Origin of the sequence: Microbacterium gorillae, from assembly GCF_050990725.1 — a bacterium.
Classification (GTDB): Bacteria; Actinomycetota; Actinomycetes; order Actinomycetales; family Microbacteriaceae; genus Microbacterium; species Microbacterium gorillae_A.
In genome coordinates, this window is record NZ_CP158844.1 from 802424 (window position 1) to 860094 (window position 57671).

General features: G+C 67.9%; 45 protein-coding genes and 1 tRNA gene (2 of these 46 running past the window's edge). 29 read left to right on the forward strand and 17 right to left on the reverse strand.

Features of this window, described 5'->3' with window-relative positions:
* The 4 genes in view from ABTV68_RS03535 to ABTV68_RS03550 are tightly spaced (each overlapping or abutting the next) and all read left to right on the forward strand, a layout consistent with a single transcriptional unit that may run on beyond the window.
* A protein-coding gene (locus ABTV68_RS03535; RefSeq protein ID WP_433676245.1) for a dihydrodipicolinate synthase family protein crosses the window boundary here: on the forward strand, positions 1 to 1172 show its 3' portion. 31 nt of this gene lie to the left of the window's left edge; 1172 of the gene's 1203 nt are visible here — the last part of the coding sequence; its start codon lies beyond the left edge, outside the window; the stop codon is at positions 1170 to 1172.
* On the forward strand, positions 1169 to 2044 hold the full coding sequence (locus ABTV68_RS03540) for a sugar phosphate isomerase/epimerase family protein (RefSeq protein WP_433676246.1): 876 nt from the start codon (positions 1169 to 1171) through the stop codon (positions 2042 to 2044). The genes ABTV68_RS03535 and ABTV68_RS03540 overlap by 4 nt, the downstream gene beginning before the upstream one ends.
* Positions 2041 to 3093 (forward strand): LacI family DNA-binding transcriptional regulator, encoded by a 1053-nt coding sequence (locus tag ABTV68_RS03545; protein ID WP_433676247.1) that lies wholly within the window; start codon positions 2041 to 2043, stop codon positions 3091 to 3093. Before ABTV68_RS03540 ends, ABTV68_RS03545 begins: the two co-directional genes overlap by 4 nt.
* Complete coding sequence (locus tag ABTV68_RS03550) at positions 3090 to 4259, forward strand: glycerate kinase (protein ID WP_433676248.1); 1170 nt, start codon at positions 3090 to 3092, stop codon at positions 4257 to 4259. The genes ABTV68_RS03545 and ABTV68_RS03550 overlap by 4 nt, the downstream gene beginning before the upstream one ends.
* A 185-nt stretch (positions 4260 to 4444) precedes the next feature.
* On the opposite strand, the gene ABTV68_RS03555 is transcribed toward ABTV68_RS03550, so the two are convergent.
* Entirely contained in the window at positions 4445 to 4894 is a 450-nt protein-coding gene (locus ABTV68_RS03555) for an NUDIX hydrolase (protein WP_433676249.1), read from the reverse strand.
* Entirely contained in the window at positions 4891 to 6531 is a 1641-nt protein-coding gene (gene pgm / locus ABTV68_RS03560; RefSeq protein ID WP_433676250.1) for a phosphoglucomutase (alpha-D-glucose-1,6-bisphosphate-dependent), read from the reverse strand. Before pgm ends, ABTV68_RS03555 begins: the two co-directional genes overlap by 4 nt.
* Before the next feature lie 360 nt (positions 6532 to 6891).
* On the opposite strand from pgm, the gene ABTV68_RS03565 reads away from it, so the two are divergent.
* From ABTV68_RS03565 to ABTV68_RS03580, 4 genes are all read left to right on the forward strand, one after another.
* Complete coding sequence (locus ABTV68_RS03565) at positions 6892 to 8199, forward strand: right-handed parallel beta-helix repeat-containing protein (protein ID WP_433676251.1); 1308 nt, start codon at positions 6892 to 6894, stop codon at positions 8197 to 8199.
* Between the two features lie 8 nt (positions 8200 to 8207).
* Complete coding sequence (locus tag ABTV68_RS03570; protein WP_433676252.1) at positions 8208 to 9359, forward strand: Dyp-type peroxidase; 1152 nt, start codon at positions 8208 to 8210, stop codon at positions 9357 to 9359.
* A gap of 466 nt (positions 9360 to 9825) precedes the next feature.
* A complete protein-coding gene (gene pheA, locus ABTV68_RS03575) occupies positions 9826 to 10782 on the forward strand; it encodes a prephenate dehydratase (RefSeq protein ID WP_433676253.1) in 957 nt (318 codons plus the stop codon).
* Between the two features lie 68 nt (positions 10783 to 10850).
* The gene (locus tag ABTV68_RS03580; RefSeq protein ID WP_433676254.1) at positions 10851 to 12584 is read left to right on the forward strand and encodes a helix-turn-helix domain-containing protein; all 1734 of its coding nucleotides are present in this window, start codon (positions 10851 to 10853) and stop codon (positions 12582 to 12584) included.
* 936 nt (positions 12585 to 13520) lie between these two features.
* On the opposite strand, the gene ABTV68_RS03585 is transcribed toward ABTV68_RS03580, so the two are convergent.
* The 4 genes from ABTV68_RS03585 to ABTV68_RS03600 form a co-directional block, all read right to left on the reverse strand.
* On the reverse strand, positions 13521 to 14732 hold the full coding sequence (locus ABTV68_RS03585; RefSeq protein ID WP_433676255.1) for an acyltransferase family protein: 1212 nt from the start codon (positions 14730 to 14732) through the stop codon (positions 13521 to 13523).
* A 153-nt stretch (positions 14733 to 14885) separates the two neighbouring features.
* Positions 14886 to 16457, reverse strand: coding sequence for a DUF222 domain-containing protein (locus ABTV68_RS03590; RefSeq protein ID WP_433676256.1), 1572 nt, complete (start codon positions 16455 to 16457; stop codon positions 14886 to 14888).
* A gap of 360 nt (positions 16458 to 16817) precedes the next feature.
* Positions 16818 to 17852, reverse strand: a complete 1035-nt coding sequence (locus ABTV68_RS03595; protein WP_433676257.1) for an LLM class flavin-dependent oxidoreductase — start codon at positions 17850 to 17852, stop codon at positions 16818 to 16820.
* Positions 17849 to 18535 carry a DsbA family oxidoreductase gene (locus tag ABTV68_RS03600; RefSeq protein WP_433676258.1) on the reverse strand — a complete coding sequence of 229 codons (687 nt, stop codon included), beginning with the start codon at positions 18533 to 18535 and terminating at the stop codon, positions 17849 to 17851. Before ABTV68_RS03600 ends, ABTV68_RS03595 begins: the two co-directional genes overlap by 4 nt.
* A gap of 539 nt (positions 18536 to 19074) precedes the next feature.
* On the opposite strand from ABTV68_RS03600, the gene ABTV68_RS03605 reads away from it, so the two are divergent.
* Together ABTV68_RS03605 and ABTV68_RS03610 are read left to right on the forward strand one after the other, a co-directional pair.
* Positions 19075 to 27339 carry an IPT/TIG domain-containing protein gene (locus tag ABTV68_RS03605; RefSeq protein ID WP_433676259.1) on the forward strand — a complete coding sequence of 2755 codons (8265 nt, stop codon included), beginning with the start codon at positions 19075 to 19077 and terminating at the stop codon, positions 27337 to 27339.
* Between the two features lie 177 nt (positions 27340 to 27516).
* Entirely contained in the window at positions 27517 to 30039 is a 2523-nt protein-coding gene (locus ABTV68_RS03610) for an ATP-dependent Clp protease ATP-binding subunit (protein ID WP_433676260.1), read from the forward strand.
* Positions 30040 to 30210: 171 nt separating this feature from the next.
* Here ABTV68_RS03610 and ABTV68_RS03615 read toward each other — a convergent pair whose 3' ends face one another.
* Entirely contained in the window at positions 30211 to 31320 is a 1110-nt protein-coding gene (locus ABTV68_RS03615) for an ROK family protein (RefSeq protein WP_433676261.1), read from the reverse strand.
* A 75-nt stretch (positions 31321 to 31395) separates the two neighbouring features.
* On the opposite strand from ABTV68_RS03615, the gene ABTV68_RS03620 reads away from it, so the two are divergent.
* The 5 genes from ABTV68_RS03620 to ABTV68_RS03640 all read left to right on the forward strand — a co-directional run bounded on the left by ABTV68_RS03620 (position 31396) and on the right by ABTV68_RS03640 (position 35978).
* Positions 31396 to 31917, forward strand: a complete 522-nt coding sequence (locus ABTV68_RS03620; RefSeq protein ID WP_433676262.1) for an amino-acid N-acetyltransferase — start codon at positions 31396 to 31398, stop codon at positions 31915 to 31917.
* A 61-nt stretch (positions 31918 to 31978) separates the two neighbouring features.
* A complete protein-coding gene (locus tag ABTV68_RS03625) occupies positions 31979 to 32662 on the forward strand; it encodes a hypothetical protein (protein WP_433677537.1) in 684 nt (227 codons plus the stop codon).
* A 404-nt stretch (positions 32663 to 33066) separates the two neighbouring features.
* On the forward strand, positions 33067 to 33468 hold the full coding sequence (locus tag ABTV68_RS03630) for a dehydrogenase (protein ID WP_433676263.1): 402 nt from the start codon (positions 33067 to 33069) through the stop codon (positions 33466 to 33468).
* A complete protein-coding gene (locus ABTV68_RS03635; protein ID WP_433676264.1) occupies positions 33465 to 33905 on the forward strand; it encodes a hypothetical protein in 441 nt (146 codons plus the stop codon). The genes ABTV68_RS03630 and ABTV68_RS03635 overlap by 4 nt, the downstream gene beginning before the upstream one ends.
* Before the next feature lie 90 nt (positions 33906 to 33995).
* Complete coding sequence (locus tag ABTV68_RS03640) at positions 33996 to 35978, forward strand: beta-galactosidase (RefSeq protein WP_433676265.1); 1983 nt, start codon at positions 33996 to 33998, stop codon at positions 35976 to 35978.
* A 77-nt stretch (positions 35979 to 36055) separates the two neighbouring features.
* On the opposite strand, the gene radA is transcribed toward ABTV68_RS03640, so the two are convergent.
* Positions 36056 to 37426 (reverse strand): DNA repair protein RadA, encoded by a 1371-nt coding sequence (radA, locus tag ABTV68_RS03645; protein ID WP_433676266.1) that lies wholly within the window; start codon positions 37424 to 37426, stop codon positions 36056 to 36058.
* A gap of 83 nt (positions 37427 to 37509) precedes the next feature.
* Between radA and ABTV68_RS03650 the strand changes: the two genes are divergently transcribed.
* Positions 37510 to 38565, forward strand: a complete 1056-nt coding sequence (locus ABTV68_RS03650) for a hypothetical protein (protein WP_433676267.1) — start codon at positions 37510 to 37512, stop codon at positions 38563 to 38565.
* 99 nt (positions 38566 to 38664) lie between these two features.
* Here ABTV68_RS03650 and ABTV68_RS03655 read toward each other — a convergent pair whose 3' ends face one another.
* Positions 38665 to 40050 (reverse strand): MFS transporter, encoded by a 1386-nt coding sequence (locus ABTV68_RS03655; RefSeq protein ID WP_433676268.1) that lies wholly within the window; start codon positions 40048 to 40050, stop codon positions 38665 to 38667.
* Positions 40051 to 40213: 163 nt separating this feature from the next.
* On the opposite strand from ABTV68_RS03655, the gene ABTV68_RS03660 reads away from it, so the two are divergent.
* The 6 genes from ABTV68_RS03660 (at position 40214) to ABTV68_RS03685 (ending at position 45404) form a co-directional block, all read left to right on the forward strand.
* Entirely contained in the window at positions 40214 to 41221 is a 1008-nt protein-coding gene (locus tag ABTV68_RS03660; RefSeq protein WP_433676269.1) for a siderophore ABC transporter substrate-binding protein, read from the forward strand.
* Positions 41222 to 41338: 117 nt separating this feature from the next.
* Positions 41339 to 42322 carry an ABC transporter permease gene (locus ABTV68_RS03665; protein ID WP_433676270.1) on the forward strand — a complete coding sequence of 328 codons (984 nt, stop codon included), beginning with the start codon at positions 41339 to 41341 and terminating at the stop codon, positions 42320 to 42322.
* Positions 42315 to 43307, forward strand: coding sequence for an iron chelate uptake ABC transporter family permease subunit (locus ABTV68_RS03670; protein ID WP_433676271.1), 993 nt, complete (start codon positions 42315 to 42317; stop codon positions 43305 to 43307). Before ABTV68_RS03665 ends, ABTV68_RS03670 begins: the two co-directional genes overlap by 8 nt.
* Positions 43304 to 44062 (forward strand): iron ABC transporter ATP-binding protein, encoded by a 759-nt coding sequence (locus tag ABTV68_RS03675; protein WP_433676272.1) that lies wholly within the window; start codon positions 43304 to 43306, stop codon positions 44060 to 44062. Before ABTV68_RS03670 ends, ABTV68_RS03675 begins: the two co-directional genes overlap by 4 nt.
* A 65-nt stretch (positions 44063 to 44127) precedes the next feature.
* Positions 44128 to 44218 (forward strand) — tRNA-Ser (locus ABTV68_RS03680).
* Between the two features lie 754 nt (positions 44219 to 44972).
* On the forward strand, positions 44973 to 45404 hold the full coding sequence (locus tag ABTV68_RS03685) for a hypothetical protein (protein ID WP_433676273.1): 432 nt from the start codon (positions 44973 to 44975) through the stop codon (positions 45402 to 45404).
* On the opposite strand, the gene ABTV68_RS03690 is transcribed toward ABTV68_RS03685, so the two are convergent.
* Both ABTV68_RS03690 and ABTV68_RS03695 read right to left on the reverse strand, forming a co-directional pair.
* Complete coding sequence (locus ABTV68_RS03690; protein ID WP_433676274.1) at positions 45401 to 45784, reverse strand: hypothetical protein; 384 nt, start codon at positions 45782 to 45784, stop codon at positions 45401 to 45403. The genes ABTV68_RS03685 and ABTV68_RS03690 overlap by 4 nt on opposite strands.
* Positions 45785 to 46040: 256 nt before the next feature.
* Entirely contained in the window at positions 46041 to 46769 is a 729-nt protein-coding gene (locus ABTV68_RS03695) for a toll/interleukin-1 receptor domain-containing protein (RefSeq protein ID WP_433676275.1), read from the reverse strand.
* Positions 46770 to 47040: 271 nt separating this feature from the next.
* Here ABTV68_RS03695 and ABTV68_RS03700 point away from each other — a divergent pair, with 271 nt between their 5' ends.
* On the forward strand, positions 47041 to 47175 hold the full coding sequence (locus ABTV68_RS03700; RefSeq protein WP_433676276.1) for a hypothetical protein: 135 nt from the start codon (positions 47041 to 47043) through the stop codon (positions 47173 to 47175).
* A 28-nt stretch (positions 47176 to 47203) separates the two neighbouring features.
* Here the strand turns inward: ABTV68_RS03700 and ABTV68_RS03705 are convergent, their stop codons facing one another.
* Positions 47204 to 48379, reverse strand: coding sequence for a sensor histidine kinase (locus ABTV68_RS03705; protein ID WP_433676277.1), 1176 nt, complete (start codon positions 48377 to 48379; stop codon positions 47204 to 47206).
* Entirely contained in the window at positions 48376 to 49041 is a 666-nt protein-coding gene (locus ABTV68_RS03710; RefSeq protein ID WP_433676278.1) for a response regulator transcription factor, read from the reverse strand. The genes ABTV68_RS03705 and ABTV68_RS03710 overlap by 4 nt, the downstream gene beginning before the upstream one ends.
* A 160-nt stretch (positions 49042 to 49201) precedes the next feature.
* Here ABTV68_RS03710 and ABTV68_RS03715 point away from each other — a divergent pair, with 160 nt between their 5' ends.
* From ABTV68_RS03715 to ABTV68_RS03730, 4 genes are read left to right on the forward strand one after another with little or no spacing between them, the layout of a single operon-like run.
* Positions 49202 to 49744, forward strand: coding sequence for a hypothetical protein (locus ABTV68_RS03715; protein WP_433676279.1), 543 nt, complete (start codon positions 49202 to 49204; stop codon positions 49742 to 49744).
* 46 nt (positions 49745 to 49790) lie between these two features.
* Entirely contained in the window at positions 49791 to 50831 is a 1041-nt protein-coding gene (locus tag ABTV68_RS03720) for a peptidoglycan-binding protein (protein ID WP_433676280.1), read from the forward strand.
* The gene (locus ABTV68_RS03725) at positions 50828 to 51544 is read left to right on the forward strand and encodes an ABC transporter ATP-binding protein (protein WP_433676281.1); all 717 of its coding nucleotides are present in this window, start codon (positions 50828 to 50830) and stop codon (positions 51542 to 51544) included. Before ABTV68_RS03720 ends, ABTV68_RS03725 begins: the two co-directional genes overlap by 4 nt.
* Complete coding sequence (locus tag ABTV68_RS03730; RefSeq protein WP_433676282.1) at positions 51541 to 52725, forward strand: ABC transporter permease; 1185 nt, start codon at positions 51541 to 51543, stop codon at positions 52723 to 52725. Before ABTV68_RS03725 ends, ABTV68_RS03730 begins: the two co-directional genes overlap by 4 nt.
* Positions 52726 to 52819: 94 nt before the next feature.
* On the opposite strand, the gene ABTV68_RS03735 is transcribed toward ABTV68_RS03730, so the two are convergent.
* A complete protein-coding gene (locus ABTV68_RS03735) occupies positions 52820 to 53314 on the reverse strand; it encodes a MarR family winged helix-turn-helix transcriptional regulator (RefSeq protein ID WP_433676283.1) in 495 nt (164 codons plus the stop codon).
* A gap of 94 nt (positions 53315 to 53408) precedes the next feature.
* On the opposite strand from ABTV68_RS03735, the gene ABTV68_RS03740 reads away from it, so the two are divergent.
* Positions 53409 to 54200: an SDR family NAD(P)-dependent oxidoreductase gene (locus tag ABTV68_RS03740; RefSeq protein WP_433676284.1), complete on the forward strand. Its 792-nt coding sequence runs from the start codon at positions 53409 to 53411 to the stop codon at positions 54198 to 54200.
* 58 nt (positions 54201 to 54258) lie between these two features.
* Here the strand turns inward: ABTV68_RS03740 and ABTV68_RS03745 are convergent, their stop codons facing one another.
* Positions 54259 to 55260 (reverse strand): serine hydrolase domain-containing protein, encoded by a 1002-nt coding sequence (locus ABTV68_RS03745; RefSeq protein WP_433676285.1) that lies wholly within the window; start codon positions 55258 to 55260, stop codon positions 54259 to 54261.
* A gap of 227 nt (positions 55261 to 55487) precedes the next feature.
* Between ABTV68_RS03745 and ABTV68_RS03750 the strand changes: the two genes are divergently transcribed.
* The gene (locus ABTV68_RS03750) at positions 55488 to 56489 is read left to right on the forward strand and encodes an aldo/keto reductase (RefSeq protein ID WP_433676286.1); all 1002 of its coding nucleotides are present in this window, start codon (positions 55488 to 55490) and stop codon (positions 56487 to 56489) included.
* A 54-nt stretch (positions 56490 to 56543) separates the two neighbouring features.
* Here ABTV68_RS03750 and ABTV68_RS03755 read toward each other — a convergent pair whose 3' ends face one another.
* Positions 56544 to 57440 carry a carbohydrate ABC transporter permease gene (locus ABTV68_RS03755; protein WP_433676287.1) on the reverse strand — a complete coding sequence of 299 codons (897 nt, stop codon included), beginning with the start codon at positions 57438 to 57440 and terminating at the stop codon, positions 56544 to 56546.
* Positions 57441 to 57450: 10 nt separating this feature from the next.
* Positions 57451 to 57671, reverse strand: the end of a protein-coding gene (locus tag ABTV68_RS03760) for a carbohydrate ABC transporter permease (RefSeq protein WP_433676288.1). The gene runs 730 nt beyond the window's last position; 221 of the gene's 951 nt are visible here — the last part of the coding sequence; its start codon lies beyond the right edge, outside the window; its stop codon occupies positions 57451 to 57453.

Consider the following 57671-nt stretch of genomic DNA (forward strand, 5'->3'; position numbering starts at 1 on the left):
GCACGACGTCTACCGTTCCGCTCGACGATCACGCCGGCTACACACGCCCCGCTACGCCGCTGCGCTCTCGCGTCGCGTATGCGGCGGCGCACGTGGTGCCGAAGACCGCCGGTGACAACACCCCGGGCCGACCCGCCGAGATCGACTGGGACGAGACGCTCGCGTTCCGTCGTCACGTATACGGCTGGGGGCTCGGCGTCGCCGACGCCATGGACACCGCACAGCGCAACATGGGCCTGGACTCGGCCGCCACGCGCGAGCTCATCGCCCGCAGCGCCGAAGTGGCGCGCGAGGAGGGCGGATCGGTGGTGGTCGGCGTCAACACCGATCACGTCGACGAGGAGCACATCGGCCTGGACGCCGTGATCGACGCCTACAAGAGCCAGCTCGCCTTCACGGAGGACCAGGGGGCGGGGCCGGTGCTGATGGCCAGTCGCCACCTCGCCCGGGTCGCCTCATCCGCCGACGACTATCGCCGTGTGTACCGCGAGGTGCTGGCGTCGGCGCAGACCCCGGTGGTGCTGCACTGGCTGGGAACCGCCTTCGACCCGCAGCTGGAGGGCTACTTCGGCTCCTCCGACTGGCGCGACGCGTCGCGCGTGCTGCTGGAGATCATCGCGGAGGCTCCCGACAAGGTTGCCGGTGTGAAGATGAGCCTGCTCGACGCTGAGAGCGAGGTCGCGGTGCGCGAGCAGCTGCCGGATGGCGTGCGCATGTTCACCGGGGATGACTTCAACTACGTCGGCCTGATCGGCGGGGCCGATGTTCCCGACGCCGAACAGCCCGCGCGCACCGCGGGGGCTGCGCGTCAGCACTCCGATGCGCTGCTCGGTGCGTTCGCGGCGCTCACCCCGGTGGCGTCGGCCGCCATCCAGGCGCTGGATGCCGGCGAGCCCGACCTATACCAGGAGATCCTGGCGCCCACCGAGGCGCTCAGCCGCCAGGTGTTCGCCGCCCCCACGTTCTACTACAAGACGGGTGTGGCGTTCCTGTCGTGGCTGAACGGCCACCAGCGTGCGTTCCAGATGGTTGGCGGCCTCCACTCGGCACGCAGCCTTCCGCACCTGTCGGAGATCGTTCGTCTGGCGAACGCCTCCCGCGCGCTCGAGCGTCCGGAATTGGCCGCCCAGCGCTGGCATGCGCTGCTGCGGGTGAACGGAGTCGAGGCATGAACGCCGATCCGCGCCTGTCCATCAACCAGGGCACCATCAAGTACGCCGATCTCGCCACCGCGCTGCGGGTCACGGCCGAGGCGGGTGTCGGTGCGATCGGTCCTTGGCGCGAGCCGGTGGCCGAGGTGGGTCTCGACACCGCGGCGAAGATGGTCGCGGACTCCGGGCTGCGTGTGTCCACCTACTGCCGCTCCGGCTTCTTCACCGTTGGCGACCGTGCCGCGGTGCTCGATGACAATCGCCGCGCGATCGAGGAGACCGCCGTGCTGGCCGCGGCCGGCGCCGCGGGCTCCACGCCCGTGTTGGTGCTGGTGGCCGGCGGCCTTCCCGAGGGGTCCCGTGACATCGTCGGCGCTCGCGAACGCGTGCGAGACGGTATCGGGGCGCTCGCGGACGACGCGCGCGCCGCTGGCGTGACGCTGGCGATCGAGCCGCTGCACCCGATGTTCGCCTCCGATCGGTGTGTGGTCACCACGCTCGCCGAAGCGCTGGACATCGCGGCCGACTTCGATCCCGAGGTGGTGGGCGTCACCGTCGATACGTTCCACATCTGGTGGGATCCGCAGGTGCTGGATTCCATCGCGCGGGCCGGTCGGGAGCGGCGGATCGCGACGTATCAGGTGTGCGACTGGCGCACGCCGCTGCCCGCCGACGTGCTGCTCAGTCGCCACTATCCCGGCGACGGTGTGATTGATTTCGCCTCGCTCACTCGTGCGGTGGTGGAGACCGGATACGACCGCGACATCGAGGTCGAGATCTTCAACCAGGACGTCTGGGATGACGCTCCCGCGAACGTCGTGGCGCGCACCATCGAGAGCTTCCGGAAAACGGTATCCCCGCACCTGGCCACCACCGTAGACTCCGTGGGGTGAGCGAGATCCCGATGGCGCCCGACCTGTCGTCCCCGCCCGTCGCCGCGGCGACCCTGCACGATGTGGCCCAGGCCGCAGGCGTGTCCCTGGCCACCGCGTCACGCGTGCTGAACGGGTCGACCCGCCGCGTCGCGGAAGCGTACCGCGAGCGTGTGCAGGCTGCGGCGGATCGGCTCGGCTACACCGCGAACCTCTCGGCGCAGGCGACCGCGCGCGGCACCAGCGCCATCGTCGCGTTGCTGGTGGCCGATATCGCCGACCCGTACTTCGGGCAGATCGCCGCGGGTGTGGCGCGCGGTGCCGACGAGGCCGGCCTGGTCGTCACCATCGCGATCACCGAGCGGGATCCGGCGCGCGAGGTGCGGGTGATCCGCGCCCTTCGCGGTCAGCGCCCGCGCGGTCTGATCCTGGCTGCCTCGCGCAACCTCGATCACGACGCCGCGGATTTGAGCGGCGAGCTGGCGGCGCTGTCCGCGAGCGGAACCCGCGCGGTGGCCCTGGGGCGCGGCGACGGCGATGTCCGCTGGCTCGCCGTGGACAATCACGCGGGTGCGCGTGAGCTGGCGTCCCGGATGAGTGCGCTGGGCTATCGTCGGGCGATCATCCTGGCCGCGGCGGAAGGCCTGCGAACCTCCGATGACCGCATCGCGGGTTTCACCGCCGGATTCACCGCGGGCGGTGCGGAGGAGCCGCGTGTGCTGCGCGGCGCATTCTCCCGCCAGGGCGGAATCGACCTGATGGCGCGGGCGCTCGAGGAGGGCGTGGACGCGGGCACGTTGGTGTTCGGGATCTCCGATGTGGTGGCCATCGGCGCGATGCGCGCCATTCGCGACGCCGGCCGTTCGGTGGGGGCCGATATCGCAGTCTGCGGCTTCGACGACATCCCCACCAGCTCCGACGTCACCCCCGCGCTGACCACCGTGCGCGTGCCGCTCGATGAGATCGGCTACCAGGCCCTGCACGCGGCGGTGACGGAGGACTGGTCGGGCCCGGGCGACGCGGTGGAACTCACCGTGGTGGCCCGCGAATCCACCCCCGCACGATCATGACGGCGTCGCGTCTGCGCGTGGTGATCGCGCCGGACAGCCTGAAGGGATCGCTGTCGGCCGCCGAAGCGGCTGAGGTGATCGCGGCGGGCTGGACATCGGTGCGTCCCGACGACGAGATCGTCCTCCGCCCGATGGCGGACGGCGGGGAGGGGACATTGGAGGCCTTTCTCGCCGCGCACGATGCCGAGGTGCGCACGGCGCGGGTGGTCGGTGCAGACGGTCGAGAGCACGACACACCCTGGACCCTGCTTCCCGACGGAACGGCGGTCGTGGAGCTGGGCGTCTGCTGCGGCATCGAACAGCTGGGGACAGCGCGCGCGCCGTTCACCGCGCACACCGGCGGCTTCGGCCAGGCGATCGCCGCAGCGCTCGACGCAGGCGCGCGGCGGCTGGTGCTCGGCATCGGCTCCAGCGCCTCCACCGACGGTGGCGCCGGAATGCTGCACGCCCTCGGGGCTCGACTTCTTGACGGAGACGGGCGCGAGGTGGGACCAGCGCTCGCGGACGCAGACGTGGATCAGCACGGGTCCGATCCCGGTGCCGCCGTTCTCCCACCCTCGGGGCTTGGCGGGGTGGCGACCGTTGACCTCTCCGGGCTCCGGCCTGCGCCGGTCGGAGGTGTGCTGGTCCTCTCCGATGTCACGAACCCCCTGCTGGGCGCGCGGGGAGCCGCCGCGGTCTTCGGACCGCAGAAGGGCATCCCCGCGGACCACGTGGCCGAGGTCGACGCTGTCCTTTCGCGATGGTCGCATGCGGTGCTGAGCGCAGCCGGGCTGGACGACGAGCTGCTCACCGCGGCCGGCGCCGGAGCCGCCGGCGGCACCGGGTTCGCCCTGAAGGTCTGGGGCGCCGACCTCGTTCCCGGCGCTGCGGCGGTCGCCGACTTGATCGGTCTCCCCGCGGCCACCGCAGCCGCCGATGTCGTGATCACCGGCGAAGGCTCGTACGACGCGCAGTCCGCTGCGGGCAAGGTGCCCGCGCACGTCGCGTCGCTGTCGGCTGCTGCGGCCGTGCTGATCGCCGGGCGCATCACCCCGGACGCTGACACCTCGGCCTTCGCCGCCGCGATCTCCCTCACGCAGCTCGCCGGTTCATCCGACGCTTCCCTCGCGGACCCCCGTCGCTGGCTTCGCGAGGCCGCGGTCGCCGCCGCTTCTCGCTTCTGACAGGTTCCGCGCCCCTCACCCCGTCGCAGGCCGTCCGCCGCTATCCCGCGTCGGTGTCAATGTCAGAGCGAGGTCTCGGCGCGATGCTGTGGGCTGCCGTCATCGCGCCCGTGATCGTGGTGATCTGGGTGCTCCTGTCACACTGACCGCTCCCGAACGGACCCGTGCGAGTCGCGGCTGATCCCTCAGCGCGCGGCGCGCCAGGCGTCGAGGCCCGCGCGGACCGTGGACGACACCGGCACCGTCGCGTCCACGTCGGCGAGCGGAAGCCAGTCCGCGTGGCTCGTGGAGCCGCCGACCTCGATGGTGCCGAGCTCGCCGCTGACGACGCGCGCCGAGAAGATCACGCGGACCGCCTTGAACGGACGCCCCCGGTCGCCGGTCGGCCACGTGCTGCTGGTGACGGTCAGCAGTCCCGTGATCTCGGCGTGGTAGCCGGTCTCCTCGTAGATCTCGCGGATCAGCCCCTGCTCGACGGTTTCATCGAAGTCCACGCCGCCGCCGGGCAGCGACCATCCCGCTCGCTTGGGATGGTTGAACCAGCTGAGCAGGATGCCGCGCTCGTCGACGATGACGGCGTAAGCCGCCAGTCGCGTCTCGTACTCGTAGAACTCCAGATGGTGCTCGGCGCTCATTCGCCGAGCGCCTCCGAGACCACTGTGCGCGCCTCGTCCTGCACCTGACGCAGGTGCTCCTCACCCAGCAGCGACTCGGCGTAGAGCTTGTACACGTCCTCCGTGCCGGACGGACGCGCGGCGAACCAGGCGTGGTCGGTCTGCACCTTGAGGCCGCCGATCGCCGCACCGTTTCCCGGGGCGTGGGACAGCTTGGCCGTGATCACCTCGCCGGCCAGGCTGGTCGCGGCGACGGCATCCGGACTCAGGCGACCGAGCGCGGCCTTCTGGTCGGGCGTCGCGGGAGCGTCCACGCGCTGGTAGGAGGATGCCCCGAACTGCGCCTCGATGTCCGCGTACAGCTGCGAGGGCGTGCGCTTCATCACCGCGATGATCTCCGCCGCGAGCAGCGCCAGCAGGATGCCGTCCTTGTCGGTGGTCCACACCGATCCGTCCGTGCGCAGGAACGACGCTCCGGCCGATTCCTCACCGCCGAACGCCACCGATCCGTCGAGCAGGCCCGGCACGAACCACTTGAAACCCACCGGGACCTCCAGCAGCCGGCGTCCGAGGGACTCGGCCACGCGATCGATCATCATGGAAGACACCAGGGTCTTGCCGATGGCGGCATCCTCGCGCCAGCCGGGGCGGTGCGAGTACAGGTAGGCGATGGCGACCGCGAGGTAGTGGTTCGGGTTCATCAGGCCCGCATCCGGGGTGACGATGCCGTGACGGTCCGCGTCCGCGTCGTTGCCGGTGAGCACGTCGAACTGGTCACGCTTCGCGACAAGCGATGCCATGGCCGACGGCGACGACGGATCCATGCGGATCTTCTCGTCCCAGTCCAGCGTCATGAAGCGCCACGTCGGGTCGACGTCGGGGTTGACCACCGTGATGTCGAGGTTGTGCATCTCGGCGATGAGGGCCCAGTACTCGACAGATGCCCCGCCCAGCGGGTCCGCGCCGATGCGCACGCCCGCCTCGCGGATGGCATCGAGGTCGAGGATGTTCGCGAGGTCGCGCACGTACGCGTCGCGGAAGTCATAGGTGCCGACCGTGGAGCCGTCGATGTCGGCGAAGCGAACGCGCTTCACGCCCTCAAGACGGGCTGCGATCAGCTCGTTGGCGCGGTCGGCGATCCATCCGGTGGCGTCGGTGTCGGCGGGACCGCCGTGCGGGGGGTTGTACTTGAAGCCGCCGTCGGTGGGCGGGTTGTGCGACGGGGTGACCACGATGCCGTCGGCGCGTCCGGGATCAGCCGCGTCGCACCCGCGGTTGTAGGTGAGGATCGCGTGGCTGAGCGCCGGGGTGGGCACCCAGGACTCTCGCGAATCCTGACGCACGTCCACGCCGTTCGCGACGAGGACCTCGAGCGCCGTGCGCTCGGCGGGCAGCGAGAGGCCGTGGGTGTCACGACCGAGGAACAGCGGTCCGCCGATGCCCTGTGCCGCTCGATAGTCGACGATCGCCTGCGTGGTGGCGAGGATGTGGTCCTCGTTGAAGCTCGTCGAGAACGACGACCCGCGGTGACCGCTGGTGCCGAAGGCGACGCGCTGTGAGGCGACGCTCGGGTCGGGTCGTCGGTCGTAGTACGCCGCGATCAGCGCATCGACATCGATGAGGTCTGCGGGTTCGGCGGGCTGTCCTGCGCGAGTCATGCCCTCAGTCTGCACCGAACTGCGCCGACACGCATTCTCGATTACCTGTGTATCGCCGTCGCACGGGTCTTGGTCTCGTGACTGGTTCGATACCGAACAGCGCCGACACGCATTCTCGATTACCTGTGTATCGCCGTCGTAGGGGTCCTGGTCTCGTGACTGGTTCGATACCGAACAGCGCCGAGACGCATTCTCGATTACCTGTGTATCGCCGTCGTAGGGTTGTTCGCCGTCATCCGGCCCGTACTCACCCGTCCATCACGACATCTGTGCACACAGCAACACCCAGTACGGTAGTTCCAGGCCGATTCGACACGGCTGACGTTCCACGAGCCCTCCCCGGGCATGAGGAGGATAACCATGCGCAGCCCCGTCCGCTGGGCCGTGTCGATGATCGCGGCCGCCGCTCTGCTGGGCGCGATCACGGCGTGCTCACCCGGTGCTCCCGAGGGCGCGGCGACCAGCGCCGCGGGTAGCGAGAGCGTCGTCACGGTGACGAACGACACGGAACTCGCCGATGCGGGAAGCCGGGTCGCTGCGGGCGGCATCATCATGATCGAGCCCGGCACCTATCACTCGTCCCTTGAGGTGCGGGCAGACGATGTCACCGTGCGTGGCACCGACCGCAACGGCGTGATCCTCGACGGCGAGTTCACGCGCAGCAACGGCGTCGTGATGACGGGCGCGCGCGTCAGCGTCGAGAACCTCACCGTGCGCAACTTCGTGCAGAACGGCGTACTGATCACGGGAGTCACCGACGAGAACGGCGCGGGAGTCGCCCGTGGGCCGGACGGCTACCTCCCCGGCAATGTCGCCGATCCGGTCGCCGGATACCTGGTGCAGGCCGTCACCGCGCAGAACAACGGTCTGTACGGCATCTACGCGTTCAACCGCACGGGTGGTGTGATTCGCGACAACCTCGCCAGCGGAGGTTCCGACTCGGGCATCTACGTGGGTCAGTGCCAGGACTGCAACGCCGAGGTCTCCAGCAACGTGGTGACCCTGAACGCCGTGGGCATCGAGCTGGCGAACGCGTCGAACGTCGTCATCACCGGCAACCGCATCGCGGGTAACCGCATCGGGCTGACGATCCTCTCCAACTACCTCGAGGCGCACGGTCCCACGAAGGGCGTTCAGATCGCGGGCAACGTGATCTCCGACAACGACGAGCCCCAGACTCCCGAGCAGGCCACGGGCGCCTTCGGTGTGGGCGTTGGTCTGTCGGGCACGGTGGATGCCGTGGTGCGTGCGAACGTCATCACCGGCAACCCGAATGCGGGACTGTGGGTGAACTCCTCCGACGATTTCGCGCCCTCGGGCACGAACGTCACCGACAACGTGTGGGATGACACCGCGCTGGCCGTGGTGTTCGCCCCCAGCGCCGACCACGCCGGGTCGAAGAACTGCTTCCAGCTTCCCGCGGGTGCGCGGAGCGAACCGGCCGCTCTGGCGGCGGCGGGCTGCAGCGACGGGATTGCCCCCGCCACCTGGAACCAGCCGGTGGCCCCGGCGGGTATCAGCTTCGCGAAGGTCGCGACGACTCCGGAGCGTCCGGGCCTGGACAGCGTGGACGAGACGCCGCGGAAGCTCTCCGATTCGGTAGAGCTTCCCGACGTCAGCACGGTGACGGTTCCCGCGGCCGATCTCCTCGCAGATCCCGCCGCATGAGCGACCGCATGACTTCGAACCCCGCCGACACTCCAGATTCGGTCGACGCGTCGCAGACCAGTACCGCCGCTGCCGGGAAGTTCGGGCGCCGGTCGCTGTTCGCGGGCATCGGCGCAGCAGCGGTGACGGGTGCCGCCGGCTTCGCTCTCGGCCGTATGGGCACCGCGCCATCTGTCGCAGCTCCGGACCCGACCGCCAGTGCCACGACCACCGATACCGCCCAGCCCGCGCTCGCCGAAGCGCATCGCCTGCCTGGTGCCACCTGGCCGGAGGTTCCGCCCCGCCACCTCACAGTCGCCGTGCTCACCCTGGCGGCGACCGCACCCGCGGATGTTCGCGCCGCGATCGCTGCGATCCGGTCGGCGACGAACGAGGTCACTCCCGACGCTGGTGAACTCACTGTGCTCGTCGGCGTCACTCCCATGCTCGCGGCCAGCGTCTGGCCCGACCGTGTGGCGCATGCCGATCCGCTTCCCACCTTCCGCAATGATCGCGCACCGTTCCTGTCGGAGGGCGACCTGCTGGTCGAGGTCTGCGCCGAAACCGCAGCGGCCGTGGCGGACCGGATGAAGGCGATTCTCGCCGCTGTGCCCGATGCGACCGTGGTCTGGCGCAACAACGGCTCTCGCGATGCGCCGACGCCGGCCGGCACCACTCGCACGCCGATCGGTTTCGTCGACGGGATCATCAACCCGCGGACTACGGAGCTGCTGGAGAGCGGCGTCTGGACCGGGAATGGCCGAGACACGTACGCGGTGGTTCGACGCATGCACATCGAGTCGACCTTCACCGATCTGCCCGTGCCGGAGCAGGAGGAGGCGATCGGTCGCCGTCGCGATACGGGCGCTCCGCTGTCCGGTGGCGACGGCATGGCCGAGGTCGATCTGTTCGCGAAGTCGGAGACCGGGCGTCTCCTCACGCCCACGGCCGCACATGCCCGGCGAGCGCATCCGAGCAATATCGGTCGTCCCCTGATGCTCCGTCGGAGTTACCCGCTGGGTGACACTCCCGGCGCTGGGCTGCTGTTCCTCGCGTTCTTCAACGACCCGGCCACGTTCATCATGACCCAGCGCCGCCTTGACGAGCAGGACGCCCTAATCTCCCACACGTACACGGATGCCGGCGGCGTGTTCTTCGTCCCGGATCCGGACATTACGTGAGGTTTCGCACCGCCTGATCTTCCGCACGTACACGGATGCCGGCGGCGTGTTCTTCGTCCCGGATCCGGACATCGCGTGACGTTTCGGACGGCCTGATCTCCCACACGCACACGGATCCCGGCGGGGTCTTCTTCGCCCCGGATCCGGACATTACGTGAGGTTTCGCACCGCCTGATCTTCCGCACGTACGCGGATGCCGGCGGCGTGTTCTTCGTCCCGGATCCGGACATTACGTGAGGTTTCGCACCGCCTGATCTTCCGCACGCACACGGATGCCGGCGGCGTGTTCTTCGTCCCGGATCCGGGCATCGCGTGACGTTTCGGACGGCCTGATCTCCCACACGCACACGGATACGGGCGGGGTATTCTTCGCCCCGGATCCGGACATCACCTGACCTTCCGGACGACGACCACCCCACAGCCTGACCGTCCGTGAGCATCGTGGGCAGGAACTAGGCTGACAGTCATGTCACTGCCCTCGGATGCCGAACGACGTACGTACAGCTACCTCGGTCCGGCGGGAACGTTTACCGAGGCAGCGCTGGCGCAGGTTCCCGAGGCGCGCGGTCAGATCTGGCGTCCGGTGCACAACGTGGGCGAGGCCCTGTCGGATGTGACCAGCGGCCGCAGCGATGCCGCGATGATCGCCATCGAGAACTCGGTGGACGGCGGGGTCACTACGACCCTGGACGCGCTCGCGACCATGCCCGGGCTGCGCATCGTGGGGGAGTACCTCGTTCCGGTGTCGTTCGTGCTGGTCGCCCCGCGCGGGACGACACTCGCCGACGTGACGCGGATCGCGGCGCATCCTGTCGCCTACGCGCAGAGCCACCTGTGGCTGCAGGAGCACCTGCCCACGCACGAACATGTTCCCGCGGCGAGCAATGTGGCCAGCACCATCGGGTTGCTCGACGGTTCCCTCACCGTGGAGGCCGCCATCGCGCCGCCGAACATCACCGAGCATTACGACGTCGACGTGCTGGCCGAGAACATCGGCGACAACGCCAACGCCGTCACGCGCTTCGTCCTGGTCTCGCGCGTGGTCGCGCCCGTGCCGCCGACCGGCGCAGACAAGACGACGGTGATCGCCGAGCTTCCCGATGACCGCCCCGGTAGCCTCCTGGAGCTTCTGGAGCAGTTCTCCACCCGCGGCATCAATCTCGGTCTGATCCAATCGCGTCCGATCGGCGACATCATGGGTCGCTATCGCTTTATCATCGATGCGGACGGCCACGTGCAGGACGAGCGGATGGCGGACGCCCTCATGGGAGTCCGGCGCTTCAGCCCGCGCCTCGTGTTCCTCGGGTCCTACCCCCGTGCGGATCGACAGGTGGTGCACTACTCGGAGCGGTACGCGGACGAGCTCTTCGTCGAGGCTCGCGACTGGCTGCGCGGCATCCTCAGCGGCGAACCGGGGGAGTGATCCCGGGTCGACGCTTGGGTGATCGGCCGTAGTGTCGCGCGCTGCCGGGCGTCGAGATCGACGGCCGCGTGCTCACCCCGCGGGCGCTGGGGCTGCGGCCCTTCCCGAGCGCGTCCTCGTCCTCGTTGCTCGAATCGGCGATGCGCGGTGGTGCCGCGGCGGCTAGTCTGGTCGGCATGGTGGGGGGCGACGAGGGCTGGCGTTCGCAGTCGCGCGTGCGCGATGCGTCGCTGGACTCGTTCATCGCCAGTTTCGTCACCGCCATTCGCGAGGGACGCGCGGACGACGCCGATCGGCTCGCTCGGCGAACGGCCATCAGCGAGATCGTCACCCGGGGGCTGCAGCTGCACGAGCAACTCGGCGCGGTGCCTGCCGAATCGGGCGTCGCTTCTCTGACCGATTCGGCGCATCCGGGCATTTTGCTCACCGTGGCAACCGCCCGTGCCGAGGCAACGGGGTCGGTGGACGCGCTCGAGCGTCCGCTGCGGGACGCTGCTCGTCGCCTTCTTGCGGAGCAGACGGTTTCCGTGGCACAGCGGGCCCGCAATCTCTCCTTCGCGGCCTTCGCGATGCACCTCGTCGGCGATGAAGGAGCGGCGCTGCGGATCGCTGGTCGAGGAGCGGAACTCATCCTCTCGATCCAGCCCGGTGTGGGGTCGAGGGACATGCCCGAATTCGCCGTCGCTGCGAGCGATCTGGCCATGGTGTACGTGTTCTCCGAGCAGTATCTGCACGCGGTGCGGCTGTGGTCGTGGGTGCGCTCGCAGGTGGCCGACCCGCGCGAGCCGGCGCTCATGCAGGCGGATTGGGGGCTGGCGATCGTGGGCACCATCGTCGGCGATCAGTCGCTGGTGGCCGCTTACACGCGTCCGGCGCTGGATCCGAATCGCCAAGAGCTGGGATCCGCGGTCGGCCGGGACCCGTGGTGGGCCCTGGTGCAGGCCGCGCGCATCTGGGCGGCGCTGGATCTCATCGATCCCGAGCGGGCGTTGCACATCACCATGCACGCGGTGGCATCGACGAGTCCGTCGGTGCTCATCTCTCCGCTGGGGACGGCCCATGCCGCGACCCTTCTGGCGCTCGGACGACCGGAGGCGGCTGTCGGTGTGCTCCAGGCACTCCCAGACGCGGCGCGCACGCTCACCGGGCCGGATCGTGGCTGGCGCACGACGCTCCTCGCTTTGGCCGAGGCCATGCGCGGGAGCGACATCAGTCCGCTGCTTCGTACGCCGGGGCTCCGGGCTGATCCCTACCTGTCCGATGTCCTGCGCAGCCACGCAGCGCTGGTCTCCGGAGCGGGGGACGTGACCGCGGCGTTGCGCGAGGATGAGCGGCAGCGTTCCGTCCGTGCCACGGGTCTGTATGCCGTGGTGCGCGCTGCCGCGCATCTGCGGTTGGGGAATCAGGCGGCCGCGCTCGCCGAGCTGGCCCGGGTGGCGGAGCAGGTTCCTGGCACGGGACGGAGCGCCTGGGCCCTGCTGTTGCCGGACGCCGACGTTCAGGCGCTGCGCGAGCTGGCACGGTCGGCCGATCGGCCTCAGCTGGCCGAGGTGCTTCCCGAGCGGAGCGCGGTGATCGGTGCCGCGCCTCGGGTGGAGCTGACCGAGCGTGAGCGGGAGGTGCTGGCGCTGCTGCAGCAGGGTCGCACGAACGCGCAGATCGCAGGTCAGCTGTTCATCTCTCCCAACACGGTGAAGTTCCACGTCGCCAACATTCTCAAGCGCCTGGGCGTGGCAAGCCGCGACGAGGCGGCAGCGCTCGGCGTGGTTGACCCGCCCGGACGATCGGCCCACACCGGCTGAGCCCGAGGGAGGGTGAACGTCAGCACGGAGCCGCGCGACCGCGTGAGCCGACCCTCGTTGCCCGCCGAGCGCTGTCCGACCCGCGCTGCCTGGACACGTTGTGTGCGGACTCGTGTCCCCGTGGCTAGCCCTGTCCGCACCGGTGTCGACTCGACTCAGGCCCCCGTGACCGCCTTGTGCGCACCCGCGACGACTGGACTCGCATCCTTGTGATCGGCGCTGCCTGGACACGCTGTGTCTTGGCTCGCGTGCCCGTGACTGCCACTCGCCGGACTGCGTGGATTGGACTCGCGTCCCGGTGATCGCGCTGCTCAGACACGCTGTGTCTTGGCTCGCGTGCCCGTGACTCGCCATGTGCGCACCCGCGACGACTGGACTCGCATCCTTGTGATCGGCGCTGCCTGGACACGCTGTGTCTTGGCTCGCGTCCCTCGTGAATGCCCTTCTCCGGACTACGTGGATTGGACTCGCATCCCTGTGATCGCACTGCGCAGACACGCTGAGTCCGGACTGGGTGCCCGCGACTCACCCAGTCCGGACTGCGTGGATTGGACGTTGCTGTGTCCGGGCTCGTGTCCCTGTGACCCGCCCTGCCCGGACCTGGCCGCGATGGTCCGAGCGGGTAGGGCGGGTGGGTAGTCTTCGCCGTCGCGCCTTCCATGCACCCGCATAGGGTTGTTGACTGAAAGTACGAAGAGCGCCTGTCCCTGACGGTGCCGATCGAAACAGTGATGAGGCCGCTCGCGCCCCCCTCGCGAGCGTCCTCATTGCACGGCCCCACGACGTGCGCCCCCGGTCGATGGTCCGGCGTCCCCAGCCCCCATCCCTTCCAAGACCGGGAGATCGAACACTGCGATCGAGCGGCGGATGCCCAGCATCCGCCGCTCTTCTTCGTATCCGCCAGCGGTGGTTGTTGTTCTCCGGCGCGCCGCTACCTCAGACGCGCGACGGTGCGGCGGCGACGGCGGCCGCCGCCGCTGTGCCGGCGCGATGCGCGAGGCGTGTGGCAGGCTCGTCCACCCAGATGGCGAACAGGCACGCGGCGATGAAGGATGCGGGCAGCGTCAGCCAGAGCGCGGCCGCAGCGTCGGGAAAGACGAGAGCGCCGGCCACGATGATCGGGACGTGGACAAGGTAGAGCCCGAACGAGATCCGTCCGAGAAAACGCAACGGGGGGATCCCGACGAACGTTGTGAGTCGGGACGGGACACTCAGCCCGAAGACGAGGAGTGCCGCTCCGACGACGACGCTGCCGCCGAGCGCGAGGGAAAGGCGGTTCGTGAGGTCGAGCCCGCCGAAGGTGCGCGCCATGTCGGGCACACCGATCAGAATGAGGCCGGCACCGGTCGCGACCCAGGAGCGCCAGGGCGATGGCTTCACGATACGTGTTCGGTACAGCTTCGCCACGGCGGCTCCGGCCACGAACATCGGACCGAACTGCAGTGCGGGTACGAGGAACCATCCGCCGAGGCCGCTCAGCACTGCGCAGATCAGGACCGTCCCCCACAGCGACCAATGGCCCGTCACCCGCAGGATCAGCAGGAAGGCGAGGGGGAGGAGCAGAGAGAACAGCAGCTCCCAGCGCAGGGACCAGAGCGGGTTGTTGAGCGAGGTCCGGCCGGTGATGAGGAAGAGGTTGGAGATCACGTCGCCGATGCTGAGCCGGTCAATCGTTGATGCCTGCACCCACGCGCTTTCCCCGCCGCGCGGGACGCCGAGGGTGAGCACCACGAGCGCCGCGGCAAGCAGGACGGACGCAGCGGATGGGATCCACAACCGGAGGAAGCGGCGCGGGTAGTAACTCCACAGGTTCATCGACCGCCCACGCAGGAGCGGAAGGACGAGGACGAAGCCGCTCAACACGAAGAAGATCGTGACGGCGTTGGTTCCCATGCTGGCGAGCCGGAGTGGCGTCTCCCACAACCACCACGCTGATGAGAATGGGACGATGGGCTCCGCGGTGGTGGCGGTCGTGGCGTCGAGCTGGATCGACAGGTACCTGCCGAGATCCGTGGAGATCAGCGCGTGCCAGATGACAACAGTCACCGCCGCGAGACCGCGCAATCCGTCGAGCGCGTGCATACGAGTGGGCGGTCGGGTGATGCTCCCCGTCGCCGTTATCGTCCCCGTCGTTGCCTCAGTCGTCATCGACACCCCCCGCGTACGAGGGGAGTCTAGCCCGCCGCTGCCTCTCGCCTCGTTCTCTTTCCCCGGGTGGGAGGAGCACGCCGACGTCGGTGCGTGGAGAGTGCGGAGCCGCCCTCGACAGGCGGCCAACGCATGAGCTGATCGCGTGAATCCTCACCACGGTGGTTCGCCTTCGATGTCTGTGCCCGTGGGCGTGTCCCTGTCGCCGCCGTATATGCCACTGCTCGCTGCCATTGCGTCGCCGTGATTGGGGGTGGGTGTGAAGGTGACGGTGCGGGGTGGTGGGTTTTGGGTGTGGTGGTATCCGGCGGGTGTGTGGAAGATGACGGTGCCGTCCTTGTCGGGGTGGGGCGTGATCTTCCAGTCGGCACTGGTCTTGAGCGTGTGGTGCCGGCGGCACAGCGGAGCAAGGTTTCCGACGTCGGTCTTGCCGCCGTTGGCCCAGTCGTGGTTGTGGTCGATGTCGGTGTAGCGGATGGGGACGCGGCAGCCGGGGTGTCGGCAGTGTTGGTCGCGGTGGGTGAGGAAGCGTTTCATGTCGGCGGTGGGACGGTACCGGTCTGTGGCGAGGATGGCGCCGGTGATGGGGTGGGTGAGGATGCGGTCCAAGCCGGGTTGGTTTCCGGCGAGGGCGCGGGCGGTGTCCGCGTCGATGGGGGTGATGCCGTCGAGTTCCGCACCGGTGTCGTCTTGTTCGAGGAGGGTGAGGACCGGGACAGTGACGGCGACGGTGGCGTGGATGGATCCGATCGCGGTGTCCACGCTGGTGGGGGTGGTGGTCAGGAGCAGGTCGGCGAGGATGTCGGCGCGGATCTGATCCACCGTCCGCACATCATGAAGCCCACCAGCGACGGCGTCAGCGCTCGGGTCCGCGCCGGCATCGACATCGGTTCGGACGTTCGTCTCTGCACGATCGTTCACATCGGGGCGAGGGTTGGCTGCGCCGGGTTCGATGTCCGCGCCGGTGTCGGTGGAGATCCAGACGTCTCCGCCGGAGCCCACACGGGCGCCCGGGCCGAAGCTGTTCCCAGCACCAGCACCAGCACCAGCACCAGCACCAGCACCAGCACCAGCACCAGCACCCGTGTTCCTGGTTGCTTTGTTGCTGGCGCGCAGGGCGTGGGCCATCTGATCCAACCGGTCCTTCACCCCGTGCGCCAGCACGGAAGGGAGCAGGGCGTGCAGGGTAGCCATGCCGTCCAGGTCGTCAGTGACCCAGACGGTCCGGGCGCGGCGGGCTTCACGATGGCGCTCCGTGATCGAGACGTCACGGACCTGTTCCGCGACAGGGCCCAGCAGGTGACGCAGACGATTCGGAGACTCCACCCGCGCCAACTCCAGCGCACGCTCGACGAACGCGTCCCGCGCGGGGCCTTCCTCCACCGGCAGCCCGTGCTGCAGAATCGCCCCAACATGCGCGATGCTGATCTCGCCGGCTGATAGGGCGGCATGTACGGTCGGGAAGTCATGCACCAGCTGATACGCGTCAGAGATGCGCTGCTGGATCGTGCGGTCACTGACGCGGATCGCAGCACCCACTTCCGCTGCCAGAGACCGCAGCTCCAGGTCGGCATCCGACGAGCGGCCGGACGCACCCGAAAGTTCCACGAGATCCGCGAGCAACACCGTTTCCAGCGCGTCCGACGCCGCCCGTGAACGCGTCAACGCGACAATCGCATCCACATACGCCCGCACCACGGCAGGGTCGGGGGCAGTGCCGGTCACCCGACCACGCCGCGAACCCCTCCGCGGCGAGCCGACACCCGCCTGAGAAGCAGCGTCGGGTCCGCTCCGAGGCACCGAACCCTCCTCCACCACCGTGCGTTCTAATGTCATAGACCAAGAGTGGCAGACACCTAGAACATAAATACGAAGAAGTGATGATCTGTGGATAACGCCCGAACGAAGAGTCAGCAATCAGCCAGTGCCCGGATATCACGGCTGGGAGTTTCGCGTCATGCGGCGCTGTTCGACAGCCGCCACTCGCACTCCGTCGGCGAAGTCCCGGGACTCATGCCTCACTCGCCTCGTGACGCGGCGAGGGCCCCGAAGGCCGTAGCCCCGGGGCCCCACGCCAGCGGCGACTCAGACGATGAGCTCCAGCGTCTGCGTTCGTCCGGGTGCGGTCGTGAGATCCTCGCCCTCGTACGCGCCGGCGACGGGGGAGATCATGACTTCGTCGAGCCCGTGCTTGGCGGCAAACGCCTCGAGATCTGCGCGCACCATGTCGCCGGTTCCCACGAACCAGCGGGCGCGCGCGGACCCCATGAACTCCGCCGTCATGGCGTCTTCCGGCGCCGCCTGCGCCGCATCGACGGTCTCCAGCGCGCCCAGCGGTTTTCCGGTCCGCATGCGCGCGAACATCCGCAGCTGCGGCAGGGCGCGGGCCTCCGCCTCCTCGGCGGTCGGTGCCGCGATGACGTTGGCCGTGAGGAAGGTTCGGGGCTCCGCCAGGTCCTCGGAGGGCTGGAACGAGGTGCGATACAGATCCAGGGCACGCTCCAGTCCTGTCCCCGAGAAGTGGTTCGCGAACACGTATGGCAGGCCCATCTGCGCCGCCAGCTGTGCGGAGTAGTCACTCGACCCGAGCAACCACACATCCGGGCGGCCTGTAGCCGTGGGAGTCGCCCGGACGACGTACTCGCCACCGCTCACGAAGCGCATGCTGGCGCCGTCTTCGCCGGTGAGGGCCAGGATGTCGGCGATGTGCTGCGGGAAGCGCTCGACATCAGACGAGGTGCCGCTCTGGCGCAGCAACTGTGTGATCACCGGATCGCTTCCCGGTGCCCGACCGATTCCGAGGTCGATGCGACCCGGCGCGAGCGCCTCCAGCGCGGCGAACTGCTCGGCCACGACCAGGGGAGCGTGGTTCGGAAGCATCACGCCGCCCGAGCCGACGCGGATCCGGCTGGTCCGCGCGGCCGCCGCCGCGATCAGCACCGGAGGCGTGGTCGAGGCCACCGCAGGCATGTTGTGATGCTCGGCGAACCAGTAACGCCGGTACCCGAGCTCATCGGCACGTACCGCGAGGTCAAGAGCAGAGCCCACCGCCTGCGCGGAGGTCTGTCCGGTGCGGACCGGGATGAGGTCGAGAACAGAGAGGGTGAGCTTCTCGCTCACTTCGCGTTGATCTCCGTGTACACCTGGGTGAGCGCCTGCTCGAAGGCCTCCGACGGCTGCGCTCCCGAGATGCCGTAGCGGCCATCGATCACGAAGAACGGCACGCCCTGAATGCCATAAGCGGCGGCCTGAGCGATGTCGGCTTCCACTTCGGAACGGAAGGCGTCCGCATCGGCGACGATCTGATCTGCAAGCTCCGCGCTCAGCCCGGCCTCTACGGCGCGATCACGCAGCAGAGCGAGGTCGCCGACGTCGACACCGTCCGAGAAATACGCGCGGAACAGCGTGTCCAGAACCGGCTGCTGCACGCCCTCGGCACGAGCGGCCTGCAGGAAGCGGTGCGCGTCGAACGTGTTCGACGGGACGGAATCCTCGAATGAGAAGCGGAAGCCCTCGGCGTGCCCCTGCTCGGTCAGGTGGCGGTGGGACGCCTCGATCTGTCGCGGGTCCATGCCACGCGCGACGAGCTTCTGCGTAGCCGTTCCGGGCTCGCCATGCGCCGGCGCCGCAGGGTCCAGCTGGTACGAGTGATATGTCACGTCGATGTCCTCACCGAACGGCAGCGCCGCGCGGACGTTCTCCAGGCGCTTGTCGCCGAGAGCGCAGAACGGGCACGCGACGTCGAGCCAGACGTCGACGGCGAGGCGTTGGGAAGTGACGGGGCCGGTGCTGGTGTCGGTCATGTCGGCTGGAACGCGACGATGACCGTCGCTATTCCCGCGCTGCGGCACGTCGCCCGGGCGGTGTTGAAGTTCCCGCCGTGCACGACGAGGCCTGTGCGACCAGCGCGGCGTTCGTCGTCGCCGGCTTGATCATCGGCCACGCGGTCAGTGGCCCGCGATGGCGCTCATGCGCGACGGCAATGCACTGGGAAACGCAACGTGACCGCCGGGCCAGGCGTGCAGGGCTCACGCTTCGGTCGCAGATGTGCGAAATACACATGATCAGATGAAGTCATGCACGAAGTGCGATATGGATGCGCACGAATTGCGCAATTATCGGAAGATATGCGTACACCACATCGATCCGCTGGCGCAAGGGACTGGCGACAAGTTCTCCCGGGAATAACCTCCTGTTCCGCACCATGACGCGGAAGTGGTCATTACACAAGCGCCTATGGACCGTGCATGCCAAGCATGGTACTTTGCTGGCAACTCGCTGAGACATTCCCCGATGTCCTTTAGCGGGTCACAGCTGAAAATTCCCCCCAAAAGGAGCTCCGATGCTCACCTTCACGCGTCCCCCCGTGCCACAGTCCGACACTGCACGACGGAGACCACGTGGCCTGATCGCCACAGCCGCACTCGCGGTGGCCTCCGTCTTCGGGATCGGCCTCATTGCGCCACCCGCCGTCGCAGACACCGGGGATCGAGCCGTCTCCTCGTCGCAGTTCCTGTCGGGAAGCCTGCTGAGTGCGATCGACGTGACCGACATCGCGGGCCTGGGTGGGGCCTCGGCGGAGAACAACGGCGTTCCCACGGTGGACACGGACGCCGTCGGACTCGACGTCAGCCTGCTGAACGCGATCAACCTCCGAATCGCCGACGGACTCGAGCTGCCGTTCGGCAACATCATTGAGGTCGGCGCGGTCAACCAGTACGCAGAGGCGAGCAACCGAGGCGTCTCGCGCGCGGCATCGGGTGCGGTCGGCAACAACGGCGCCGTCGACATCGGCGGAAACACGGGTGGCTTCCCGTCGAACGCGTCCATCAAGCTCGGCGGGCTCCTGACCGCGGTCAGTGGCCCCCTCACGGGAACGGTCACCGACGTCCGCGTCGACCTGCAGGCGCTGACCGGCGTCGCGGCCCTCGACGCCGGCGCATCCGGCGCGATCGCGGAGAACTGCGGACCCGACAAGCTCACCGACCTGTCCGCTCCGGTGCACTGCCGCGACTATTCGATCGCGGGCGGCAAGCTTCTCGTGAGCGCGCCGGTGCTCGGCAACGTCGTGAACACGCTCACCGGTCCCGGCGGCGTGGTCGCGACGGTCGACGGTGCGGTGAACTCGCTGGCGGGTCCTGATGGCCTGCTGGCGGGCGTTATCGCTGGCCTTGACGCCGCGCTCGCACCCCTGCTCGGTAACGATGCCCTCACCGTGGAAATCTCCAGCGACGTCGCTGGCGCTGTCAACGAGATCATCGACACGCCGCTCACAGACCCCGCCACGGGCGTCGAGATCAACCTCCGCACCGGCGTCATCACTGCGGACCTCAACACCCTGCTGACGCAGGCTAACGGGGCGGGACTCGCCAATCTGGCCCCCAACACGGAGATCCTCTCCGCCCCTGTGCTCAACGCGCTGGTCGCCAGCGTGACCTCGCTGCTCAACCAGGTCCCGCAACTGGTAAGCACGGCGCTGACGAGCGCACTCAACGCGGCAACGCTGAACATCGCGGCAAACGTGTGCCTGGTGGGTTCCGGCCCGAGCTGCTCCACGAGCATCGTCGACATCGGCACGGGAATCAACGTGACGGTCACCGGAACGCTTGGCGGTCTGGCCGCCACGCCGCCGACTGCAACCGACGCTTCACTGACGATCAAAGTCGCGGGGCTCCCGCTCGTCATCCCGATCAGCACGCTGTTGCAGACCCTCGCCGGCCCGATCGTCAACACGCTGTTCAACCCCACCACCGGCGTGATCGCGACGGTCACCGGATCCACGTCCGCGCTGACCGGAGCGGTGCAGACGCTCGTGAGCGCGCTGGACCCGGCGCTGAAGGCCATCAACCTCCTCGCGGCCATCACCGCGAACGTGCAGGAGTCTCCGGCCGCCGGTGTCTACCGTGAGGTCGCCGTTCGTGTCGCACTGCTGCGCAGCGCCGTCGCCACACTCGATCTCGCCAGCGCCACCGTCGGAGCGAACGTCTTCGCCCTGCCGCAGCCCACGACCACGTCGCTCTCACCGGACAGCGGTCCCACGGCCGGCGGCACGGTCGTGACCATCACGGGCACCAACCTCGATGGCGTCACCAATGTGGAGTTCGGCGGATCCCCCGCCACCGTCATCTCGAACACCGCCACGGCCGTCACCGTCACAACCCCGCCGCACGCCGCGGGGCCGGTGCCGGTGGTCGTCACCACGCCGGGTGGCAGCGCAGGCTCCCTGAGCTTCACGTACATCGCGCCGCCCACGCTCACCGGTCTCACCCCGAACGTCGGTCCGGTCAGCGGCGGCACCTCCGTTGTGATCACCGGTACCGGGTTCACCAACGCGTCGGCGGTCACCTTCGGCGGGACGGATGCTGCCGGCTACGTGGTCGACTCCGACACGCAGATCACAGTCACCTCGCCCGCACACGCAGCGGGGCCGGCCGATGTCACCGTCACCACGGGAGGCGGCGAGTCCGCACCCCAGGTGTTCACGTACTACGACCAGCCCGTCATCGGCGGCGGCGGAGCGATCGGCCTCGACCCCGATCACGGATCCACCGACGGTGGCACCGCGGTGACCATCACCGGCACCGGCTTCCTCGGCGCGGACGAGGTCACCTTCGACGGCGACAGCCTGCCGTTCACGGTCGTCGACGACACGACCATCACGACCACCACCGCACCGCACGCGGCGGGTGCCGTGGACGTCGTCGTCTCGAACCCCGTGTTCGCGAGCGACCCCGCCACGTTCACCTTCGTGCCGCTGCCGGCGATCACCGGCCTCGCTCCGAACTTCGGTCCGATTGCGGGTGGCACGTCCGTCACCATCACGGGAACCGGCTTCGCCGACGCCAGCATCGTGACCTTCGGCGGCATCGACCTCCCGGTCGGCGCACACACCGATACCTCGATCGTGGTCACCTCGCCGGCGCACGCCGCGGGCCCCGTAGACGTGACGGTCACGAACTCGACCGGTACCAGCGCGCCGCAGACCTTCACCTATTACGGCACCCCCGTGATCGGCGACGGGCTCGGTGACATCGGCCTGAACCCGGTGCACGGCCCCACGGCCGGCGGAACCCTGGTCACGATCACCGGTTCCGGCTTCACCGGTGTGGACTCCGTCACCTTCGACGGCGACGACGTGACCTTCACGGTGATCTCCGATACGGAGATCCAGGCCACGACCGCGGCCCACGCGGCGGGTGCGGTGGACGTCGTCGTCTCGAACCCGCTCGAGAGCAGTGACCCGGCCACCTTCACCTTCTACGACGCACCGGTGATCGGTGACGGCGGACCCGGCACCGACGGTCTGGACCCGAGCCAGGGTCCGACAGCCGGTGGCACGGTGGTGACCGTGACCGGCGAGAACTTCGTCGACGGCTTCACCTCGGTCACGATCGACGGCATCGTCATCCCGGCATCGAGTGTCACGGTGACGTCCGAGACCGAGCTCGAGTTCACGACCCCGGCTCACGTCGCCGGGGGAGTGCCCGTGACGGTGACCACCCCTGGTGGCACCTCCAACGCGCAGACCTTCTCCTACTACGACACCCCGGTGATCGGTGACGGACTGGGTGACATCGGACTCGACCCCGACCAGGGCTCCATCGCCGGCGGCACCACGGTGACGATCACTGGAACCGGCCTCGCGAACGTCACCACGGTGACCTTCGGTGACCAGCCCGCTCGCAGCTTCACGGTGGACAGCGACACCCAGATCACGGCCGTCACCGAGGCGCACGCCGCCGGTTCGGTCCAGGTCTCCGTCGCCAACCCGCTCGCGACGAGCAACGAGGTTCCGTACCGCTACCTTCCGGTTCCGGCGCCCACGAGCCTGTCGCCGACGTTCGGCCCGACGACGGGCGGCACCGTGGTCACGATCACGGGTACCGGATTCGCCGGAGCCACCTCGGTCGACTTCGGCGGCACGGTGCTGCCGCTGACGAACCAGACCAGTGACACCACGATCGTCGTGACCTCGCCGCCGCATGCGGCGGGCGGCGTGGACGTGACCGTCACCAACGTGTCCGGTACCAGCGCCCCGCTGCAGTTCACGTACTACGGCCAGCCGATCATCGGCGACCCGGACACCGGCATCACGGGCCTTGACCCGGATTCGGGTCCGGTGGCCGGTGGTACGGAAGTCACCATCACGGGTACCGGCTTCACGGGTGCCAACGCGGTGACCTTCGGCGGCGCCCCGGCTCGCTCGTTCACGGTGGTCAGCGACACGCAGATCGATGCCGTCACCGAGGCGCACCCCGCAGGGGCCGTGGATGTGGTGGTCTCGAACCCGGCGCTGTCCAGCGACCCGGCGACGTTCACGTACTACGACGAGCCGGTGATCGGTGACGGTGGCCCCGGCACCGATGGTCTCGACCCGAGTGTCGGCCCGTCGACGGGTGGCACACCCGTGACCGTAACGGGTGAGAATTTCGTTCCCGGCAAGACATCGGTGACGATCGGCGGCACGGTGATCGCGCCGGCCGATGTGACGGTCGCATCTGAGACGGAGCTGTCGTTCACGACTCCGGCGCATGCCGCTGGTGGGGTGGACGTGACGGTGACGACGCCGGGTGGCACGTCGAACGCGCAGACGTTCACGTACTACGACCAGCCCGTCATCGGTGACCCGGACACCGGCATCAGCGGCCTCGACCCGGATTCCGGTCCGGTGGCCGGCGGCACCGCGGTGACCATCACGGGTACCGGTCTGGCCGATGTCGACACGGTGATGTTCGGTGACATTCCGGCTCGCTCGTTCACCGTGGTCAGCGACACCCAGATCGATGCGGTCACCGAGGCGCACGCCGCGGGACCCGTGGATGTCGTGGTGTCCAACCCGGCGCTGTCCAGCGACCCGGCGGTGTACACCTACTACGACGAGCCGGTGATCGGCGACGGCGGCCCGGGAACGGACGGTCTGAACCCCTCGTTCGGTCCGTCCGCGGGCGGCACATCAGTGACGGTGACCGGTGAGAACTTCGTCCCGGGCAAGTCGTCGGTCACGATCGGCGGCGTGGTCATCGCGCCGGCCGATGTGACGGTCGCGTCCGAGACGGAGCTGTCCTTCACCACGCCGGCTCACGCGGCAGGTCCCGTCGACGTGACGGTGACCACGCCGGGTGGCACGTCGAACGCGCAGACGTTCACGTACTTCGACAAGCCGGTGATCGGCGACCCGGAGACGGGCATCAGCGGTCTCGACCCGGATTCGGGTCCGGTGGCCGGCGGCACGGTGGTGCAGATCACCGGAACCGGGTTCCTCGGTGCCGACGCCGTGACCTTCGGCGGCACTCCGGCAGCATCGTTCACGGTCGAGAGCGACACGCTCATCGAGGCGGTCACGGCTCCGCACGCGGCCGGACCGGTCGACGTGGTGGTCTCCAACCCGTCCTTCGACAGCGACCCCGCGACGTTCACGTACTACGACGTTCCGGTGATCGGTGACGGCGGCCCGGGCACGGACGGACTCGACCCCAGCGTCGGCCCGTCCACGGGTGGCACGCCGGTGACGGTGACGGGCGAGAACTTCGTCCCCGGAAAGTCGTCGGTCACGATCGGCGGAACGGTGATCGCGACCGTTGATGTGACGGTGGCTTCCGAGACGGAGCTGTCGTTCACCACCCCCGCTCACGCGGCGGGTCCGGTGAGCGTCACGGTGACGACCCCCGGTGGCACGTCGAACGCGCAGACGTTCACCTACTACGACAAGCCGGTGATCGGCGACCCGGAGATCGGTGACCTGGGACTCGACCCGAATGCGGGTCCGACCGCGGGCGGCACCGCCGTCACGATCACGGGCACTGGCCTCGCCGACGTGGACACGGTGATGTTCGGTGACATTCCGGCTCGCTCGTTCACGGTGGTCAGCGACACGCAGATCGATGCGGTCACCGAGGCACACGCCGCGGGTCCTGTGGATGTCGTGGTGTCCAACCCGGCGGTCGCCAGCGACCCGGCGGTGTACACCTACACCGACGCTCCGGTGATCGGCGATGGCGGTCCGGGCACCGACGGTCTGAACCCGTCGTTCGGTCCGGTGGCCGGTGGCACATCGGTGACGGTGACGGGTCAGAACTTCGTCGTCGGGAACTCGTCGGTCACGATCGGCGGCACGGTGATCCCTGCCGCCAGTGTGGCAGTCGCGTCCGCAACGGAGCTGTCCTTCACGACCCCGGCACACGCCGCGGGCCCCGTGGACGTCACGATCACGACCCCGGGTGGCACGTCGAATGCGCAGACGTTCACGTACTACGCGACGCCGGTGATCGGTGACCCGGAGACGGGCATCAGCGGTCTCGACCCCGAGGTCGGTCCGGTTGCCGGCGGCACGGTGGTGCAGATCACCGGTACCGGATTCACGGGAGTGACGTCGGTCACGTTCGGCGGCGACGCTGCGGCCTCGTTCACCGTCGAGAGCGACACGCTCATCGAGGCGGTGACGGCACCGCATGCGGCTGGTCCGGTCGATGTCGTGGTCGCGAACCCGTCCTCGGCGAGCGACCCCGCCACGTTCACCTACTACGACGTTCCGGTGATCGGTGACGGCGGCCCGGGTACGGATGGTCTGGACCCCTCGTTCGGTCCCGTGACCGGTGGCACGCCGGTGACCGTGACGGGCGAGAACTTCGTCGACGGTCAGACCTCGGTCACGATCGGCGGCACGGTCATCGCACCGACCGATGTCACGGTCACCTCCGGCACCGAGCTGTCGTTCACGACTCCGGCGCACGCCGCTGGTGGGGTGGACGTCACGGTGACGACGCCGGGTGGCACGTCGAACGCACAGACGTTCACGTACTACGACCAGCCCGTGATCGGCGACCCGGAGGCGAACATCACGGGTCTCGACCCCGACAAGGGTCCGGTCGCGGGTGGCACGGCTGTCACGATCACGGGTACCGGCTTCACCGGTGCCAACGCGGTGACCTTCGGTGGGGCTCCGGCTCGCTCGTTCACGGTGGTCAGCGACACGCAGATCGACGCGGTGACCGAGGCACATGCCGCGGGCGCGGTCGATGTGGTGGTGTCGAACCCGGCGCTGTCCAGCGACCCGGCGACGTTCACCTACTACGACGTGCCGGTAATCGGTGACGGCGGCCCGGGTACGGACGGACTGAACCCCTCGTTCGGTCCGGTTGCCGGTGGCACTGCGGTGACCGTGACGGGCGAGAACTTCGTCGACGGTGAGTCCTCGGTGACGATTGGCGGCACGGTGATCGCGCCGGCCGACGTCACGGTCACCTCGGACACCGAGCTGTCGTTCACTACTCCGGCGCACGCCGCTGGTGGGGTGGACGTGACGGTGACGACGCCGGGTGGCACGTCGAACGCGCAGACGTTCACGTACTACGCGACGCCGGTGATCGGCGACCCGGAGATCGGAGACCTGGGCCTCAACCCGGATCGTGGTCCCATCGAGGGCGGCACGACCGTGACCATCACGGGATCGGGCTTCACCGGTGTGAACACGGTGACGTTCGGTGACGCTCCGGCGGCATCGTTCGAGGTGGTCGACGACGGAACGATCACGGCGGTCACGGCGGCGCACGCCGCGGGTCCGGTCGACGTGGTGGTCTCCAACCCGGTCGCAGCCAGCGACCCGGCGACCTACACCTACGAGGCCGGCACCGTGCAGGGGCCGGAGATCGACCAGCTCAACCCGGACGAAGGCTACGTGACGGGTGGCGAAGAGGTCATCATCACCGGACGCGGCTTCACGGGAGCGACCTCTGTCGCCTTCGGTGAGAAGGACGACAACGGGAACCACAACGGTGAGGAGAACGGCAACGGACAGCTCACGCGTCACGTGGTGAAGGCGCTCGCGGCCAACGAGTCGGAGTTCCAGGTGATCTCCGACACCGAGATCCGCGCGATCACCCCGCCGCACGCGGAGGGGCCGGTGGATGTGGTCGTGACCACGCCGGTCGGTGTCAGCGGCCCGGCGATCTACACCTACATCCCGCTCGCGGCCACGGCTCCGACCGTGGACAGCCTCACGCCGGACTCCGGTCCGACGAGCGGCGGCACCGAGGTGACGATCACCGGTGGCGGTTTCACCCCCGAAACCACCGTGACGGTCGACGGCACGGACGTTCCCGCGGAGTTCGTGGACGACAGCACGCTGACGATCACGACCCCGGCGCACGAGGAAGGCGCAGTTGAAGTCATCGTGACGAACGAGAACGGCAGCAGCGCGCCGGTGGACTTCACCTACGTCGGAACCGCGACGCCGACGCCGACGCCGACCGAGACGTCCACGCCGTCGCCGACGCCGACGCCCACGGAGACGTCGACGCCGTCGCCGACGCCTACGGAGACGTCCACGCCGTCGCCGACGCCGACCGAGACGTCCACGCCGTCGCCGACGCCCACCGAGACGTCGACGCCGACCCCGACGGGAACGTCCACGCCGACGCCGACCGCGACGTCCACGACGACGGCGGGGCCGACCACGCCGGTCATCCCCAGCGCCACGTCGACGCGCGGCCCCGGCGGAAACCTGCCCGGCACCGGATCCGATCTGCCGATCGGTCCTCTGGTGCTCGGCATCCTCGTCCTGCTTCTCGGTGTGGTGGTTGCGGCTCGCCGCACCCGTCGGACCGAGTGATCGGAAGCAGGACCTGAGGGGAATCTGAGGACCCCGGCGGATCATCCGCCGGGGTCCTCTCTTCTGCGGCGGCCAATGACGACAGCGGTATGCCGACGGCGAACACCGGCATACCAGTGGCCCGGCGTCGTTACAGTCTTTCTAGGGCGCATTCCCTCGCGCCCCGAGGAGTTGACGATGTTCGAGAGATTTACCGACCGTGCCCGTCGGGTAGTCGTCCTCGCCCAAGAAGAGGCGAAGATGCTCAACCACAACTACATCGGTACTGAGCACATCCTGCTCGGTCTCATCCACGAGGGTGAGGGCGTTGCCGCCAAGGCCCTGGAGTCCCTGGGCATCTCGCTCGACGCCGTGCGCGAGCAGGTTCAGGACATCATCGGCCAGGGGCAGCAGCAGCCGACCGGTCACATTCCCTTCACGCCGCGCGCGAAGAAGGTCCTCGAGCTGTCCCTGCGCGAGGCGCTGCAGCTCGGCCACAACTACATCGGTACCGAGCACATCCTGCTCGGTCTCATCCGCGAGGGCGAGGGCGTCGCCGCCCAGGTCCTCGTCAAGCTCGGTGCCGACCTGAACAAGGTGCGCCAGCAGGTCATCCAGCTGCTCTCCGGCTACCAGGGCAAGGAACCGGTCGGTGTGTCCGGTGCAGCCCAGGAGTCGCCGTCGGCGCCGCAGGGCGGGTCGGCCGTGCTCGACCAGTTCGGACGCAACCTGACGCAGGCCGCTCGCGACAACAAGCTCGACCCCGTCATCGGGCGCGAGAAGGAGATCGAGAGGGTCATGCAGATCCTCTCGCGTCGCTCCAAGAACAACCCTGTCCTGATCGGTGAGCCCGGTGTCGGTAAGACCGCCGTCGTCGAGGGACTCGCGCAGGCCATCGTCAAGGGCGAGGTCCCCGAGACGCTGAAGGACAAGCAGGTCTACTCGCTGGACCTCGGCTCGCTCATCGCCGGGTCCCGCTACCGCGGTGACTTCGAGGAGCGTCTGAAGAAGGTCACCAAGGAGATTCGCACCCGCGGCGACATCATCGTCTTCATCGACGAGATCCACACCCTGGTGGGTGCCGGTGCCGCCGAGGGCGCCATCGACGCCGCGTCGATCCTGAAGCCGCTGCTTGCTCGTGGCGAGCTGCAGACCATCGGTGCCACCACGCTCGACGAGTACCGCAAGCACTTCGAGAAGGACGCCGCGCTGGAGCGCCGCTTCCAGCCGATCCAGGTTGCCGAGCCGTCGCTGCCCCACGCGATCAACATCCTCAAGGGACTGCGCGACCGCTACGAGGCGCACCACAAGGTGCAGATCACGGACGGCGCGATCGTCGCGGCGGCGAACCTCGCCGACCGCTACATCTCGGACCGTTTCCTTCCGGACAAGGCCATCGACCTGATCGACGAGGCCGGCGCTCGCCTGCGCCTGTCGATCCTGTCGTCGCCGCCGGAGCTGCGCGAGTTCGACGAGAAGATCGCCAAGGTCCGCGAGGACAAGGAGGCCGCCTCGGAGAACCAGGACTTCGAGAAGGCCGCGTCGCTGCGCGATGAGGAGAAGAGCCTGCTCGCCGAGCGTCTGCGCCTGGAGAAGCAGTGGCGCTCCGGAGACGTCGCCTCCCACGCGGTGGTCGACGAGGGTCTGATCGCCGAGGTTCTGGCGCAGGCCACGGGTATCCCGGTCTTCAAGCTCACCGAGGAGGAGTCCGCTCGCCTGGTGTTCATGGAGAAGGCGCTGCACCAGCGCGTCGTGGGTCAGGAGGAGGCCATTGCGGCGCTCTCCCGCACCATCCGTCGCCAGCGTGCCGGCCTGAAGGACCCCAACCGTCCGTCCGGATCGTTCATCTTCGCCGGCCCCACCGGCGTCGGCAAGACCGAGCTGGCCAAGGCGCTGGCGGAGTTCCTGTTCGACGACGAGGGTGCTCTCATCTCGCTCGACATGAGCGAGTTCGGTGAGAAGCACACGGTCTCGCGTCTGTTCGGTGCCCCTCCCGGATTCGTCGGCTTCGAAGAGGGTGGCCAGCTCACCGAGAAGGTGCGTCGCAAGCCGTTCTCCGTCGTCCTGTTCGACGAGATCGAGAAGGCGCACCCCGACATCTTCAACTCGTTGCTGCAGATCCTCGAAGAGGGTCGACTGACCGACGGTCAGGGCCGCGTGGTGGACTTCAAGAACACCGTCATCATCATGACCACGAACCTCGGCTCGTCGGCCATCGCGGGTGGTCCGGTGGGCTTCCAGATCGAGGGCAACTCGCAGACCACGTACGAGCGGATGAAGGGCAAGGTGGACGAGGAGCTCAAGCGGCACTTCAAGCCCGAGTTCCTGAACCGCGTCGACGACGTCATCGTCTTCCCGCAGCTGAGCAAGGACGAGCTGGTTCAGATCGTCGATCTGTTCGTCAAGCGTCTCCGCGACCGTCTGCTGGATCGCGACATGACGGTCGAGCTGTCCGAGGCCGCCAAGCTCCGCCTCATCGACCTGGGCTACGACCCGGCCCTCGGTGCTCGTCCGCTGCGTCGTGCGATGCAGCGCGAGGTGGAGGACCAGCTCTCCGAGCGTATCCTCCAGGGCGAGCTGAACGCGGGCGACCACGTGAAGGTGGACGTCGCCGATGGCAAGTTCGTCTTCGAGCACGCACCCCGTGGCGAGAAGGTCGCGATCGGCGCCGGCGCGCCTCCCGCGATCGACATCACCCCGGAGATGATCGCCGGCGAGTGATCCCCACCACGAACGCCCCGTGCTCTGCGCGGGGCGTTCGTCGTTGCTGCCCGGCAACCGGGCGTGACGTCGATGTGCTCTCCCGGGGTGAGCTCCGATTCCGGCACCGATGCCTGCTGGTCTCACCAACGGCATCGGTGCACGCCGGCGACAGCAGACTTCGAGAGCGGATCAGCCCAGGAGGCGGTCGCGGACGGCGGCGGCCGAGCGGAGGAGAGCACCGCGACACGGTGCATCGGGGCCCAACTCCGACAGCCGGAATTCGATCGGGAACATGAGCCGGCGGGCGATGGCGTCCTGCAGCAGGGCAGGCAGCGTCGACTCCGACCGCGGGATCGTCGTGTTGAGGATGATCGCGTGCGGGTCGAGGGTGAGCGCCATCGCGGCGGCACCCAGGGCGATCTGCTCGGCGAACGCGCGCACCGCGTCGAGCGCACTCGCATCACCCTCGGCTGCGGCTTCAAAGGCCTCCGCCACCGTGTCTGCGCTGCCGGCCGTGAGCGCGAGACGAGCGCCGCGCCAGCCAATGTTCGCCAGTGAGCCGATCTCGCCGGCTGCACCATTCGCGCCCATCGCCACCTCGCCGTTGATGATCGAGGCGGCGGAGATCCGGTGCCCCGTCCGCAGCAGGACCACGGTCTCACCCGGCACGACGGATCCAGACAGGGCCTCCAGGTGCGCCGCGAGCTTCGTGTCGTTGTCGAACGACACCGTAACGGTCGGAAACGCGGCCAGGACACCCGTGCGCAGGTCGTCCGTGATCCAAGCGGGGACCACGTGGCTCAGCACGGGTGCCCCGGTCGGGTCGATCACCGCGGGCATCCCCACGACGAGCGAGTCGATGCGCTCGGCGTCCAGCGCGCCGTCCTGCACAAGCGCGTCCACCATCGCTCGGATGGCGGACAGCGCGGCATCCGGATCGCGCAGATCCGTCTCCCACCGCACGGGCTGTGTCAGCGCACCACCGCGCAGGTCGCCCGCCAGTCCGGTGATCGCACCAGGGCCGAGGTCCACGGCGATGAGCGACCCGCGTGACGCGTCGAACGCGTAGCGGCGTGCGGGGCGTCCAGCCCGGCCGGTACGAGTGATCTCGACCGTGACGTAGCTGGACTCGACCAGTTCGGCGAGCACCGCCTCCACGGTGGTCCGGGACAACCCCGTCGCCTCGGCCAACTGGGTGGAGGTGAGGGCTTCGTCCGCGTCCCACAGGCTGGCGAGCACCGCGCGCTCGTTGAGCCGGCGCATCATCGCCAGATCGGTGCCCGTGGTCTCGCTTGCCATCAATCTGGAATATCACAGCGGCGCACGCCGCGTCATCTCGGGGCGCGCCCATCCGACGGGCCTAGGATTTCTGACGTGTCCGAGATCGTCGTCCGACCTGCCCGCACCGATGATGTGCGTGCCATCCACAGCCTCCTGGAGCCTCTTGTCGATCGAAAGATCCTGCTCGGCAAGGAGATGGTGGCGCTGTATGAGGCGGTGCAGGAGTTCATGGTCGCCGAGGTCGACGGCGAGATCGTCGGCTGCGGTGCGCTGCACGTGATGTGGCGGAGCCTGGGTGAGGTGCGCACGCTGCTGATCCGCGAGGACTGGCTGCGACACGGCATCGGTGGTCGTATCGTCGACGCGCTGGAGGAGAAAGCCCGCGCGCTCGGCCTTCGACGACTGTTCTGCCTCACCTTCGAGGTGGAGTTCTTCTCCCGCCACGGTTTCGAGCCGATCGACGAGAAGCAGGTCGTCAGCGACGAGGTGTACGCACAGCTGCTGCGCAGCCCCGACGCGGGTGTGGCGGAGTTCCTGGATCTTGCGCACGTGAAGCCCAACACGCTGGGCAACACCCGGATGCTGAAGCATCTCGGCGCCACCGAGCGGGCGTAGCGGCCGGCGCTCGGTGCGCCCTCAGGCCTGGTGCAGTCGGGCGGATTAGCCTGGTGTCGTGATGAACGCCACCCCTCGTCGTCGGCACTCGCCCGCCGTGTACCGCCGTCGGCGCCTCGCCGTGCTGCTGGTGCTGCTGGTCGTCGTCGCCGTCGTGGCGGTGCTGATCTGGCAACCGTGGCGTACCGGAGCCGCAACGTCCGACGCCACGACGTCGGTGACGACTCCGCCGGCCGGCGATTCCGTGTCTCCTGCGACTGACACCGCCACGACGGATACTCCCGCTACCGACGCGCCGGAACCGTCGTCGTCCGGTGAGCCGACGAGCACGGAGCCGCAGGCGTGCACGCCGGAGCAGGTGTCGGTGACGGCAGCTACGGACAAGGACCAGTACGCGGCGGGGGAGAACCCGCAACTGACGCTCACGCTGTCAAACACTTCTGCGGCACCCTGCACGCTGGACGTGGGAACCGCCCTGCAGGTCTTCAGCATCTCCAGCGGGAGCGACGTCTATTGGCGATCCACCGACTGCCAGGCAAATCCCACGAACCAGGTGGCGACGATCGAGGCCGGACAGACCGTGTCCTCGCAGACCCCCGTCGTGTGGGATCGAACGCGCTCGGATCCCGCCACCTGTGACGACCCCAACCGCGAGGTCGCACCCGCCGGTGGCGCGTCGTATCACTTGACGGTCTCGATCGGCGGCATCGCCTCCGCCGAAACCCGCCAGTTCCTCCTCTACTGACCTCCGCCCGCCTCGCGCCCCCGCGTCGGTCCCTCGCGCTCCTGCGTCGCCTCGCGCCCCCGCGTCCGCCTCGCGCCCCCGCGTCCGTCCCCGCGAGACTTCCGAATGTGGGCGACAATCGCCGCGACGCGCCGATTGTCGCCCACAGATGGAAGTCTCGCGGGCATGAGAGGGGTCGCATGGGGGCGGCGAGTGGTATAGGCTGAACGCAGCTCCCGGATCACTCGATTGTGAGTTGTCCCCAGCAGCGAATGCCGGCAAACGTCCCCAACTTCAGCCGATGCATCAATCGTTCCGGAGAGCAGCGGGCCCTCTCACATGCCCCGGCCCCCAATGGGTCATCTGAGAGGGCCCACCCCTCCCTCGATCGCAGTGACGCGCGCTGAGCCAGATACCCTGGACGTATGGCGTCTGCTCGCAAGAAGATCACCACGAAAGAGTTCCGCTCTGAGGCGCTCGCGCAGGCGCTGGAGAAGCAGGATATGGCTGCCGTCGCCCTCGCGCTGCGCAACGGCAACACCGTGGTGCCGCTGCTGAAGCCCGGAAGTCGGGACAACCCGCTCGACGGCGGCGAAGTCTGGACCTATCGCGACGCCGCGACGGGGCAGGTGGCCCTGCTCCTGTTCAGCGACGCTCGCAACAAACCCGCCAACCTTCCGCCCGGCGTCGGTCTGTTCTCGCCGATCTGGCTGCACGACTTCCTCGAAGAGCACCAGGACGAGATCACCACGGTGTTCTTCGACATCGCCGGCCCGCACGCGATGCAGGCGAACGTCGACGACCTCCGAGCGGCGCTCGCGCTGTGAACGTCACGCTGCGCCGCGGCGCGCTCATCGGCGCGGTCCTCATCCTCGGCGGAGCCCTCACCGGCTGCTCCGTCTTCTCGGGGGCGGGCGATGAAGAGGTCCCGGATTCCGGACCCGTCGCGTTCTATCCGAAGGCCAGTTCCGACCTCACCGACACCGCGGAGGGAATCCTCACGGCAACGGCGGACTGTGTCTCCCTCACCGCGGAAGACGGCAGCACGGTGCTTCCGGTGTTCCCGGTGGGGCAGGCGACATGGGATGGAACCACCCTCACGACCGCCACCCAGGCGGTCGCCGCGGGAGGGGAGATCGGCCTCCGCGGCGGGTACGTCGACAACGGGCTCATCGGGCCCGTCACCTACGTTCCGACCGGATGCACTTACGATCGCATCTTCTTCGTCGCCGCCGAGAAGGCCTCCGCTTCTCCGTCGAACTGATTCGTTTCACATTTCGTTTGACCTCCTCGCCGCGGATCGGCAGGATCGATGTTGACGATCACATTTCAACGTTGACATGGCGAGGAACGAATGCACTACGGCGGCGATTACAACCCGGAGCAGTGGCCGCGAGAAGTGTGGGACGAGGACATCGTCCGCATGCGCGAAGCCGGCGTCACGATGGTGAGCCTTGGCATCTTCTCCTGGTCGCGCATCCAGCCCGATGAAGGCGTGTTCGACTTCGAGTGGCTCGATGACATCATCGGCCGTCTGCACGCGGCTGGGATCGCGGTGGATCTTGCCACGGCCACGGCATCGCCGCCGCCGTGGATGCATCTGAAGTACCCCGAAATCCTGCCGGTGACGGCCGACGGGGTGACTCTGGGGCCGGGCAGTCGTCAGCACTACGCGCCGAGCTCGCCCGTATATCGACGACTGGCCACCGAGCTGGTCACGGAGATCGCCGAGCGTTACGCGGACCACCCCGCGGTCGTCATGTGGCACATCAACAACGAGTACGGCTGCCACCTGGTGGCGGACTACTCGGATGCCGCCGCGGTGGCGTTCCGCGCCTGGCTGCGTGCGCGGTACGGGTCCGTCGAGGCTCTGAACGCGGCGTGGGGGACCAGCTTCTGGTCGCAGATGTACTCCGACTTCGAGCAGGTGCTGCCGCCGCGCACAGCGCCCTATCACCACAACCCGGCGCACCGTCTCGACTTCCATCGCTTCACCTCGGACTCGATGCTCGAGCTGTACCTGATGGAGAAGGACATCATCCGCGCGGCCGGTGCTCGCCAGCCGATCACCACGAACTTCATGGGGCAGTCGCCGACGGTGGACTACTGGAAGTGGGCACCCCACCTCGACGTGATCAGTGACGACTGCTACCCGGATCCCAACGATCCCGAGTCGTTCCGCACGGTCGGCGGGTTCCATCGCGACCTGATGCGCTCGTTCGCCGGCGGACCGGGTTGGCTGCTGATGGAGCAGGCTTCGGGTGCGTTGAACGGGCGTCCCGCCAATGCACCGAACGCGCCGGGACAGATGGCGGCCCTGAGCATGCAGGCGGTGGCGCGCGGAGCCGACGGCGTGCTCTTCTTCCAGTGGCGACAGTCGCGTGCGGGCACCGAGAAGTTCCACTCGGCGATGCTCCCGCACGCCGGCACCGACACCCGGATCTGGCGTGAGGTGGTGGGGCTGGGGCAGACGTTGGCCGCGCTGCCGGCTCTCCCCGAGATCGACGAGACGGCGCGCATCGGTCTGGTATTCGAGTACGAGAACCTGTGGGCGTTGTCGGGCACCGATCATCCGGTCGGAATCAACTATCTCGAGATCATCAAGCAGTGGTACGCCGCGTTCGATGCGGCCGCGATCGGCGTCGACTTCGTGCACCCGGCCTCTGATCTGTCCCGCTACGACCTGGTCGTCGCGCCCCAGCTCTACCTGTTGACCGACGCCGCCGCCGACAACCTGCGGGACTATGTCGCGGCGGGCGGCACCCTTGTGGTGGGCGCGTTCAGTGACGTGGTCGACGAACAGGACGCGTTCCTGCCAGGCGGCTTCCTCACCCGCCTCGGCGACACTCTCGGCGTTCGGCTCGAAGACTTCGGCGGACTGGTGCCCGCGACGGAGCCGGGGCCTGGCGAGCGGATCGCGCGAGTGGTCGCGGAACGCGATGTCATCCCCGCATTCGACGGCGAGCTGCTGGCGGAGGAGATCCACGCGGTCGACGCCGAGATCCTGGCACGCTTCAGCGGCGGCCGACGAGACGGCGATCCGGCACTCACGGTCAACACCAGTGGTGCGGGACGCGCGTTCTACCTCGCCACGGTTCCGACCGCTGCCGCGACCCGAATGCTGGCACCGTACTTCGCCGCGCAGGCGGGGGTGACACCGCTGGTCGACGAGTTGCCGGCGGGGGTCGAGGTGGCGCGGCGCGGGGCGGTTCTCACGGTGATCAACCATTCGGCTGAAACCGTGCGTGTCAGGGTCGCGGGCGAGGACATCCGCACCGGCGAGCGCGTGGCCGATCCGGTGCTGGAGCCTTTCGGCTGGGTGATGCTCCACGCCTGAGCACCGTCCTGCAGCATGGGCGCGGCTCGAACCCGCACGCGCCGCGGGCGTTGGCGGCGCGACGCCCGCGCCCCAACTCAGAACTCCGGTACGTCCTCGCCTGCCCGTGGAAGGGCGCGGGTGTTCAGGATGTTGAGCACGCCACTGAGATCTTGGAAGCGCTCGTCGACCACGTGCGCGTAGCCGAGACGTGCGGCTTCGCTGCGTCGTCGCGCAGCCTGCGTGACCGCTCGCACCTCACTGGCCAAGGAGAGTTCACCGATGGCCGCGACCGTCCGCGGGATCGCTCGGTTCTTGACAGCGTGGTAGACCGCCACGGCGATGGCGAGATCGGCCGCGGGTTCAGTGAACCGCACGCCACCGACCGTGGAGACATAGACGTCCTGACCACTCAGCCGCAGCCCCGCGCGACTCTCCAGCAGGGCGAGCACCATCGCCACCCGCGCCCCGTCGACGCCCTGGACCACGCGTCGGGGGTTCGGCACGCTTGTCGCGATCGTGAGCGCCTGCACTTCGACGGCGAGGGCACGACGGCCCTCCAGAGCGATTCCGACGCACGTGCCGGGCTGCGGTTTGCCACGGGACAAGAAGCGCTGCGACGGATCGGGGACCTCGGCGATGCCGTCACCGGTCATCTCGAAGCAGCCGACTTCGTCCGTGGCACCGAAGCGGTTCTTCAGTGAGCGCAGGAATCGCAATGCCGTCTGCGGGTCGCCCTCGAACTGACACACCACGTCGACCAGGTGCTCCAGAAGCCGGGGCCCAGCCACCTGCCCGTCCTTGGTGACGTGGCCGACGATGATGATCGGCAGATCCCGTTCCTTGGCGACGCGCACCAGCGTGGCGGCGACCTCACGGACCTGACTCGGATGACCGGCTGCGCCGTCGGAGAGTGCGGAGGACACGGTCTGTACGGAGTCGACGATCACCAGCCCCGGCTGAACGGCGTCGATGTGACCCAGGATGGTGCCGAGGTCTGTCTCGGATGCGAGGTAGAGCTCGTCCTCGAGTGCGCCCGTGCGCTCGGCGCGCAGCCGAACCTGTGCGGCGGATTCCTCCCCGCTGGCGTAGAGGACGCGTCGTCCCGCGCGGGCGGCGGCCGCCGCGACGTCGAGCAGCATGGTGGATTTGCCGACGCCGGGCTCTCCGGACAGCAGAATCACGGCACCGGGGACCAGGCCACCGCCCAGGACCCTGTCGAACTCGCCGACCCCGGTGGTGCGTCGAGGAACCTGTGTGGTGTCCACCTGCGTGATGGGCCGTGCCGAACGGTCCGACGAGGGAGCGACCGCCTGTACCTGGGGGCGGGCGATGCCGGTCTGCTCGGCCAGCTCCACCACCGTTCCCCACTGCTGGCATTCACCGCACCGTCCCACCCACTTGGGTGCCGTCCAGCCGCACTCGGTGCAGCGGTATCCGGCAGTGCTCGCGCGCTTGGTGGTGGCCATGTCTCCAGGCTAGGCGGTGCCACCGACACTGTCGGTGCCCTGTGAAACGATGGGGGAGTACCACCCGAGTGAAGCGAGTTCTCATGTCACAGCCCCAGGGCGCCCTGCTGGTCGGCAGCGTCAACTATCCCGACGCGGAGACCACGTTCCGCACCGCAGCAGAGGTTCTGGGCGCACGGCTGAAGCGCATTCCGGACGGTGAGGTGGGCAAGCGTTTCCACTGGATCATGTGCCAGCCCGACATCCTCGGTGAGACGGATGGCATCGAGCGTGTCGGCGCCGATCCCATCCCCTTCCCGGCCGGCCTTGACGCCCGCCCGCTGCGGATCGCGGACGGCGTCGACGCCGCCGATCTCCGGCTCCCGCCGCTCGGCTACGCGGCCGCGGCACGCGAGTCCTACGCGGTGTTCACCCGTCTCCGTGCGGAGGGGGTCATCGCCGCGGAAACGCGCTTCGAGGTGGCGCTTCCCACGCCGCTCGCCGTGGTGAACTCGTTCTTCCCGTTCGAACAGCGCGCGGCCATCGACCCGGTCTACACCGCCGCCATCGAGCGCGAGCTGGCGGAGATTCTGGCTGACATCCCGCACGAGGATCTCGCGATCCAGTGGGACGTCGCGCCCGAGATGGGCATCATCGAGGGCGCCGAGACGTACGGCACCCGGATGCGCGCGTGGTGGACCGATGACGATCCGCTCGAAGATCTCGCGGCGCGCGTCGCGCAGATGATCGACCTCGTTCCCGCCGACGTCGAGGTGGGCGTGCACCTCTGCTACGGCGATGTGGCGGAGAAGCACTTCGTCGAGCCGACCGACGCGGGAAACCTCGTCGCGATGGCCAACGCCACCGTGCGCGCCGCGTCCCGTTCGGTCACCTGGCTGCACCTGCCCGTGCCGATCGAGCGTGACGATGACGCCTACTATGCCCCGCTGGACGACCTCGCGCTCGCGGCCGAGACCGAGCTGTATCTCGGCCTCATCCACCGCGAGGACGGTGCCGAGGGCGCCCGCCGACGCATCGCCGTTGCGCTCCCGCATGCGCCGGTCTTCGGCGTCGCGACGGAGTGCGGCTGCGGTCGTGCGCCGCAGGAGGCGACCGCGGGTCTGCTGGCCACCCACGCGGAGGTCGCCGCCGCCTGGTGAGAGGAGAGCGGGTCGGCTGATCGGCCACCCGGCGATGGGACGCGGATGGGCGCGCCGTGAGTGTCAGCGCAAGCCCGTCGCGCCAGTGCTGACCGCGAGCTACACGTCCTCAGCTATCGTGACCGGCTCCTCGCGGGGCGCGTTGCGAATGCCGAGCCAGCTCACGATCCCGCCGGCCGCGAAGAGCGCGGCAGTGACGAGCGCTGCGGAATGGAAGCCCGCGAGATTCAGCGATCCGCCGACGATCGTCGACAGCATCGCGATGACGATCAGTCCCGCGAACCGCGAGACCGCGTTGTTCACGGCCGATGCGATGCCGGACTGCTCCGGTCCGATCGAGCCCAGGATCGCGGATGTGAGCGGCGAGACCGTCACCGCCAGACCGAAGCCCATGACGATCATCGCCGGCAGCACCTGCCACCAGTAGTCGAAGTCGCGCGCCACCAGCAGCAGAAGCAACGCGCCCACCGCCATGATGAGCGGCCCGAACGTCATGAACAGGCGCGGACCGAGCTTCCCGCTGAGCGCTCCCATCCGCGAGCTGAGCAGGATCATCATGATCGTGACGGGCAGACTGGCCAGTCCCGCGAGCGTCGCCGACAGACCCGCCTCCTCCTGGAGGTAGATCCCCATGACGAACCCGTTGAGCGGGAGCGCCGCGTAGATGAAGAGGGTGGCGAGATTGCCCCACGCGAAGTTGCCCACGCGGAACAGCGAGAACGGCAGAATCGGGTTCGACACGCGCGTCTGTCGCCAGAGGAACACGGCCAGCACGACCGCGCCACCCGCGAGGAATCCGATCGTGAACAGCGACGCCCAGCCGAAACGCGGCTGCTCGATGAGACCCACGGTGAGCAGGCCCAGCCCCACGGCACAGGCGATGCCACCGAACCAGTCGATGCGCAGGCGGCTGTTGGTGTCGGCATCCGTGAGGCGGGTGAGCAGCCAGAGCGTGACCGCGATCGGCACCACGTTGATCAGGAAGGCGAGCCGCCACGAGGCGTGATCGGTGAGCAGCCCGCCGAGCACCGGACCCACCAGCATTGCGCCGGTGGTGACCGCGGTCCAGATTCCGATGGCGTGCCCCTGCGCCGGTCCGGAGATACGTGAGGTGATGAGAGCGAGGGAGCTCGGCAGCAGGAACGCGCCCGCGGCACCCTGGACCACGCGGCCGATCACCAGCATCGTGGGGTCGATCGAGGCGGCGATCACGAGGGAGGCGATGCCGAAGCCGATGAGACCGACGCGCATCACCAGGACTCGGCCGTACGCATCGGCGATGGAGCCGGCCAGCAGCATCAGGGCACTGAGGCTCACCAGGTAGCCGTCCACCACCCACTGCTGGGTGATGAGGCCGCCGTGCAATTCGCGTTCGATGGCGGGGAGGGCCACGTTGACGATCGACGAATCCAGCATGGTGACGAACGACGCGAGGATCGCGATGGTGGTCACGAGACGCTGCTGACCGGTGAGAGCGGTGCTCATCGTGCTCCCTTCCAAGAGTCGCGGAACACACTACTCCTCAACATCACGAAACGATCACGAAACATCAGATGAAGTGGCCAACATAGGTAAGGCTTACCTATGTTGGAAGGGCGGCCGCGTCTGCCGCAGCAATCCACACACCGTCAATCGACAGGAGTTCCTCGTGCGCGCACGACCCATCTTCCGACGCTCGCTCGCTGCCGGAGCGGCACTCGCCGCCCTCGCACTGATCGCCACCGGCTGCTCCGGTGAGGCTGCCGGAGCCGGGGTCGAACCCACCGCGTCGGCCACGGAGGCCGCCGCCACGGAGGTCACCATCACCGACAACCATGGCGAGATGACGGTACCGGTGAACCCGAAGAGCGTGGTCGCGCTCGACAACACCGTGATGCAGACGCTGAACGACTGGGACATCGCGCTTTCTGCCGCGCCGAAGGGCGTCATGGGAACGGTGTGGCCGAAGTACACCGACGACGAGAAGGTGCTCGACGTGGGCATGCACCGCGAGCCGAACCTGGAGGCCATCGTCGAGGCCGAGCCCGATCTGGTGATCGGCGGCTACCGCTTCTCCAGCTTCTACAACGACATCATCGCGCTAGCTCCCACCACCATCGAGCTCAACCCCCGTGACGGTGAGGACCCGGTGGAGGAACTCAAGCGCCAGACCACGATCCTCGGTCAAATCTTCGCCCGCGAGGACGACGCCGAGAAACTGAACACCGCGATGGACGAGGCGCTCGCGGCCGCGAAGAAGAGCTACGACGGCACCTCCACGGTGGCCGGTCTCATCACCTCGGGCGGCAAGATCAACTACGCCGCGCCGGGGGAGGGGCGCGGCGTCGGCTCGCTGTTCACCGAGTTGAACCTCGTGCCCGCGATCGACAGCTCCGGTTCCACCAACCACCAGGGTGACGAGATCAGCGTCGAGGCGATCGCCGCCGCCAACCCGGAGTGGCTGATCGTGCTCGATCGCGACGGCGCCTTCCAGGAGGACGGCTACATCTCCGCTGCGGAGCTCATCGAGAAGTCCGAGGCGCTGAAGAACGTGCCCGCCGTGCAGAAGGGCCAGATCGTCTACCTGGACAACAACTTCTACCTGACCGAGGGAATCCAGGCCTACACCGGCCTGTACGACTCGGTGGCGAAGGCCTTCGCGGGCGCGAAGAGCTGACAATCTCCGACCCGGGCTGAGCCCGGCTTCGGATCACTCGTCGCGGGTCGGAGGCTCCTCTCCGACCCGCGGCCCTTGCCCGTGGACCTCGTCCGCTGCTCACGGATACGCAAACGCATGACTGACATCGCACCGCCCACCACTCGCATCCGGCGCGTGCCGGCCTGGCTGCCACCGGCCCTGGGGGTGATCGGCGTTCTCGGGCTCCTCGCCCTGTCGCTGTCGGTCGGCGCCTACGACCTCGGTCGCGACGAGTTCGGCGGTGAGTTGTTCTGGATCACTCGCGTGCCGCGGACGATCTCGCTGGTGCTCGCGGCGATGGCGATGTGCGTGGCCGGACTCATCATGCAACTGCTCACCCAGAACCGGTTCGTCGAGCCGACCACGACGGGGACCACCGAGTGGGCGTCGCTGGGCCTGCTGCTCATCACGCTGCTCGCGCCGCAGGCGGGGATTCCGGTGCGGATGATCGTGGCGTCGGCGGCCGCCTTCGTCGGAACCATGCTGTTCATCCTGGTGCTGCGTCGGATTCAACTGCGATCCTCGCTCATCGTCCCGCTGGTGGGCATGATGCTGGGAGCGGTGGTGTCGGCGTTCACGACCTATCTCGCCGCCTCCACCAACATGCTGCAGATGCTGGGCACCTGGTTCCAGGGGTCCTTCTCCGCCGTGGTTCGCGGCCGCTACGAGTCGCTGTGGGTGGTGGCGATCGTGGTGGTGCTGGTGTGGATCGCCGCGGATCGCTTCACGGTGGCGGGGCTCGGCAAGGATGTCGCGACGAGCGTCGGCCTCAACTACGAGCGGGTGGTCTTCATCGGAACGGCGCTGGTGGCGATCGCGGCGGGCGTCACCACCGTGGTCGTCGGGTTTCTGCCGTTCCTCGGGCTGGTGGTGCCGAATCTCGTGACCATGGCTCGCGGCGACAATCTGCGCTCCAACATCCCGTGGGTGTGTCTGGGAGGTACCGCGCTGGTGCTCGCCTGCGATGTGGTGGGCCGCGTGATCATCTTCCCGTTCGAGATCCCGGTGTCGATGATCCTCGGCATCGTGGGGGCGGCGGTGTTCATCGCGCTGCTGCTGAAGGGGCGTCCCCGTGGCTGAGGTGATGACCGTCCGCCGCGGAATACCGGTGGCGTTGCGATTCGCGATCGTCGGCGCGGTCGTGCTGCTCGCCGCGGTGCTGGTGATGACCTGGGACATCGGCCCGGAACCGGGCAGCAAGGGATTCTGGCTCATCGTGCGCATGCGTTCGGTGACGGTGGTGACGATCCTCCTCGTCGCCGCGTGCCAGGGCATCGCGACCGTGCTCTTCCATACCGCCACCGGAAACCGCATCCTGACGCCGTCGATCATGGGCTTCGACGCCCTGTACGTGCTGATCCAGACCGCGATGGCGTTCTTCCTCGGCGCGCAGGCGCTGAGCGCCACCGACGGCGTGCCGAAGGTGCTGGTGCAGAGCGCGGTGATGGTGGCGTTCGCGACGCTGCTGTACGGCTGGCTGTTCGGTGGACGCCGCGGTAGCCTGCACGTCACGCTGCTGGTGGGTCTCGTGCTCGGCGCCGGGTTCGGAACCCTGTCGAGCTTCATGCAGCGCATGCTGGTGCCGGGTGACTTCGACATCCTCTCCGCGCGCCTATTCGGCAACATCTCCAACTCCAATGCCGAGTACCTGCCGGTGGGCTACGGCATCGTCGCGGTGATCCTGCTGCTGGTGTTCCTGCGTCGACACCGGCTCGACGTGCTCGCACTCGGACGCGACACCGCGACGAACCTGGGCCTCAACCACAAGCGCGAGGTCATCACAACACTCGTGATCGTCGCGGTGCTGGTGTCCATCTCCACCACGATGGTGGGGCCGATGACGTTCTTCGGCTTCATCGTGGCCACCCTCGCGTACCAGCTCACCGGGTCGCAGGAGCATCGGCGCGTGCTGCCGTTCGCCGTCCTGCTCGGTGCCGCGATGCTGCTGGGCGCCTACTTCATCCTTCATCACGTCTTCAACGCCGCCGGTCTCGTGACCGTCATCATCGAATTCGTCGGCGGCCTGGCGTTCGTGATCCTTCTGCTGCGAAAGGGGTCGATGTGATCTCCTTCACCGACGTCTCCAAGTCCTATGGCGACCTGCGTGTGCTGGGTCCCGTCACCCTCGATATCCCATCCGGGGGAGTGACAGCGCTGGTCGGTCCGAACGGTGCGGGGAAATCGACCCTGCTCACCATCGCGGGCCGCCTGCTGGAACCGTCGACCGGAACCGCGACGGTCGGCGGCCATGACGTGCAGCGCACCCCGTCACGCGAGCTGGCGAAGGTGGTGTCGATCCTGCGTCAGGAGAACCACTTCGTCACCCGGTTGACCGTGCGTCAACTCGTGGCATTCGGGCGCTTCCCGTACTCGCAAGGCCGACTGACCGCGGCCGATCGTGAGGCGGTGGACGCGGCGCTGGAGTTTCTCGATCTGGTGCCGCTCGCCGATCGCTATCTCGATGAGCTCTCCGGCGGACAGCGTCAGCGCGCGTACGTGGCGATGGTGCTGGCGCAGGAGACCGACTACTTGCTGCTCGACGAGCCACTCAACAACCTCGACATGAAGCACGCCGTCGCGATGATGAAGCAGTTGCGCCGCGCTGCCGATGATCTGGGTCGCACCATTGTGATCGTCCTCCACGACATCAACTTCGCCGCCGCTTACGCCGACCGCGTGGTCGCGCTGCGCGACGGGCGGGTGGAGCACGTCGGAACGCCCGCGGAGTTCATGGTGCCCCAGGTGCTGGAACGTGTCTTCGACACACCGATGCAGGTGCGCACCGATGGAGACTTCCCGCTCGCCGTCTACTACCGCTGAGCCGACGCGCCCGGCGGGTTCGTGCTGGTTTGGAGCATGGGTTCGCGTGCCGTAAGCTTGATCCCGGTGACGTGTCCGAGCGGCCGAAGGTGCAACTCTCGAAAAGTTGTGTAGGGTAACCCCCTACCGTGGGTTCAAATCCCACCGTCACCGCCATACGAAAGAAGACCTCCACGAAGTGGGGGTCTTCTTTCGTATCCCTGGATGCTGCGGGCTATTTGGGGGCTTATCGGCCAAAAAGAGTGGATGGGATCGGGCGTGTCATCCTCGTCCTGCCCAGCGTGAGTGGAGCCAGCGGCCTTGGCCCGCGTGACGGCGGTGTCATAGAACGGTGATTATCTGAAGCATGTGGATGGGGGTCGGGCGTGGGGGCGGTCGCCCGTCCAGACCGCGCGTGCCCGGAGCACTTCTTGACGTCGAGGGGTGCCGTAGGAGTAGTGCTCTTGGCGTATCGAGCTTCTCGGATTCGGTTGGTCGACCCGACGGCAGGTGAGGTCGGCGAGGAGTGCGGTCGGTTGGTCTGCGGCCGGGGGGAGCAAAAGGAGAGCCACCATTTTCATCGCCCCTACCGGTGCAGCTCGCAGAGTCCACGATGGTGTTCGAGGATGTTCCACAGGAGTGAGCCGATGCCCTCCTAAAGCCTGCCAAGAGGGGGCAGACGTGTGCCGGACAGGTGTGTCGTGTCGGCTTCGTGAGCCGAGATCGATCGGAACGAACGCGTGGACACGTCGTGGGCAAAGAAACTGCTTGACCGAAGTTGATGTGGAGGATACTCTGCCCCCAGCATCTAGTGGAACTGTACGGGTGCAACTACAAGATGTTCCAGTCCAGGAGGAATCCGCCTTGAAGCGCTAACCGGCTCGCCAAACCAGTTTCGGGATGGCAGCCACCGAACTCGAAGGAGAGATCGATGACTACTCCACCCCACGGCGAGTCGCCTCCACGGCGGCCGTTCTTCTTCATTATCCGTCACCTGCGCGGCTGGGTGGTCGGAACGGCCTGTCTCGGTGCTTTGGCGCTCATTGGGCGTGCCGCATACGTGGCGGTAAACCTCAGCAGTGCAGGGGAGTTCGACAGCCTGGCGAAGGATACTTCGTTCTGGGCCGGCGTCGTCCTTGTTGGTTTCTCATTGCTTGCCATTCGCCGCCGCGCGACGAGCTTCGAGTTTCGCTACGGAAAGTTGATCCTCCGTCTCGGTGCTCCGGGCGAGGGAGGCAATCCTGATAATGCCGCAACCCAGGACCCGCCAGGGGGCTCGAAGGGTAAGGAGCTTCCGTCGGATTCGTCTGTCAAGTTCAAATCGAACGGTAACGCGCTTAAGAAGAGTAAGAATCGACGTTAGTCGTCCTCTTCGAGCTCAATCATTTCGTGAAGCGAATCGATGAGCCCGTGCTCAGCTCGAGCAACTTGTGCGCAGAAGTTGATCTGGGCATCTGTGGACATGCTATTTCGGTAGTGCGCGCACGCGTTGGTGTTGACGCGAAGACCTTCTAGAGGTTTATCAAGGATCTCTACCCAGCGTTCGATCGCGTAGCTGAGATCTTCTGCCGAAACGCGTACTAGGGCTGGGTCCTCTGATAGGTGACGAGGTAGTCGTCCTTCGCGGACGGAGACAAGAAACGATTGGGCCCGGTCAATCGCGTCGAGGTACTCGGCTTTGAGGCCTGATGCAAGGACCTGGTGGATCTCTGCGTCAAAGCTCCGCTCCTGAGCCTGTGCCACGTCATCATCTCCTTGGATGAGGTGTCGCGCGATGAATGCGCCAAGTCGGCGACGGACGCTCCGCCGCTTGCGGGGTATCGTACTCGCCTGGGGCACCAGGATCTACACCTTCCGGGGGATCGCGCCGGGTGATCAACGTAACGGCCTCAGCCGCGCCGATACGAACCCGGACGCCAGCGTCGGCGGACTCACGACTCTGCATCCGATGAGTGAGGTGTGGAGTTATTCAAGTGGGTCTGAAGGTAGCGAACCGCAGTCAGCCGACCGGAACTATGTCCTCGATGGTGACTAGCTCGGCGATCTTCTTGGCCACGATCTCCATCGAGTCTTCAGCCGTGTCCAACCCGTTTCTAGAGCCGAGCAAGGGGCTCACCCGTCGAACCTCGTCGTAGGTCGTCCCGTGGATGACGGGAATGAGAAGGTCGCGTGCCAGCAGCTCAGACAGTTCCTTATCTGAGACTCCACGGTTGTCGATCCTCTTCAATAGGGAGGGTGTCACGAGCACGAGGCCCGTGCGCGAACGGGCGAGCCCTCTGTCGATCTCACGAAGGAACGGCTGACCGAGGATGATGTCCTTTTCGCTGAACCATACGGAAACGCGCTCGGACACGAGCAGATCATGAAGTTCGGTGGCGGCCCCGCGGCGATCATCCCACGCATGGCACAGGAACACATCCCGCAGGTCGGGCTCCTGCGCTGCTCTCCGCTCGACGGTTCGACGAACAGGTGCCAACGCACGTACCTCGGCGGGCGTGTACGAGATAGAAGACGTGTTTGGAGACCAGCTTGGGTGGGTGCGACTCCCAAGCGAGCCGCCAGCCGAGTTACCGCCGCTGTTGCTGCGTGACTGGAAGGACGGCGTATAGCTCGGAGCAGTGTAATAGGTGCTCGGTGAATAGCCATAGCTTCGGCTACCGCAAGCGGGGCATGCGGCGCGCCCACTCGCGGTGCGGTGACCTTGGACTGGAGCTGTGCAGAGTGACATAGCAACATTCTGGCATGGGCCTCAGACGTTGGATCAGAATTCGCCACCGGCGCGAATGGGAGGGGTGCTCGCTTCGTTTTGCGGACGATTCCTGCGCCTTGTCGAGATGGTCTTATCGATGTCGAACAGGCTGGTTCCGAACTCGCGAGGGCTCCTCCCTCACTCACCCCTCGCAAGGCGGCTAATGCTCATCCTAATCGCCCGCACAAGACGCTCGACGTCACCTACGAACCCATTCGGCCAACGGGTACGTTGTGCCTTGAGTGTCGCTTTGGGTCCTTCGACGCAGGGCATCCTCGAGCAGACCACCCTGGACAGACGCGATCGGGCTCGGGTCGCCAGCGATCTCGTGGCCGAGATCGATGACCTCGATCGGCGGATCGCTGCGGCGACGAAGCGGCTGTAATCGGCGGTGGGGGACGTAGATGATTGCGTCAAGAGGCAGGAAAGCTCACCCAGACACGGAGCCCGCCCGAGGGCCGCGGCTTCAGCTCGAGATCGGCGTGATGGCGGCGCGCGATGGCGGCGACGATCGCCAGACCGAGCCCGTGGCTGCGATCCGCGCCGGTGCGTCCGCGCAGCCGGACGAACGGCTCCGTCAGCTGACCGGTCTGCTCGGGGGTGATCGTCATTCCGCTGTTCTCGACCTCCCAGACGATCCGATCGTCGACGCCGAAGAGCCGGACCTCGACGAAGCCACCGTCGACGTTATGTCGGACCGCGTTCCCCAACAGATTGTCGGCGAGGAGGCGGAGGAGCCGAGGGTCCCCGGAGATCGTGGTCGGGGTCAGATGCACGGAGAGGGCGATCCCACGCTCGCGTGCACGATCGCCGACGTCATCCGCACTCGCCCGCACGAGGGCAGCCAGGTCGCAGCGCGCGTCGGTCACGCCCGGCGCGGATTCGATGTCGGCGAGCTCAAGTAGCGCGTCGACCGTCTCGACGCTGCGCTCGTTCATCTCCCGCAGCCCCACGAGCACCTCACGTTTCGGAAGCGACCCACTCGCGAGCACCACGTCGAGCATCGCACGCGTGGTGGCCAGCGGAGTGCGCAGCTCGTGCGAGGCGTTAGCGGCGAACCGCTGGTGTGAGTGGAAGGCGGTTTCGAGGCTGCCGAGCATGTCATCGAACGTGGCGGCGAGCTCGGTGATCTCATCGCGCGGAGCGCCGAGACCGATCCGGTGATCCAGGCGACCGGTGGCGGCCTGCTTCGCGGCGACGCTCACCTCGTGCAACGGTGCCAGCATCCGACCGGCGATCCTCCAGCCGATGTAACCGCCGAGCACGGCCACGGCAAGCAGGAGGACCGCGCCGACGGCCAGGAACAGCTGCATCAGATCCTCCCGGCTGGTCACCTGCAGCGCGGGCACCGCGAGTTCGCTTGCGAGTCCGGTCTCCAACGGCATCGGCGTGCTGGCGGCGTCGGCGGGAAGCGCGCTCACCGTCGCTGCCGGAATGAAGCTGTAGCTGGGGAACCAGATGATGATCACGGCGGTCAGGGTCAGCAGCACGGCCCCGGATGCCGTGAGGAGTCCGGCGTAGGTGAGCGCCAGACGCATACGGAACGTCAGTCGCCGGGGGCGCGGCGCCGCCACCCGGGCGGCGCTCACGGCGTGATCCGCATCGTGTACCCGGCACCCGTGACGGTACTGATCGGCCACGGCTCGCCGAGTTTACGGCGCAGTGCCGAGATGGTGACCTTGACGGTGTGGGTGAACGGATTGGCGTTCTCGTCCCAGGCACGCGCGAGCAGCTGCTCCGCGCTCACGACAGCATCGGGGTCGCGCATGAGAACTTCGAGCACGGCGAACTCCTTGCGCGTGAGATGGACGAAGTGACCGCGGCGGGTGACCTCATGGCGGGTCGGATCCAGCCGGATATCGCGGACCTCCAGCACCGCGGGCTGCGCGGCGAACGGGCGGCGGGCGAGCGCGTGCAGTCGCGCGACGAGCTCGGGGAACTCGAACGGCTTGGTCAGGTAGTCGTCGGCTCCGAGCGCCAGGCCGTCCACACGCGACTGCAGTGAGTGCGCGGCCGTGAGCATGATCACGGCGGGACGCGGCGAGCGTTCGGCGATCGTGCGGCAGACCTCGTCGCCATGGATCACGGGGATATCCCGATCCAGGACGACGGCATCGTAGGAGGTGAGGTCGACCGCGATGAGGGCGGCCTCGCCGTCACCCACGACATCGGCGGCTATCGACTGCAGTTCGAGGCCCGCACGGATGGCTTCCGCCAGCAGCGGTTCGTCCTCGACGACGAGTACTCGCACCGGTCTTCACCCTTCGGTCCCGTTCGCGTCGTTTCGACGCGAACCCATTCCACTCCCTCGCCGGTAAGGGAAACGTAAAGCACCCGGCTTACGCCAGTGTGACCGCCTTCGCGATGTCCTTGCTGAGCGCCATCGCGGCGCAGCAGACGGAAGGAACACCATGACACTCACACGATCGCGGGGACGGCTCGCCGCCGCAGCAGCGGCCCTTGCCCTGATGTCAGCGGCGCTGCTCACCGCATGCGCGTCGTCCGGGGGATCCGGCGACGAGGCGAGGGGCGATGGAGGGGGCGTGAGCAACGCCACGTTCGAGCAGGAGATGACGGCGTGGACCGAGAAGTTCGACGCTTGTATGCGCGAGGAGGGAATCGAGGTGCCGGAGCGCTCGCCGAACGAGATGCTCGACCTCGATTCGCTCGGGATAGACGTGGAGACGTACCAGGCCGCGTCCACGACGTGCACGAAGAACGTCGGTCAGCCGCCGGTCGACCCGAACGTTCCGAGCGCGGATGAGCTCTACAAGATGCAGCTCGCCTTCGCGAAGTGCATGCGCGACGCCGGCTACGAGTGGGAAGACCCGGCACCGCCGTCCGACGGGGGCATGGCCGGTGCCACGGCGATCGAGGCCGGCAAATACGACGAGAAGACGCTCGATGCCTGTGCCGACACGGCCGGCTTCGGGACGGAGAAGGGCAATGGCTGACGCGGGTACTTCGCCCGGGCGCCCGACACGCCCGCGACGTCGTGTCATGATCTGGATCATCGTGACGGTGCTGCTGGCAGCGGTCGGCGGCGGAGCGGCCATCGTCGTGCCGGCCCTCGCGCGGCCGTCCGCCGAGGAGAAAGCTCCGCACACGGACACGGCGACCGACACGGTGAGCCGGGGAGATCTCACCGAGCGTGTGCGCGCGGTGGGCAAACTCACCTACGCGAACGGACGTCCGATCGGATCCTCGTTGCCGGGAACGGTGACGTCGGTTCCCGTCGTCGGGGCGGTGATCGGGCGTGGCGACGAACTGTTCCGGATCGACGACCAGCCGGTCGTGCTGCTGTTCGGGGAGCTTCCTGCATGGCGCGGTTTCACGAGCGGGATGAGCGACGGACGCGATGTGCGCCAGCTGGAGGAGAACCTGCGCGAGCTGGGCTTCTTTGACCGCGAACCTGACGAGGAGTTCACCTGGTGGACGGCGGAGGCCATCCGCAGCTGGCAGAAGGCGCGTGGGCTGGAGCGCACGGGCGAGCTGCCGGCCGGCAGCTTCGTGTTCGAGCCCGCGGCCGTGCGGGTCGGGGCGGTCGATGCCGCTCCCGGCTCGCCGAGCGGCGCAACCGTGCTGACGGTCACGGACCCCGGCAAGCAGATCACGATCGATCTGGACGCCGATCTGGTTGCGGTGGCGCCGGCCGGCAGCCGGGTTCAGGTGTCGCTCCCGGACGGCACGGTCGCCGAGGCGACGGTCGTCAGCGTTGGCGCCGCCGTGCAGAAGGACGGCGGCAACGGTGAGAAGGTCATGAAGGTGCCGTTGGTGCTCGCTCCCGACGATCCGGCCGTCGGCGGCGACCTCGTGGACGCCGCGGCATCCGCCACGTTCACCCGCACGCTGGCGAGCGGCGTGCTGCGGGTTCCCGTGCTCGCCCTCCTCGCCGGACCCGATGGCACCTCGCAGGTCGAGGTGGTCGACGGCAAGAAGACCCGGCTGATCACGGTCGCGACCGGAGCGTTCGGTGACGGTCTCGTCGAGGTCTCGGGTGGCGGTCTCGCCGAGGGCGACGAAGTGGTGGTGGCACAGTGACGCCGGTCCTGCAGCTGAGCGGCGTCACGCGCTCGTACGGATCACCGCCCACCCAGGCGCTCCGCGGGATCGATCTGCGTGTGGACGACGGCGAGTTCGTCGCGATCGTCGGCCCATCAGGGTCCGGGAAGTCCACGCTGCTGAACCTCATCGGCACGCTCGATCGTGCCAGTACAGGTGACGTGCTGATCGCGGGGGAGCGCGTGAGCGATCTCTCCGACGCGCGACTGAGCGCCGTGCGGGCACACATGATCGGATTCGTGTTTCAGCAGTTCCACCTGAGCGACGGACAGAGCACCGTCGACAACGTCGCCGCCGGACTGCTCTACACGGGGTTGAAGCGTGCGTTGCGACGTGAGCGGGCACGCGAGGCACTCACCTCGGTCGGCCTCGAGCACCGGCTCGATCACAAGCCCCGCCAGCTCTCCGGCGGCGAGCGCCAGCGGGTCGCCATCGCCCGTGCCATCGTCCGCCGTCCAGCCTTGCTGCTGGCGGATGAGCCGACCGGGAGTCTCGATTCCGCCTCGGGGGAGACAGTTGTGCAGCTCCTGCGCGAGCTCAACGAGAACGGGACGACGATCGTGCTGATCACCCATGACCGCGAGCTGGCGGAGCGCCTGCCCCGACGCGTTGCGATCCGCGACGGCCTGATCGTGTCCGACTCCGCCGATCCCGCTTTCGCGGAGCGGCACACGGTGGGAGCGGTGACGTGAGCGTGCCGCGGTCGCGGCTGAGATCCTCCGATCTCGCCGGTCTCGCCTTCCACGGCGTTCGCGCCCACCCGATGCGTGCCGTGCTGTCGGGGCTCGGGATCGCGATCGGCATCGCCGCGATGATCGCCGTGATCGGCATCTCCACCTCCAGCCAGGCGCTCGTGCAACAGCGGCTCGCCGAGATCGGCACCAACATGCTCACGATCACCGCGGGCAAGGACTTCCTCGGCAACGAGACGAAACTCAGCCCGGATGCCGTCCCGCGCGTCCGTCATCTCGACGGGGTGGCGGAGGCCTCGTGGACCAGCGACGTCAAGGTCCACGTCTACCGGAGTCCCGCGGTGCCGACCGGGGCGACGGGCGGTCTGGTGGTCCGCGTGGCCGACCAGCGACTCCCCGAGACAGTCGGTGCGACGCTGGCGCAGGGGTCCTGGTTCACGAGCGTCACGCGAGAGCTGGACACGGTGGTGCTCGGCAGCGCCACCGCGGAGAAACTCGGAATCACGCGGATCGGGATGCAGGTCTGGATGGGAGAGCGGCTGTTCACCGTCGTGGGCATCCTCGATCCGGTGCTGCTCGCACCGGAGCTGAACACAGCCGCGATGGTCTCGCCGGAGCGCGCGACGGCGGTGTTCGGTTTCGACGGGATTCCCACCACCATCTACGAGCGATCCGCCGACGCTGACGTGCTCGGCATCCGAGATCGTCTTCCGCTGACCGTGGATCCCGCCTCCCCGGGTGATGTGAAGGTGTCGCGTCCGTCCGACGCGCTCGCGGCGAAGAACACGGTCGATCAGGTCTTCACTGGCCTCCTCGTCGGGGTCGGGTCGATCGCGCTGCTGGTGGGCGGGATCGGCGTCGCCAACACGATGGTCATCACCGTGCTGGAACGCCGCCGAGAGATCGGACTCCGACGATCCCTGGGAGCGGCTCGTCCGCACATCCGCGCGCAGTTCCTCGCCGAGGCGATTCTGCTCGCGTTTCTCGGCGGGCTCGCGGGGGTGCTACTCGGCGTCGGGGTGACCGGCGCGGTGGCGCTAGCGAATGGCTGGCCCCTCGCGGTTCCAGTGCTGATTCCGGTGGGTGGGCTGGTGGCCACTGTCGCTGTCGGTGCGATCGCGGGGGTGCTTCCGGCTGTGCGAGCATCGCGCACGCCTCCGACTGCGGCGCTGAGCTCCTGACCACTGTCGCGGTAAGGGACAGAAATCGCACCTCCCCGGCATGAGGGAGGTGCGATTTTCGTCTCTCGCAGGCGGGCCGACCGAGATACGCGCGTCAGCCCGCCGCGGGCGGGCGCCAAGGCTCGGTGGGGTCGACCGCCGTCGCGATCTTCGTGCTCACCGTCCGCAGCTGTCGTGCCTGCGCCGGCGTGAGGGTGTCGAACACCAGTCGGCGCACCAGGGCCTGATGCGCCGGCGTCGACTCCTCCACCTTGTCGTGACCCGCGGGGGTGAGCATGCCGAGCGTGAAGCGTCCGTCGGTGGGATCGATCTCGCGGCGCACCCAGCCCTTGGTCTCGAGTCGGGAGATCGCGCGGGACAGGCGGGACAGCGTGCAGCTGGCGTAGGTCGCCAGCACACTGAGGCGCAGGGTGTGATCGGGTGCGCTGTCGAGCGCGAAGAGGATGCCGTGCTCGAAGTGCGTGAGTCCGCTGTCGCGCTGAAGCTGAGCATCCAGTGCCGTGGGCAGGCGTTCGAGCAGGGTGGCGAGACTCGCCCAGATCTCCAGTTCTTCTGGGCTCAGGGGCGCGACGATCGGCTCATCTGGCATGCGACAAGGGTAGCTCACTGACTCCTCCAACTTGCCTGAGCAAGTGAAACCCGCGTAGTGTCACTTTCCTGAGCAAGTGAATCGAGGAGTGATCATGGATCTGCGACTGCAGGGCAAGACGGCGTTCATCAGCGGTTCGACGCAGGGGATCGGCTACGCGATTGCCGCCGCGCTCGCGGCCGAGGGCGTCGCCGTAACCCTGAACGGACGTGACGCGACCCGCGTCGATGCCGCCGTGGCACGACTCCGCGCTGAGCGGCCGGCGGCGCGGGTCGCGGGTCTCGCCGCCGACTTCGCCGATGCCGAGCAGGTGGACGCGCTCACGCGGCAGCTGGGCGATGTCGACATCCTCGTGAACAACGTCGGTCTCTTCGGACTCGCCGAGTTCGCCGCAGTCACCGATGACGAATGGACGCGCTACTTCGAGGTCAACGTGATGAGCGGGGTTCGCCTCTCCCGCGCGGTGCTCGACGGAATGCTTGATCGAGGCTGGGGGCGGATCATCTTCATCAGCAGCGAGTCGGGGGTGAACGTCCCCGCCGACATGGTGCACTACGGCATGACCAAGGCGGCGATGACCGCACTGGGCAACGGGCTGTCGAAGCTCACGCGCGGCACCGCCGTCACCGTGAACACGGTGCTCGGCGGCCCGACCTTCTCCGACGGTGTCGCGGCATCCATCGCCGCAGTCGCGGATGCTCAGTCGCTGCCGCACGACGCGATGAAGGCGGCCATCATCGGTCAGAACCGCACGACACTGCTGGAACGCTTCATCGAGCCGTCCGAGATCGCCAACCTCGTCGCCTACCTGGCGAGTCCGCTCGCCTCGGCCACCAACGGCGCGGCGCTGCGTGCGGATGGAGGTGTGCTCACCGCGATGCTGTGACGTGAGGGAAGCTGGAAAACGCACCTCCCACACGCGTCGGAGATGCGATATCCATCTTCTAGCGGGCGTCGGCGGCGAGATATCGCGCGGCGAACAGGTCGATGCGGCGATGGGTGGCCGTGAGCGCCACGACCGCCTTGCCCGTGGCGGGTTGAACGCTGAACTGCGCCTGCGAACCCCACGTGCCGCCGGAGTGCGCGACCTCCCGCGTCGACCCCGTCCCGGAGAGGAACCAGCAGAGCCCAAGCTGCGCCTTCTCATCGAGGTGATGATGGGCGGTGGTCGCCACCCGCAATCCCTCCGCCACCGTGGCGGGAGGGGCGTCGATCAGCGCGTCGGCGAGGAGCTGGAGGTCTGTGATGGTCGACGCGTACATCCCGGCGGCGGGCATCTCGTCCTTCAGATACGGCAACGCGACGCCCTTCCGATTCATCGGGCGCGACACCACGTCCGGGCCGGTGGTCGGTCGATCCAGACCCGTGCGAGTCATGCCGAGCGGCTGCAGGAGCCGGGTGCGGACCAGCTCCTCGAACGTCATGCCCTTCGCCGCAGCCAGGGCGTCGCCGAGGAGGCCGACGCCCATGCTGGAGTACCCGAATCGCCCGCGGCCGCGCGCGCGACGGGCAGCGTCCTGCAGGTGGGTCCGATAAGTGTCGTTCGTCACGCCCCGCCACGGGTCCTTCGTGCTGAACCCGAGCGCGGTGGCCATCTCGCGGAGGAAGAGGGCACGCGGCGTGTTCGGCAGTCCCGAGCGATGGGTGGCGAGATCGAGGAGAGTCGGAGCGGCGTCCCGCCAGGGAAGACGTTCGTCGAGGACGTCGTCGACCGGCGAGTCCGGATCGATCTCCCCGCCCGCGACGAGCACCCCGAACACCGACCCGGTCAGCGCCTTGCTCACCGATCCGATCTCGAATCGACTCTCGCGCGCGGTATCGGACGACCCGTATCGGGTCCATCGTCCGTCGCTGTCGCGTACCGCCACCGCGAGGTCCGCGTCCGCGGACGCCGCCAGCGTCGCAAGTTCCGCATCGATGTCGCCGAATGGCTCCGCGCGTCGCATGGGTGATTCCGTTTCCTTCTCGTCCGACGTGATCTTGCACCACCGTAGGACGACGGCTGGCGCATGCACATCCGTCCAGAGACGGACATGGGGGGAGACAACACCACCGCGCGGATGACGCAGAGAGACGCCATTCAACTGGCGGCGTGGCCGCCTGCCTTTCGACTCGATAGCCTGCTGACAACGCGCTGCTCAGCGTCGACGCGACGAATCCCCAGAAGGTGCTCATGGCCTACACCGCCGATCCCACTCGATATGAAACGATCCACACCGCACGCTCCGGCCGGAGCGGCCTGATCCTGCCGCGGGTGTCCCTCGGTCTCTGGAACAACTTCGGTGACGATCGCACGCTGGAGACCCAGCGCGCCGTGCTGCGTCGCGCGTTCGATCTCGGCGTCTTCCACTTCGATCTGGCCAACAACTACGGTCCGCCCGCCGGAAGCGCCGAGCTGAACTACGGCAAGATCCATCAGCTGGACTTCCGTCCGTACCGGGATGAGCTGGTCATCTCGACCAAGGCCGGCTATCAGATGTGGGACGGGCCGTTCGGCGAGTGGGGATCGCGCAAGACGATGATCGCCTCCCTCGACCAGTCGCTGCAGCGCCTCGGCCTGGACTACGTCGACATCTATTACTCGCACCGCCCCGACCCCGAGACGCCGATCGAGGAGACGATGGGTGCGATCGCCACCGCAGTGCGCCAGGGCAAGGCCCTCTACGCCGGCATCTCGAACTACTACACGCCCGAGCAGACGCTCGCGGCGGCCGCTGCGCTGCGGGCGGAGGGCGTTCCGCTGACGATCCACCAGCCGCGGTACAACATGTTCGACCGCCGCGTGGAGGAGACGGGCCTGCTGGACACCCTCACGGAGCTCGGCACCGGGGCGATCGCGTTCTCCCCGCTGGCTCAGGGCCTGCTGACCGATCGCTACCTGACGGGCATCCCGAGCGATTCGCGCGTGGCCACCGGCCGCTGGATGAACGAATCCACCATCACCGAGCAGTACCTCGATCGCGCTCGCGAGCTGAACGACATCGCGGCTTCGCGCGGGCAGACGCTCGCACAGCTGGCGATCCAGTGGGTGCTGCGCGACTCCGCGGTCACCAGCGCGCTGATCGGCGCCTCGAGCGTGCGTCAGCTGGAAGACTCCCTGCGTGCGCTGGACGGCGAACCGTTCAGCGATGAGGAGCTCGCGCGCCTGGAGCCGCTGGCATCCAAGCCGGTCTGAGAACGAAGAAGTGGGGCGAGCCGCATCGCAGCTCGCCCCACTTCATCGGTCACCTCACTTCAGCCCGGACCGCACGAAGGCGTCCACCACATACCGCTGCAGGAAGACGTAGATCAGCAGCACCGGAACACAGGCGAGGCCGGCGGCGGCCATCGTGGCGCCCCAGTTGTCGCCCTCCGCCGTGAGGAAGCTGCGCACACCCACCTGGATGAGGGCGTCTCCCTGCCGCATGATGAGCGCGGGCCAGAGGTACTCGTTCCATGCCGAGATGAAGGCCATGATGCCGAGCGCGGCCAGGGCGGGCTTCATGTTGGGCACCACCACGGTCCACAGCGTCGACCAGCTGGAGCGCCCATCCAGCTGCGACGCCTCGATCAGCTCCCGCGGGAACGCGCGCATGTGCTGCACCATGAGGAGCACCGCGAACGCACCGGCCAACTGCGGGATCACCACGCCGCCGACCGTGCCGAGCAGGCCCAGTTGTGACACCAGCACGTAGTTCGGGATCATCGTGACCTGGAACGGCACCAGCCAGGAGCCGATGAACAGGAACATCAGCGCCTTCTTGCCCACGAAGTCCCACATCGCGAAGCCGTAGGCGGCGAGCACCGCGATGAGCAGCTGCGCGACCGCCAGGATCAGCGCCATGCCGAACGTGTTCAGCAGCATGCCGGCGATCGGGATGGTGTTCCAGACGTACGCGAAGTTCTCGAAGCTCAGCGGCCAGGGCAGCAGCGTCTGATCGAGCGCGTTCTCCGGGGCGCGCAGGGCGGTGGCGAACATCCAGTACACGGGGAAGACGCTGAACACGGCCAGCACCACCAGGACGATGTGCCCGACGGCCACGCCCCCGCGGCGGCGCGTGCCGACGGCGAGGTCCTCGCTGCGGGACTGCACGCGGTTCGCGGTGCCGGTGACGGAAGCCGGCGGTGCGACGGTGACGAAAGTCATGACGAACCTCTCAGTTGTCGTAGAAGCTCAGTCGGTCCTGCAGCTCCAGGAAGAGCAGCGCGATCAGACCGAAGCCGAGGAAGAAGATGACTCCGGCGGCCGAGGAGATGCCGGCGTCGAAGTTCTGGAAACCGAACTGATACAGCAGGTAGTAGATGTTGGTCGTCGCATTCGACGGCCCGCCCTGCGTGAGCAGATCGATGATCGGGTACGTCCACTGCGCGGCGAGCA

Excerpts from the sequence above, each read along its gene's own strand:
- ABTV68_RS03540 (WP_433676246.1), top strand. The coding sequence starts at position 1,169 with ATGAACGCCGATCCGCGCCTGTCCATCAACCAGGGCACCATCAAGTAC.
- ABTV68_RS03550 (WP_433676248.1), top strand. The coding sequence starts at position 3,090 with ATGACGGCGTCGCGTCTGCGCGTGGTGATCGCGCCGGACAGCCTGAAG.
- ABTV68_RS03555 (WP_433676249.1), bottom strand. The coding sequence starts at position 4,894 with ATGAGCGCCGAGCACCATCTGGAGTTCTACGAGTACGAGACGCGACTG.
- pgm (WP_433676250.1), bottom strand. The coding sequence starts at position 6,531 with ATGACTCGCGCAGGACAGCCCGCCGAACCCGCAGACCTCATCGATGTC.
- ABTV68_RS03565 (WP_433676251.1), top strand. The coding sequence starts at position 6,892 with ATGCGCAGCCCCGTCCGCTGGGCCGTGTCGATGATCGCGGCCGCCGCT.
- ABTV68_RS03570 (WP_433676252.1), top strand. The coding sequence starts at position 8,208 with ATGACTTCGAACCCCGCCGACACTCCAGATTCGGTCGACGCGTCGCAG.
- pheA (WP_433676253.1), top strand. The coding sequence starts at position 9,826 with ATGTCACTGCCCTCGGATGCCGAACGACGTACGTACAGCTACCTCGGT.
- ABTV68_RS03585 (WP_433676255.1), bottom strand. The coding sequence starts at position 14,732 with ATGACGACTGAGGCAACGACGGGGACGATAACGGCGACGGGGAGCATC.
- ABTV68_RS03600 (WP_433676258.1), bottom strand. The coding sequence starts at position 18,535 with ATGACCGACACCAGCACCGGCCCCGTCACTTCCCAACGCCTCGCCGTC.
- ABTV68_RS03605 (WP_433676259.1), top strand. The coding sequence starts at position 19,075 with ATGCTCACCTTCACGCGTCCCCCCGTGCCACAGTCCGACACTGCACGA.
- ABTV68_RS03610 (WP_433676260.1), top strand. The coding sequence starts at position 27,517 with ATGTTCGAGAGATTTACCGACCGTGCCCGTCGGGTAGTCGTCCTCGCC.
- ABTV68_RS03615 (WP_433676261.1), bottom strand. The coding sequence starts at position 31,320 with ATGGCAAGCGAGACCACGGGCACCGATCTGGCGATGATGCGCCGGCTC.
- ABTV68_RS03625 (WP_433677537.1), top strand. The coding sequence starts at position 31,979 with ATGAACGCCACCCCTCGTCGTCGGCACTCGCCCGCCGTGTACCGCCGT.
- ABTV68_RS03630 (WP_433676263.1), top strand. The coding sequence starts at position 33,067 with ATGGCGTCTGCTCGCAAGAAGATCACCACGAAAGAGTTCCGCTCTGAG.
- ABTV68_RS03640 (WP_433676265.1), top strand. The coding sequence starts at position 33,996 with ATGCACTACGGCGGCGATTACAACCCGGAGCAGTGGCCGCGAGAAGTG.
- radA (WP_433676266.1), bottom strand. The coding sequence starts at position 37,426 with ATGGCCACCACCAAGCGCGCGAGCACTGCCGGATACCGCTGCACCGAG.
- ABTV68_RS03650 (WP_433676267.1), top strand. The coding sequence starts at position 37,510 with ATGTCACAGCCCCAGGGCGCCCTGCTGGTCGGCAGCGTCAACTATCCC.
- ABTV68_RS03655 (WP_433676268.1), bottom strand. The coding sequence starts at position 40,050 with ATGAGCACCGCTCTCACCGGTCAGCAGCGTCTCGTGACCACCATCGCG.
- ABTV68_RS03665 (WP_433676270.1), top strand. The coding sequence starts at position 41,339 with ATGACTGACATCGCACCGCCCACCACTCGCATCCGGCGCGTGCCGGCC.
- ABTV68_RS03685 (WP_433676273.1), top strand. The coding sequence starts at position 44,973 with ATGACTACTCCACCCCACGGCGAGTCGCCTCCACGGCGGCCGTTCTTC.
- ABTV68_RS03695 (WP_433676275.1), bottom strand. The coding sequence starts at position 46,769 with ATGTCACTCTGCACAGCTCCAGTCCAAGGTCACCGCACCGCGAGTGGG.
- ABTV68_RS03715 (WP_433676279.1), top strand. The coding sequence starts at position 49,202 with ATGACACTCACACGATCGCGGGGACGGCTCGCCGCCGCAGCAGCGGCC.
- ABTV68_RS03720 (WP_433676280.1), top strand. The coding sequence starts at position 49,791 with ATGATCTGGATCATCGTGACGGTGCTGCTGGCAGCGGTCGGCGGCGGA.
- ABTV68_RS03735 (WP_433676283.1), bottom strand. The coding sequence starts at position 53,314 with ATGCCAGATGAGCCGATCGTCGCGCCCCTGAGCCCAGAAGAACTGGAG.
- ABTV68_RS03740 (WP_433676284.1), top strand. The coding sequence starts at position 53,409 with ATGGATCTGCGACTGCAGGGCAAGACGGCGTTCATCAGCGGTTCGACG.
- ABTV68_RS03745 (WP_433676285.1), bottom strand. The coding sequence starts at position 55,260 with ATGCGACGCGCGGAGCCATTCGGCGACATCGATGCGGAACTTGCGACG.
- ABTV68_RS03750 (WP_433676286.1), top strand. The coding sequence starts at position 55,488 with ATGGCCTACACCGCCGATCCCACTCGATATGAAACGATCCACACCGCA.
- ABTV68_RS03755 (WP_433676287.1), bottom strand. The coding sequence starts at position 57,440 with ATGACTTTCGTCACCGTCGCACCGCCGGCTTCCGTCACCGGCACCGCG.